The organism is Pseudoalteromonas sp. OF7H-1 (assembly GCF_022347825.1).
GTDB classification, from domain to species: domain Bacteria; phylum Pseudomonadota; class Gammaproteobacteria; order Enterobacterales; family Alteromonadaceae; genus Pseudoalteromonas; species Pseudoalteromonas maricaloris.
The window spans coordinates 57672-115342 of sequence record NZ_JAKRFX010000006.1 but is presented as its reverse complement, the minus strand read 5'-3'; the positions used below and the strand labels follow the sequence as shown (position 1 = coordinate 115342).

49 protein-coding genes, 1 tRNA gene and 1 pseudogene (1 of these 51 only partly in view) are annotated in these 57671 nt (G+C 42.1%); 16 read left to right on the top strand and 35 right to left on the bottom strand.

What is annotated here, in order from left to right:
- Positions 1 to 37: 37 nt before the first annotated feature.
- The 15 genes from MHN30_RS09485 to ggt all read right to left on the bottom strand — a co-directional run bounded on the left by MHN30_RS09485 (position 38) and on the right by ggt (position 19239).
- Positions 38 to 2329, bottom strand: a complete 2292-nt coding sequence (locus tag MHN30_RS09485) for a diguanylate cyclase (protein ID WP_239359357.1) — start codon at positions 2327 to 2329, stop codon at positions 38 to 40.
- 2 nt (positions 2330 to 2331) lie between these two features.
- Positions 2332 to 3309, bottom strand: coding sequence for a response regulator (locus tag MHN30_RS09480; RefSeq protein WP_239359355.1), 978 nt, complete (start codon positions 3307 to 3309; stop codon positions 2332 to 2334).
- Positions 3281 to 4420, bottom strand: coding sequence for a response regulator (locus MHN30_RS09475; RefSeq protein WP_239359353.1), 1140 nt, complete (start codon positions 4418 to 4420; stop codon positions 3281 to 3283). Before MHN30_RS09475 ends, MHN30_RS09480 begins: the two co-directional genes overlap by 29 nt.
- Positions 4410 to 6308, bottom strand: a complete 1899-nt coding sequence (locus MHN30_RS09470; RefSeq protein ID WP_239359351.1) for an EAL domain-containing protein — start codon at positions 6306 to 6308, stop codon at positions 4410 to 4412. Before MHN30_RS09470 ends, MHN30_RS09475 begins: the two co-directional genes overlap by 11 nt.
- A 2-nt stretch (positions 6309 to 6310) precedes the next feature.
- Complete coding sequence (locus tag MHN30_RS09465) at positions 6311 to 6910, bottom strand: response regulator (RefSeq protein WP_010372839.1); 600 nt, start codon at positions 6908 to 6910, stop codon at positions 6311 to 6313.
- A gap of 149 nt (positions 6911 to 7059) precedes the next feature.
- Positions 7060 to 8388 (bottom strand): Na+/H+ antiporter family protein, encoded by a 1329-nt coding sequence (locus MHN30_RS09460; RefSeq protein WP_239359350.1) that lies wholly within the window; start codon positions 8386 to 8388, stop codon positions 7060 to 7062.
- Between the two features lies 1 nt (position 8389).
- Positions 8390 to 10333, bottom strand: a complete 1944-nt coding sequence (locus MHN30_RS09455) for a DUF3488 and transglutaminase-like domain-containing protein (protein ID WP_239359349.1) — start codon at positions 10331 to 10333, stop codon at positions 8390 to 8392.
- Positions 10323 to 11252, bottom strand: coding sequence for a DUF58 domain-containing protein (locus MHN30_RS09450; RefSeq protein WP_239359347.1), 930 nt, complete (start codon positions 11250 to 11252; stop codon positions 10323 to 10325). Before MHN30_RS09450 ends, MHN30_RS09455 begins: the two co-directional genes overlap by 11 nt.
- A gap of 14 nt (positions 11253 to 11266) precedes the next feature.
- Complete coding sequence (locus MHN30_RS09445; RefSeq protein WP_239359345.1) at positions 11267 to 12172, bottom strand: AAA family ATPase; 906 nt, start codon at positions 12170 to 12172, stop codon at positions 11267 to 11269.
- Entirely contained in the window at positions 12169 to 12552 is a 384-nt protein-coding gene (locus MHN30_RS09440; protein WP_010372856.1) for a response regulator, read from the bottom strand. Before MHN30_RS09440 ends, MHN30_RS09445 begins: the two co-directional genes overlap by 4 nt.
- 468 nt (positions 12553 to 13020) lie before the next feature.
- Positions 13021 to 13593, bottom strand: a complete 573-nt coding sequence (locus MHN30_RS09435) for a tRNA-(ms[2]io[6]A)-hydroxylase (protein ID WP_130164081.1) — start codon at positions 13591 to 13593, stop codon at positions 13021 to 13023.
- Between the two features lie 42 nt (positions 13594 to 13635).
- The gene (locus tag MHN30_RS09430) at positions 13636 to 14289 is read right to left on the bottom strand and encodes a sulfotransferase family protein (RefSeq protein WP_239359343.1); all 654 of its coding nucleotides are present in this window, start codon (positions 14287 to 14289) and stop codon (positions 13636 to 13638) included.
- A gap of 406 nt (positions 14290 to 14695) precedes the next feature.
- Positions 14696 to 15400: an SIMPL domain-containing protein gene (locus tag MHN30_RS09425; RefSeq protein ID WP_017217386.1), complete on the bottom strand. Its 705-nt coding sequence runs from the start codon at positions 15398 to 15400 to the stop codon at positions 14696 to 14698.
- 211 nt (positions 15401 to 15611) lie between these two features.
- Positions 15612 to 17306 carry an NAD-dependent malic enzyme gene (locus MHN30_RS09420; RefSeq protein ID WP_222243418.1) on the bottom strand — a complete coding sequence of 565 codons (1695 nt, stop codon included), beginning with the start codon at positions 17304 to 17306 and terminating at the stop codon, positions 15612 to 15614.
- Between the two features lie 172 nt (positions 17307 to 17478).
- The gene (ggt, locus tag MHN30_RS09415) at positions 17479 to 19239 is read right to left on the bottom strand and encodes a gamma-glutamyltransferase (RefSeq protein WP_239359341.1); all 1761 of its coding nucleotides are present in this window, start codon (positions 19237 to 19239) and stop codon (positions 17479 to 17481) included.
- Between the two features lie 82 nt (positions 19240 to 19321).
- Between ggt and rrtA the strand changes: the two genes are divergently transcribed.
- A complete protein-coding gene (rrtA, locus tag MHN30_RS09410) occupies positions 19322 to 19906 on the top strand; it encodes a rhombosortase (RefSeq protein ID WP_239359339.1) in 585 nt (194 codons plus the stop codon).
- A gap of 25 nt (positions 19907 to 19931) precedes the next feature.
- On the opposite strand, the gene MHN30_RS09405 is transcribed toward rrtA, so the two are convergent.
- From MHN30_RS09405 to MHN30_RS09390, 4 genes are all read right to left on the bottom strand, one after another.
- Positions 19932 to 22415, bottom strand: a complete 2484-nt coding sequence (locus tag MHN30_RS09405) for a prolyl oligopeptidase family serine peptidase (RefSeq protein ID WP_239359337.1) — start codon at positions 22413 to 22415, stop codon at positions 19932 to 19934.
- A gap of 356 nt (positions 22416 to 22771) precedes the next feature.
- The gene (locus MHN30_RS09400) at positions 22772 to 23920 is read right to left on the bottom strand and encodes a 5-(carboxyamino)imidazole ribonucleotide synthase (protein WP_239359335.1); all 1149 of its coding nucleotides are present in this window, start codon (positions 23918 to 23920) and stop codon (positions 22772 to 22774) included.
- A gap of 1 nt (position 23921) precedes the next feature.
- Complete coding sequence (gene purE / locus MHN30_RS09395; protein WP_010372883.1) at positions 23922 to 24404, bottom strand: 5-(carboxyamino)imidazole ribonucleotide mutase; 483 nt, start codon at positions 24402 to 24404, stop codon at positions 23922 to 23924.
- A gap of 132 nt (positions 24405 to 24536) precedes the next feature.
- A complete protein-coding gene (locus MHN30_RS09390; protein WP_017217380.1) occupies positions 24537 to 24743 on the bottom strand; it encodes a hypothetical protein in 207 nt (68 codons plus the stop codon).
- A gap of 129 nt (positions 24744 to 24872) precedes the next feature.
- On the opposite strand from MHN30_RS09390, the gene MHN30_RS09385 reads away from it, so the two are divergent.
- Together MHN30_RS09385 and htpX are read left to right on the top strand one after the other, a co-directional pair.
- Complete coding sequence (locus MHN30_RS09385) at positions 24873 to 25397, top strand: TetR/AcrR family transcriptional regulator (RefSeq protein WP_045989660.1); 525 nt, start codon at positions 24873 to 24875, stop codon at positions 25395 to 25397.
- 147 nt (positions 25398 to 25544) lie between these two features.
- Entirely contained in the window at positions 25545 to 26405 is an 861-nt protein-coding gene (htpX, locus tag MHN30_RS09380; protein WP_039495857.1) for a protease HtpX, read from the top strand.
- A gap of 33 nt (positions 26406 to 26438) precedes the next feature.
- Here htpX and MHN30_RS09375 read toward each other — a convergent pair whose 3' ends face one another.
- On the bottom strand, positions 26439 to 26918 hold the full coding sequence (locus tag MHN30_RS09375) for a GNAT family N-acetyltransferase (RefSeq protein ID WP_222243406.1): 480 nt from the start codon (positions 26916 to 26918) through the stop codon (positions 26439 to 26441).
- 115 nt (positions 26919 to 27033) lie between these two features.
- Between MHN30_RS09375 and MHN30_RS09370 the strand changes: the two genes are divergently transcribed.
- Together MHN30_RS09370 and MHN30_RS09365 are read left to right on the top strand one after the other, a co-directional pair.
- Positions 27034 to 27237, top strand: coding sequence for a hypothetical protein (locus MHN30_RS09370; RefSeq protein WP_130164073.1), 204 nt, complete (start codon positions 27034 to 27036; stop codon positions 27235 to 27237).
- 187 nt (positions 27238 to 27424) lie between these two features.
- Positions 27425 to 28930 carry a hemolysin gene (locus tag MHN30_RS09365; protein WP_130164072.1) on the top strand — a complete coding sequence of 502 codons (1506 nt, stop codon included), beginning with the start codon at positions 27425 to 27427 and terminating at the stop codon, positions 28928 to 28930.
- Positions 28931 to 29177: 247 nt separating this feature from the next.
- Here MHN30_RS09365 and bioD read toward each other — a convergent pair whose 3' ends face one another.
- Genes bioD through bioB form a run of 4 tightly spaced genes read right to left on the bottom strand, consistent with a single transcriptional unit; the run spans position 29178 to position 32835 of the window.
- A complete protein-coding gene (bioD, locus tag MHN30_RS09360; protein ID WP_222243402.1) occupies positions 29178 to 29873 on the bottom strand; it encodes a dethiobiotin synthase in 696 nt (231 codons plus the stop codon).
- Complete coding sequence (locus MHN30_RS09355) at positions 29870 to 30649, bottom strand: methyltransferase domain-containing protein (RefSeq protein WP_239359333.1); 780 nt, start codon at positions 30647 to 30649, stop codon at positions 29870 to 29872. The genes bioD and MHN30_RS09355 overlap by 4 nt, the downstream gene beginning before the upstream one ends.
- On the bottom strand, positions 30646 to 31788 hold the full coding sequence (locus MHN30_RS09350; protein WP_239359331.1) for an 8-amino-7-oxononanoate synthase: 1143 nt from the start codon (positions 31786 to 31788) through the stop codon (positions 30646 to 30648). Before MHN30_RS09350 ends, MHN30_RS09355 begins: the two co-directional genes overlap by 4 nt.
- A gap of 3 nt (positions 31789 to 31791) precedes the next feature.
- Positions 31792 to 32835: a biotin synthase BioB gene (gene bioB, locus MHN30_RS09345; RefSeq protein WP_010379433.1), complete on the bottom strand. Its 1044-nt coding sequence runs from the start codon at positions 32833 to 32835 to the stop codon at positions 31792 to 31794.
- Between the two features lie 148 nt (positions 32836 to 32983).
- On the opposite strand from bioB, the gene bioA reads away from it, so the two are divergent.
- Together bioA and MHN30_RS09335 are read left to right on the top strand one after the other, a co-directional pair.
- Positions 32984 to 34273: an adenosylmethionine--8-amino-7-oxononanoate transaminase gene (bioA, locus tag MHN30_RS09340; RefSeq protein WP_239359329.1), complete on the top strand. Its 1290-nt coding sequence runs from the start codon at positions 32984 to 32986 to the stop codon at positions 34271 to 34273.
- 188 nt (positions 34274 to 34461) lie between these two features.
- Positions 34462 to 35799, top strand: a complete 1338-nt coding sequence (locus MHN30_RS09335; RefSeq protein ID WP_239359328.1) for a lysine 2,3-aminomutase — start codon at positions 34462 to 34464, stop codon at positions 35797 to 35799.
- Positions 35800 to 36232: 433 nt separating this feature from the next.
- On the opposite strand, the gene MHN30_RS09330 is transcribed toward MHN30_RS09335, so the two are convergent.
- The 3 genes from MHN30_RS09330 to MHN30_RS09320 all read right to left on the bottom strand — a co-directional run bounded on the left by MHN30_RS09330 (position 36233) and on the right by MHN30_RS09320 (position 38219).
- Positions 36233 to 36787, bottom strand: a complete 555-nt coding sequence (locus tag MHN30_RS09330; protein WP_239359327.1) for a hypothetical protein — start codon at positions 36785 to 36787, stop codon at positions 36233 to 36235.
- 38 nt (positions 36788 to 36825) lie between these two features.
- On the bottom strand, positions 36826 to 37134 hold the full coding sequence (locus MHN30_RS09325; protein ID WP_239359326.1) for a hypothetical protein: 309 nt from the start codon (positions 37132 to 37134) through the stop codon (positions 36826 to 36828).
- 98 nt (positions 37135 to 37232) lie between these two features.
- Positions 37233 to 38219, bottom strand: a complete 987-nt coding sequence (locus MHN30_RS09320) for a hypothetical protein (protein WP_239359325.1) — start codon at positions 38217 to 38219, stop codon at positions 37233 to 37235.
- Between the two features lie 265 nt (positions 38220 to 38484).
- On the opposite strand from MHN30_RS09320, the gene MHN30_RS09315 reads away from it, so the two are divergent.
- Positions 38485 to 39456: a transposase gene (locus MHN30_RS09315; RefSeq protein WP_211857520.1), complete on the top strand. Its 972-nt coding sequence runs from the start codon at positions 38485 to 38487 to the stop codon at positions 39454 to 39456.
- Between the two features lie 179 nt (positions 39457 to 39635).
- On the top strand, positions 39636 to 40820 hold the full coding sequence (gene ltrA / locus MHN30_RS09310; protein ID WP_239359457.1) for a group II intron reverse transcriptase/maturase: 1185 nt from the start codon (positions 39636 to 39638) through the stop codon (positions 40818 to 40820).
- A gap of 80 nt (positions 40821 to 40900) precedes the next feature.
- Here ltrA (MHN30_RS09310) and MHN30_RS09305 read toward each other — a convergent pair whose 3' ends face one another.
- A complete protein-coding gene (locus tag MHN30_RS09305; RefSeq protein WP_239359324.1) occupies positions 40901 to 41671 on the bottom strand; it encodes a response regulator in 771 nt (256 codons plus the stop codon).
- Positions 41672 to 42303: 632 nt separating this feature from the next.
- On the opposite strand from MHN30_RS09305, the gene ltrA (MHN30_RS09300) reads away from it, so the two are divergent.
- Positions 42304 to 43641 carry a group II intron reverse transcriptase/maturase gene (ltrA, locus tag MHN30_RS09300; RefSeq protein ID WP_239359323.1) on the top strand — a complete coding sequence of 446 codons (1338 nt, stop codon included), beginning with the start codon at positions 42304 to 42306 and terminating at the stop codon, positions 43639 to 43641.
- 89 nt (positions 43642 to 43730) lie between these two features.
- On the opposite strand, the gene MHN30_RS09295 is transcribed toward ltrA (MHN30_RS09300), so the two are convergent.
- Positions 43731 to 46007, bottom strand: a complete 2277-nt coding sequence (locus MHN30_RS09295) for a P-loop NTPase fold protein (protein WP_239359322.1) — start codon at positions 46005 to 46007, stop codon at positions 43731 to 43733.
- A 321-nt stretch (positions 46008 to 46328) separates the two neighbouring features.
- Here MHN30_RS09295 and MHN30_RS09290 point away from each other — a divergent pair.
- Positions 46329 to 47281, top strand: a pseudogene (locus MHN30_RS09290) (integron integrase).
- Between the two features lie 274 nt (positions 47282 to 47555).
- Here the strand turns inward: MHN30_RS09290 and MHN30_RS09285 are convergent.
- Positions 47556 to 47990: an ATP-binding protein gene (locus MHN30_RS09285; RefSeq protein ID WP_239359456.1), complete on the bottom strand. Its 435-nt coding sequence runs from the start codon at positions 47988 to 47990 to the stop codon at positions 47556 to 47558.
- A gap of 228 nt (positions 47991 to 48218) precedes the next feature.
- On the opposite strand from MHN30_RS09285, the gene asnS reads away from it, so the two are divergent.
- The 5 genes from asnS (at position 48219) to MHN30_RS09260 (ending at position 55294) form a co-directional block, all read left to right on the top strand.
- Entirely contained in the window at positions 48219 to 49616 is a 1398-nt protein-coding gene (gene asnS / locus MHN30_RS09280) for an asparagine--tRNA ligase (RefSeq protein ID WP_010379069.1), read from the top strand.
- A gap of 265 nt (positions 49617 to 49881) precedes the next feature.
- Positions 49882 to 50892, top strand: a complete 1011-nt coding sequence (locus tag MHN30_RS09275; protein ID WP_239359321.1) for a heme-binding protein — start codon at positions 49882 to 49884, stop codon at positions 50890 to 50892.
- A gap of 533 nt (positions 50893 to 51425) precedes the next feature.
- Positions 51426 to 51857 (top strand): hypothetical protein, encoded by a 432-nt coding sequence (locus tag MHN30_RS09270; RefSeq protein WP_239359320.1) that lies wholly within the window; start codon positions 51426 to 51428, stop codon positions 51855 to 51857.
- A gap of 70 nt (positions 51858 to 51927) precedes the next feature.
- A complete protein-coding gene (locus MHN30_RS09265; RefSeq protein WP_239359318.1) occupies positions 51928 to 54321 on the top strand; it encodes a TOMM precursor leader peptide-binding protein in 2394 nt (797 codons plus the stop codon).
- Positions 54322 to 54331: 10 nt separating this feature from the next.
- Positions 54332 to 55294, top strand: a complete 963-nt coding sequence (locus MHN30_RS09260) for a Gfo/Idh/MocA family oxidoreductase (protein WP_039495834.1) — start codon at positions 54332 to 54334, stop codon at positions 55292 to 55294.
- A gap of 212 nt (positions 55295 to 55506) precedes the next feature.
- On the opposite strand, the gene MHN30_RS09255 is transcribed toward MHN30_RS09260, so the two are convergent.
- From MHN30_RS09255 to MHN30_RS09235, 5 genes are all read right to left on the bottom strand, one after another.
- Positions 55507 to 56121: an FKBP-type peptidyl-prolyl cis-trans isomerase gene (locus MHN30_RS09255; RefSeq protein ID WP_010604796.1), complete on the bottom strand. Its 615-nt coding sequence runs from the start codon at positions 56119 to 56121 to the stop codon at positions 55507 to 55509.
- Positions 56122 to 56240: 119 nt separating this feature from the next.
- Entirely contained in the window at positions 56241 to 56624 is a 384-nt protein-coding gene (locus MHN30_RS09250; RefSeq protein WP_010604797.1) for a hypothetical protein, read from the bottom strand.
- 53 nt (positions 56625 to 56677) lie between these two features.
- Positions 56678 to 56768: transfer RNA gene (locus MHN30_RS09245), tRNA-Ser, on the bottom strand.
- Positions 56769 to 56858: 90 nt separating this feature from the next.
- Complete coding sequence (locus tag MHN30_RS09240) at positions 56859 to 57230, bottom strand: hypothetical protein (protein ID WP_010379077.1); 372 nt, start codon at positions 57228 to 57230, stop codon at positions 56859 to 56861.
- Positions 57231 to 57464: 234 nt separating this feature from the next.
- A protein-coding gene (locus tag MHN30_RS09235) for an efflux RND transporter permease subunit (protein WP_171039521.1) crosses the window boundary here: on the bottom strand, positions 57465 to 57671 show its 3' portion. 2844 nt of this gene lie beyond the right edge of the window; only the last 207 of its 3051 coding nucleotides appear in the window; its start codon lies beyond the right edge, outside the window — the gene reads right to left on this strand; the stop codon is at positions 57465 to 57467.

Genomic DNA, 57671 nt, shown 5'->3' with positions numbered 1-57671 from the left:
CGAAATTAAAGTATATCAAGCAATATGAAATATTTTGTTATTCGAACCAAACTACTTTATTTTTGCCAGTATGTTTAGCCTCATACAAAGCTTTATCAGCATCATTTAAATGTGCTGTAATAGACATTTTTTCCATCTCGGGAAGTACCGCTTTTACACCAATGCTGACCGTGAGGTGTATTTTCTCTTTTTCTGACAGTGTAATTTCCAAGTTAGATATGGATTCTCTGATGGTCTCAATCAATGCGCTAGATGATCCATGTGTGGCATCGAGTAACACAAATGCAAACTCCTCACCTCCCATTCGCGCGGTAAAATCATCACTGCGTAGCGCATCCTTTATGGTGTAAGCAATCCGCTTGATGGCTTTGTCACCAGCATCGTGACCGTAGGTATCATTAATAGACTTAAAGTTATCGATATCTACCATACCAATTAAATAGGGGAAGGATATCTCACCAACTTCGGCGGCTTTTTCCATAAAGGCACGTCGGTTGGGCAGGCCTGATAAGGTGTCGGTCATTGCAAGTTCAAGCAGTTTGTTTTCTGCTTCTTGGCGCTCTTTATCGAGTTTAACCGCATAGTATAAACCCGCTAGAGAATCGACCAGTGGTTGTAAGAATTTTGCATCTTCTTCGGTATAGTCAAAAAACTTATTCGCAAGTCCTATCATACCGACCAATTCGCCATTGAGCTTTATCGGCAGCCCCAAAAACTTAGAGATCCTTGGATGTCCTTTTGGCGTGCCTTTCGATGCAGGGTGCTTGCCTCGTTCATTACTAATGACGGTTTTTCCCGTCAGGATCACTGATCCGAACAGATTATTAAAATCAGTAAAATAGAGATCGTTATCATAATATCTCTGTACCAATTGAGAGCTTAAATCATTCCACTGCATTTCTGAAATGGCATGAATAAAGAGCCTTGGTACACCGGCGGTATGCTCAAGCTCGCCGATCAGCGCAAATTGGCTATCCGCAATGTCGATGAGCTCTTCTAGAATTTCACGGCATGATTTAGACAGATCACCAGTCTTTAAATAGGCTGACTGTGCTTTACTGATAAAAGACAGTAATTGTTTTTGCTTTCGCTCTTGCAACTGTGCTTCCATCCGGTAAGTAATATCCCGGTGAGTACCAGCAAGGCGCAGTGCTCTGCCGCTATTATCGCGTTCAACCACTTTGCCATAGGTTTCTATCCACACCCAGTGTCCGTCGGCATGCTTCATTCTATAGGACGTGGTGTAGGCATCGGTTAACCCTTGTAGGTGCTTGGCTAGGTCTCTTTCTACGTGACTACGATCGGCTGGATGAATAAGTTGGCGGAAGTAATTAACGCTGGTCTCAACGTATTCAAATTCAATTCCAAGCATATCACACCACTTTTTATTAACTTTATTGATATCTGCTGGAATATTCCAATCCCATGTACCTAGCTCCGAGGCTTCTAACAACAGGCGCATCTGTCGGTTCGTCTCATTGAGTTTGTCTTCGGTGTACTTTTGCGCAGTATTTTCGGTAATAAAAGCCTGAATGCTTGTCATTCTGCCGTCGTGGTTAAAATGCGCCACGGTGATCATACGGATCCAGATCTGTTTTGAGTCTAATGCCATCTCTAGCAAAATTTCAGACGCTTCTAAACCATCCAAGTGGTTTTGTAAATTAAAATGAAATTTCTCAACACTTGGCTCGGTGAGTAAGTCTTCAAAATGCAATTCCCCGGAGCATAAGTGAAAAGCGTCAATACCAATCACGCGCTCAATATTCGGAGAAACCGTACGAATGCGCAGCCCATTATTATACTTCCACTTAATTAACACGATTGGTGAAAAACGGATTAACTCTTGATCTTCAAGGTATAATGAATAGTTTTTTTGTAGCTCTAAAATATTGGTGATAAGACCGCTGATCGTCTCGAGTAAATGAACATCTCGCTCGGCATAGGTTTTCGGTTTGGTATCGATTAAACATACGCCACCGATTGGCTTGCCGTCGAGTCGAAAAGGTACGCCCAAGTATGAGCGAATGTAGGGCTCGCCAGTCACGAGCGGGTTATTGGCATAATTTTCATCCAAGGCGGTATCTGGAACAAGTAAAGACTTGTTATGTTTGATTAAGCTCTTGCAAAAAGCATCTTGCTCCGGTGTCCTGTCGGCTAGGATCCCATGTCTGGCGATAAGATGTTGCCATTGCCCTTCGATTACAGTGACTAAAGTTATTGGTACCTCAAAATAATCAGATAGGGAGGTAAGTAGCGTATTGAGGTCGGCGAGCGGAAAGCTTGATTCGACTAAATCTTGTGTTAATTCAACTTTTGCAAAAGTATCCACGCCTACTCTCCATTATTTAAAAATGCAGCAAGTTGAGTGGTATTACTTTGTATCTCGTGAGGTAGCGCGGTATCGAGTAACTTTTCCAACTGAATTTCTAGCTCTATCTGTTTTCTTGGCTGTAAGGATTGCTCAATGTTATCCAGTACGAACAGATAGTTATGGGTCGGTGATGGTAATATTTTATAGTTTCTGAAAACTTCTTGAGCTGCAGCTGCCAATTTCGCTGTGGTGAGTTCGCAAGTTGGCAACGCATAGTAAGTGAGAACGGGGTTTATCGAGTAACATAATAGCAGTTCAGTGATAACTTCATAGACGTTAATTTCGTCTGTTACTTCGACTTTTTCTATGGTGATCAGATAGAACTCTTCGTCTTTTGGATTGCTGCGGATCTCACATCTTAAAACACCAAGAGGAGTGTGGTAGATGCCATTACCACTAAAGCATGCCGAGAACTCTGCAAGTATCTGAGATTCTATGTCTTTGCTGAGATTATGTTCGACAACTTGGCCTTCATTATTGATTAATACCCGTGGGCAATCACGCTTTTTTAGTTGTTCCTGTAAAACCGTTTTAAAATAATTATTATTGTATACGTCTATTGCTGCATTAACTTCTTCGAGTAATTTGTCGTTCTCCCATGGTTTACACAAAAACTTATGCGCAACCTTGCTGTTAATCATATCAATAAGCATATCGGAGTCGGTATAACCGCTAAGAATTAGGCCAATTGCACCAGGGTTTATTTTTTTGGCTCGTTTTAGAAAATCTCCACCATTCATTAGCGGCATTCTAAAATCAGAGATAATAACCTGAACGGGGTGCGTGTCTATGTACTCAAGAGCTTCAAAAGGATTATCAAAACTGACAACCTCTACCGAAGGCAGCCGTATGACTCGTTTTAACGCCTTAAGTATTGACGTTTCATCGTCTAATATCAGTACTTTGTAACTAACTAAAGTATTTGCTTCTGAGTTCATAGAAAAGCTCCAACCAATCTTGGCTCTTTTGATCAAAAAAGGTGTTGATCACCGTCTGATTGACTTCTTTATTGGTGATAGTGTCTACAAGCAACAATAGCTTAGTCGCATTGCAATCTGAGCTACCCACTTCTAGGGCATTAATGAGCGCATACAATTGATCTGTGATAGCTGACTCGTAGCCAATTAATGTGGCTGTATAAAGGGCGATGTGTAATTTCTCGATATAGCAACTCTGTGGGGAATGACATTGACTTTCGGTAATAAGCTGAGCTATTTCTGAGCCGAGCTCGCCAAGAAATAATAAGGATTGAACAAAAACAACGCGCTCAGAGTCAATTGATCCGTCATGTAGCTTATGTACCAATTCCTTAAGTAATTTGACCTTTCTAAAATTAATATCGCTTAACTGCTCACAGTTCGCGATATCATATCTGGCTGCAACCATATTGTGATAACACACAGAGACAATAATTGCAGACACTAAATCAACACCGAGGGTCTTAATTGCGGTAGAGAGGGAGTATTGCTTTGTCGATAATCCCACATAAGCACTGTTACACAGGTGGAATAATTTAGCTTGAATGAGCACCTCTTGTTCCAGCATTGCTTCAAGCTTGTGAAAATCTAAATCAATGTCTTCAATTTTACTTAGCAAGATAGGCAATTCGTTTTCAATGAAAGTTTCATTTAGGGCACGCTTTATTGCTTCACTTAATGGCAGCTCATTGAGCCGATAAAAAGCGGTGATAACCTCATCGAATTCTTCTCTTCTAAATGGCTTAGCGACGATAAAGGTAGCAGAAATTGAAGACTTACACAGTACCTTGCCTGTGGTATCGCCGGTTAATAACACGGTGAGGACTTGTGGATAACGGCGCCTCACGATATTGATTAATTCAACACCGTTAATCGATGGCATAAGGTAGTCACTCACTAAGATATCGATGCTTGCTAACGTATCTAGGGATTCTATGAATTGTTTAGGTGATGAAAAGGTCAATATTTCCGCGCCTTCTATGCTGATTTTGAAGTGGCGGTGGAGCGACTTCAACATTAACTCATCGTCATCAACGAGCACAATCCGTGGCACTTGGCTTTTAATAGACATAGTGAGTAAACTCCTCAAGTAAAACAGGTTTTCCGATGAGATATCCTTGTACTTCATCGCATTTTAACTGTTCTAGAATTTCAAGCTGTTCCACGGTTTCTATACCTTCAGCGACAACTTTTAATTCAAGGTCGTGAACTAATCGAATAACATTTTGGACAAGATCTCTAGCTGATTTTGAACTGTCGATGTTTTCAATCAGGCTTTTGTCAATTTTGATAACATCCACTGGCAATTTTGAAATATAGCCCAATGAGGAATAGCCCGTACCGAAGTCATCGATGGCAATGGAGAATCCGATTTCTTTTAATTGTAGTAATTTAGTTTTAGCTTGCTCGAGATTTTCTAAAACAAAGTTCTCGGTGATTTCTAACTCGAATTGCTCGGGTTTGAGCGAATACCTTTCAATAATCGAATACATGGTTTGTACAAAGCAGGGATCGGAAAGTTGATAAGGTGAAACATTCACTGCGACTTTTTGGATCTCTAGTTCTTCCTTTTGCCATTCGCACAGTGCGATACACGCCTGCTCAAGCACCCAAGTTCCTATTTTGACTATTTGTCCGTCTTTTTCTGCCAACGGAATAAAATAATCTGGTGAGTTAGCGCCAAACTGGGTGTTCTTCCAGCGAATTAACACTTCACAACTATTGATTGAATGTTCATTTAAATTAAGTTTAGGTTGGAACCTTAGATAAAACTCATCATTATCAACGGCGTTAAATAATGCTTCAGAGACTTTATGCTCGTTTAGTTTTTCTGAAAGCAGTGATTGCGAATAACGCATATAGAAATCAGTGCGTGACTCGCAAACAAATTGGGTATAGATAACTAAGCTGTCTATTGCTTCCGAGAGTGGCTGCTCAGGCTCAATCATGGTGTACGAGACAGAGAACTTGATTTGGATATTTTTGCGAATGAAAAATTGTTTAATTGAGTTGATTAACTCATCTAAAAATTTGTGTACCTCAATCTCACTTTGCACTGAATCTAGCCAGAAAATGGCTTGATCAAAGCTGATTTCAAGCATCGAAAAATGAGTCGCTTCGCTCAGTAGAGCATGATCTATGATTTTTTTAAACGTATCAGAATATATTGGGGTATTGGAAATAATATTCTTAACCAACAAATCTCGAATTTTCAGGCAGATCATGACAGAGTTATCGGTGCGATTGATATGTTCAAGAAAGCCCAGTTTGCTCTGATAGAAGTTAGGATATTTATCCTGCTCGCTGGAGAGGGGTTTAATGATAAGTAAGTAGCTGGATTCTGTTTTTAGCTTGAGCTCAACTTGGCATAACACCCCTGAGCTTTTTAGTGTTGCAATTCTGCGCTCAGTAAAATCATCAAGGCATTTATCACTTTCAAAATTAAACAGTTGAAAGAAATTGCCTTTATTGACCTCGTTCAACACTAATTCCGTGTAAGCGTAATTGCAATCGATGACATTACCTATGGTATTTACTTCGACTAAAGGTGCATTATTATTACGCAGAATTTGGGTTTTTAATTCGTTTTTGTGATGGTTTGTGAGTGCCGCTTCTATCGTTGTGTACAGCTCTTCGTTATTCCAAGGCTTGGATAAAAACTTAAAGGTATTATTCGCGTTGATCAGCGACTTCATATCGTCATAATCAGCTTGCCCACTGAGCACGATGCATTCAATACTAGGATCATGCTTTTTCACTTCTTGGATAAGCTCTTGGCCATTCATGTTGGGCATTCTGAAATCAGTAATAAGCACATGAGGTTTGTGCTCTTGTATCAAACTGAGCGCTTGTCTCGGGTCATCGGTATATACCACTTCATAGTGCTGCAAGCGCAGAGTGCGTTTAAGCGACTTTAGAATATCAATTTCATCATCAACCAACATGATAGGTGCATTCATAGCTACCCCTGTATTAGCGCATTAATTTTTTCTAACAGAATAGAGTTATCAAACGGTTTAGAAAGGGCATCGTTGGCGCCCATCGCTTTAGCCTTTTCAAGTTCTACATCATTTAACGCAGAGACCACTAAAATCTTAATCGCTTTAAATTCTTCTTTTTCGCGGATAAATGAGATCACTTCAAAGCCATCCATTCCCGGCATGGAAAGATCGAGCGTGATTAAACTTGGTTTAAACTCAGAGATGGCAATGCCAGCCATAAAGCCATCCCCAGCTTCTTGTATCAAATAATCGTTGCCTATCACTCGTCGTATCGCTTTTCTATACTGGGGCTCGTCATCAATGATAAGCACCTTAGCTAAATCCCGTTCTTTATCAGAGTGTAGTCCACTTTCTGCGATTTGATAGTCGCTAATAAAGTCTTGCGAAAGGGGGATTTTGTGCTTGTTTAAAAAGGATAAAAAGTCTTCAAGTAAGACACGGTAGTTACCGCGTCCAGGAAGCTTATGACCTTTTAATTCGCCATTGGCAATCCAACGACTCACACTGCGTTGGTGTACGTTACAGTAACTGGCGATTTCGCTTGGTTTAAGTGTTTGCATAGTCTTATTGCTTTAATTCTCTTACCTAATGGTATAGCACAAGAAAACTAATAAGACAAAAGCGACATTAGAGACAAAGAAAATAGAGTATGTTTGTGAGCAAAAGGTATCAAGGCGGGGAGCCTTGATACCATCATGTATGTATAAACCTATAACACCATCGCGGCTATCCAGCCAAAGCAGAGTAGTGGGATGTTGAAGTGAATAAATGTAGGCACCACGGAATCCCATATGTGATCGTGCTGGCCGTCGGCATTTAAGCCAGAAGTTGGTCCAAGTGTGGAATCTGATGCAGGAGAGCCCGCATCGCCTAGAGCGCCCGCGGTTCCCACCAAGGCGGCGGTAGCCATAGCAGAAAAGCCAACTTCTAGAGACAAAGGTACAAATAGCGTGGCAATGATTGGCACGGTTGAAAATGAGCTGCCAATTCCCATGGTAATAAGTAAGCCAACAAGCAAAATCATCGCAGCGGCAAGTGGTTTATTGTTGCCGACAAAATCAGCACAACTTGCTACTAAACTTGCCACATCACCCGTTGCTTTCATGACGGAGGCAAAGCCTTGAGCAGAGATCATGATAAAACCTATCATTGCCATCATCGCCACGCCTTTACTGAAAACATCGGAGTTTTGTTCCCATTTCACAATACCAAAGAGGCTAAAAATCATCACGCCAACGAGCCCTCCTAATATCATTGAGCCACTGTTATTTTGTGCAATGAGAGAAGCCAGCACCGCAGCGCCGCCGACGATCATCACTTTGGTTGCTTCTTGGCCTTCAGGTACTGTATTTGACTGAGTACTTTGCTGTTGACTCACTTCATAAACTCGCTTTTTACGATAAGTAATGAAAACGGCAATCAACAGGCCAATCAGCATACCAAGCGCAGGGATCACCATAGCGTATGGCACGTCGAACTTAACCAATTCTAAACCATTGTCTACAAGATTTTTATGCAAAATAGAGTAAAGATAAATGCCACCGAATCCATATGGCAACACCATATAGCTGGTCGCTAAGCCAAACGTTAAAATACACGCAATCGCACGACGGTCTATCGTCAGCTTGTTCAGTACGACTAATAGCGGTGGAATGAGGATAGGAATAAACGCAATATGGACTGGCACAAGGTTTTGCGACGCAATTGAGCAAGCCAAGATGATAACCATTATAAACATGCTTAAAAACGTTGAGCCTTCGCTATCATTAGCATTAACCAATTTGAGCAGCTTTTGCGCGAGGATTTGAGTTAAGCCAGACTTTGAAATAGCAACTGCAAACCCACCTAACATGGCATAGCTTAAGGCTATTTCTGCGCCGCCAGATAGCCCATCATTAAAGGCGTTTAAGGTTGTCTTCAAATCTAACCCGGCCACTAAGCCCGCAGCTATTGCACTGACGGTCATGGCGACAATTACATTTATTCTAAAGAGGGTTAACCCCAGCATGAGCAAGACGCCCAAAATAACAGCATTCATACTATTTTCTTGCCTTTCTTTTTATTGATTTATACAACCTCTTCAACTCACCAAGCTCAAGTTTATTAAGTGGTTTTTGTTGATACTGTGACTTTTCAATTAATTGATAAAACTGCCAAAGCGACGCATCTAACTCTGGAAATAACTTACATAACTCAACAATATGTTGTTTCGCCGTAGTGCCGCTTAGCTGCCCTTTGAAATCGGACACTATAGCATTGTAATAGACAAGTTCGATAGGGCGTTTATGCCGAGTAAGCTGCTTGCTGAGGTAAAATAGCGCAATTGAGAGCAAAAGCAGCATAAACAGGGAAAATATGCCGGCCCAAAGCTGACCTTTACTCCCAAACCACTCTTTAAACAGTGCGCCTTGCTTTTCTTTGTCAAAATTAATGACGACGCGAGTCCACTGATAGTCAAGCTCCTCGAGCTGTAATCGCAACCAATTAATAGATTGCCAATTAGACAACCCAATTAAGCTGTAGCCCAAACCGCTTTTGAACTCGCTCGATAATTGTTCTAACTGAGAAAGACTCCCTGTCATGCGCTCTGGGGCAATCCAGGCGGTTGGGTCTAAGCGTTGCCAGCCAATTCCCGGCGTAAAATATTCAACCCAAGCATGTGCGTCATATTGATAAACGCTGTAATAGCCTTGGTTGTCATTTTTTTCACCGCCCAGATAACCAGATACCAAGCGAGCGGGGATACCCGCGCTGCGTAGTAGAAATGCCGCGGCAGAGGCGTAGTGACCGCAAAATCCATTAAACGAGCTAAATAAAAAGTCATCAATCCTATCATCAGATTGCGCTGTAGTTGGTGTTAGGGTATAGACGAAACCATTTTGCAAAAAATAGCGCTTCATTAATTCAATGAATTGGCTCGTTGTTGTCGATTGACTGTCCCAATCGCGCGCCAGTTGCCTTGCTTGTTGATTAATGCCGTCAGGTAATGCGGTATTACGTCTATAATACCAAGGCCTTAACGAATCTAGGGGTTCAAAGTCAGTGAAATCGATTTGATACTCGACAGGTTTTGCTGATAGGTTTTTCAAATAGACCGTGCCAAACACGTTACTATTCAACTTCGCGTTTTTCGAATAAGAGTATGACAGGCCGTACAACCAGAGAAGTTGGCTTGGCTGCGCAATAATGGTTGCTGCGCCAATCGGCTCTTTGGGCAACGCTCTGATATTGGTACCTTGATACTCAGAGACTTTCCATTGCCGTCCGTCAAACTCATCATGAATAATTGCACGCCAATAGAAAGGTCCTGTTTGTTGAGTATCCTCTAATGACGCCCGAAACACCAAGTCGCTGGACTGGGATAAATTTGCGATATTGAAAGGATCTACATTCTCAGATAACCCTGTTTTTGCTTGATTCTGTGGTGCAGGTAACTGCCAAAATGCAGGGAGTTTTGGTAAAAAAACGACTAATAAAGTAGCCACGGGCAGCACCAATATCAATCCCTTTGCGCTTACCTTAAGCGCAGATTTGAACCTTAGGTTTTGCTCGAGATTAAGCATGATAGCTAAATTAACAGCCAGCAAAATCAATACTAGAAATGCTGCAAATATACTTTGTGTAAAAAGAAATAAGCACGGATAAGTGAAGAAATTCAAAATACATATTTGTGTAAATTGGCGGGCTTGCGTGGCATGCACTTGTTTCAGTAGCGATGCAACCAACATCAAAGCCACAAAAACATTCACGCTGTTTTTTAAACCTATTAATGAGGCCGTCGCAATGGCGCCTAGTAAAGTGACCAAGTTAATAAAACGAATGCTTAACACGCTTGGTTTAGTCACCAATCTTGATGCTTGCCACAGCGTTAAAACGGTACATAACCCGACAAAGCCGATACCAAAATCATCGACAAGAATAATGCTCAGCAGACATAAAAATAGTGACGTGCTGTAGTACCATTTTGGGAAGCTAGAATTCACTTAATGCCTCCAAGCAACATAGTTTATGGGTTTCACCCTGACCGAACGGGATCCTGTTCTGCTGAAGTAACAGGGCATAACTTGTTTGTTGCTTATCAGCGTCAAGCACCATAGTACAGAGCTTACTCAGACGTTCTTCTTTGCTGCCTGAAAGCTTAGAATAATCGAAAATAATGCGGTGTAAATCGGCCGACTCCGGTGCATTCTGCTTAATTAGCATCTGTTCCGTCTTGGCGTAATGCTTCCAAGAAACGCGGCTTAAACTCATCCCTTTTTGATATTGCGAGAGGTGGTCGAACTCAACTGAACGCTCTTTCTGTTGTATGCTTTGGCTAGTATTCGAAGCACTGCCGAAGCTAAACTCTGTGTCTACAACGGGCAATGGAGTAGGGTACACGTAGAAAGCATCGTTTGGTTTTATATACGACCAAGTACGAATAAGACCAAATGGGAAGTAGCTGAGGATTTTAATTACCCCCGTATCATATACACCACGAGGTAAATCAGGGGCGGCTAACTCAATAACTTTTTCATCACTCACTTTGGAAATATGGGTAGCCGTTTGGTTGTATTCACTTAATAGTCTGAGTGATTGGATCTCTGCGCTAGATGAAATACTGAGTCTAATAGATGAACTGTATGGGCTAAAATTAGCATTACTTCCCAAATATCGGACATTTGTATTGTTCAAGTTAAAAAAACCTAAAAATAGGGCGGCTATCATCATCACAGCCATAATGTAGGACACTGCAAGGATTAGGTTATTCTGATAGTTGATCCCCAATACAAAATTAAGCAAAGCCACAGCGATAAAAAAACCGCCATCCTTGGATGGCAGTATGTAGATATTATTATGAGATAACCGTATTTCTGAGCGTTGATGTCGTTTATAAATATGCTGCTTAACTTTCCGTTTCAAGCGGTTAATCATGCTTAATGTACCGGTACGTTTTGAAAGACCTGTGTCTTAACTTCTGCTTCATTCGTCGTGGTGATGCCAAGTCGATGGGCACAGACTGAAGTGAAAACCGCTTGAACGTCATCAGGTATGACGAAATCTCGACCACTAATAAACGCATATGCACGACTTGCGGCTGCAAGTGCAATGCTAGCTCTTGGCGACAAAGGATCGCTAAATTGACCTGAGCTTCGTGTGTAATTAACTAAGCGAAGGATGTAATCAATAATAGCGTCACTTAGCACAATGTTAGGCACAACTTGTTGATACGCCAACAGTGTTTTACCATCGAACACTTGTGGTGCTTGAGTCAATTTTCTCGCTTTTCCAGCTAATTTAATTAACTGCGCTTCTGCCATTTCCGAGGGGTATCCCAAGCTTATACGCATAAAAAAGCGGTCGAGTTGTGACTCAGGCAGTGGATGCGTGCCTGATTGATGCTGAGGATTTTGCGTTGCAATCACAAAAAATGGGCTAGGGAGCTCATGGCTTACGCCATCGATGGTTACTTGATGTTCTTCCATGGACTCCAACAAGGCGCTTTGAGTTTTTGGACTTGCGCGGTTGATTTCATCGGCCAGTAAAACTTGGCTGAAAATTGGACCAGGATGGAATTCAAAAGACTGATGTTCACGGTTAAAAATAGAAGTGCCGGTAATATCGGCTGGGAGTAGATCGCTAGTAAATTGCACTCGACGATATGTCAGACCTAACACATCAGCAAGAGAATGAGATAGCGTCGTCTTACCCATACCTGGTAAATCTTCGATTAGAAGATGGCCGCGACACAAAAGACTGCAGATCGCGAGTTTTATTTGTTCAGGCTTTTCTAAAATAACTGTAGAGAGCGCATCGGTAAGTTTCTTTATTTCTTCATTCATGTAACCAGCTCTAAACGCTTCATTACCGAATCCACTTTATGTGCATTGAAAGGTTTAGCGATAAAGCCCTTAGCACCAAGTTCCCAAGTATTTTGAACATTCTCCATACTATTATGGCCAGAGCACATGATGACATGTGCCACAGGAAAGTTTTCGTTGATGTAGGAAAGAATTTCGGTGCCATCTGTATCGGGAAGCTCAATATCTAAAAAGACAACACTGGGTTGTTTATGCTTTAGTAGCGGCTTTGCGGAATCAAAGTCTTCACAACCATAAACTTCTTCAAACCCTAAGTTCTCCAAAATCTGTGTCAGAAAATCTCTGATCTCAACAGCGTCATCAATTATCAAGATTGGTTCTAGCGGTCTTACAAATTCCATATGTCGATACTTCAAATTACAAATTCAACCACATACTATAAAAAGCGAAACCATAGCTCAATAGAAAATACAGTAAACTTTTTATTAATGTCCGATACCGTCTAGTATTGGACATTAGTAAGGTGCTTTATATGGTTTCTCACATAATTCATTGCATCCCATAATTTACGTTATGTTAAATTAAATAAATTTTAGATGAGGAAAGTCTACTCCCTTATAAAATCAAAGGTTCAGTATCGCTCGTCTGGTTGGTGTATAACTATTGCGATATTAGTTGCTTCTAATATGAGTCGTTTTGAAACCAAAAGTATTCAATGGAACACAATGCACTGGGCGAAACTAGAAATCTTAATTGGTATATCTAGTGAAACCGTTCTCTTCACTGAATAAGTATCTAGAAAGATGGGAGACAATAAAGCTACACTGTAACTTGTTGAGGCTTTATTGGCTCGAGTTATGTGGCTGCTTTTAATGAAGCGCTGCGCTAAATGGAATACCTTTGCAAATACGCGCTTCTGCAATGAGAATTTCTTCTAAACGGTTATCTATCGTTAATTTGTCGAAGTACTCGTAGCCGAGCTCCACAAAAAGATTTTTGTGTTTTTCTTCTGACTTGGCGATTGCAACATAAAAGTCTTTCTCTTTGCCTTCAGGAAGTGCTTCTGCAACTAAAGAAAAACGCTCATGGCCCCTAGCCTCAATTACTGCGCCGATCAGTAATCTATCAATTAAATATTCGTCAGTGCCTTGGCGGAACAATGCGCGCATTTGCTTTATATAGGGGTCTTTTTGGTCGTTTCCTAGTAGCGTACCACGCTCGGTTAAGATTTTAAGTACCTGTTTAAAATGGATCATTTCTTCTATTGCGAGATCTGCCATCGCTTTTACTAGCTTGATCCTGTCTGGGTAATGACCAAGCATTGCCATCGCCATTCCGGCTGCTTTTTTTTCTGCAGCGGCGTGATCTTGAAGAAAGGTATCAAAGTCGGCTAGGACTTTTTCAGTCCAGCTAAAAGGTGTGTGGTATTTTAATTCAAACATAATTCTATCTTGTATATACAGCTTGTGGTGAGTATAACAAACTCAGGCGCTCGAGCGAACTTGCATGCTAAAGAGCGCTATGTCTTTATCTGCTTTGCCATTACGTGTCGATTCCACTTTATTGGGGTGTGAAAACCACTTCCATGCAGTTACTTTACCACCGATATTGACATGCGGGATGGTCACTTTTTCTTGAGTTACGCCTATAAATTCGCCAAGCGTTTGCTCGGCATCAGTAGCGGTTAGATTGACCGCAATAAAAGGAATATGATTCATTTTTGCAAATCTAAGCACCCTATCATGATGCTTGCTATAACAATCCCGCCAATAACCATCGTCTTCAAAATGTTTGTCAAAATCAGGAAAAGTTTCAAAATAACAACGCTTAATGGTGTCGTTAAAGCCTCCTGTTTGTGACAGTAAGTTTTCTTTCATTGCCGTCATCAAACGCTTAATTGAGGGAAGCCATTGCTCAAAATCTCGTGTTAACTGGATTATTTTGGCTTCAGGATATAAAGCATATAATTTTTCATAATCAGCGAAAACGGGCGTGTCAGCAATAAATTCAGCATTGTCTAATGCTTGCCTTGTGTATGCCGTGTGTGCTGTTTTGTATCCAGCACCTAATGCAGCAATACACAGACTTGTTGTGCCCGTTCGTGGTAAACCTGTTACCAGAAATTTGTGTTTTGTCATATTTAGATAAAGTAATACACGAGGTTGAATGACGCTAAAATAAGTATTATCCCATATGTTGTCGCCATCGCTACTTTTCTGATTGAAAAGTTAGCTTTATCGAGTGCAACTCGAGAAAACAAAAAAGCAATGCCAAAAGCATGAAGTAGATACGAATTGATTTGTTGAGTTTCGAGTAACAACATCATTAACAGTACGAACGGTGTTTACTCAAAAAAGTTGCCGTGGATCCGTATTGCACTTTGCAGTTCATCGATACCGCCATCTCCTAGTGATACTTTGTGTCTGTGTTATATTATGTTAAAACTGAGTTTAATATAGAGCAATGCCGCATATAAACCGGTGATCATAAAAAGCCCTCCAATGGAGGGCTTAGTGTATAAGTTTAACTAGTTCACAGCCAGTATTACTCAATTAAGTAAACGGCATAAACTTCCGCGTTCAATGTAATTGCACCTGTGTTATACGCATTCTTGTAAGCGCCTTGATCTGCTTCCATTGCCATTGCTGCAGAGCGCACGTAAGGCTGAACTGGCGTTTGCATTGGTTGGAATGAAACTGAGTACAGTTTTGCCAATTCAACATCAAACTCGCCTGCCAGCTCTTTAGCTGCTTTCTTTGCATCTTTGATGGCGGCTTTTTTGAGGCTTTGCAGATACTTGCCTTCATTTTCAACACCAAATTCCGTGTTATTGAACTGATTTATGCCGCTGTCTACAAACTCTTGAAGCAACTCAGGGTATTTTTTGATGTCTTTAAGTTTTACAGTCAGGCTACGACTTACGCGAAAACCATCAAACTCTTCTTCGTTTGATTCTCGATTGTAGCGTGTCTGTCTGTAGACATTCAGCTGATCTGCGTGAATATCGTCTTCTTTAATATCGAAGCGTTTAGCGATTTCGATGGCCTTAGCCATAATCTTATCGACGTTTTCTTTAGCTGTGGGCAGCGACTTTTGCTTTTCAGTAATGGCAACGCGGATGGTTGCAATATCGGGTTGTACTTGAATAAATGAAGTGCCTTTAACATATAAATGCGGCGAGTCAGGCAATGCGCCTGCAAAGCTAAATCCAGATAAACATAATGTCAGTAAGCCAGTTAAAATTCGCATCTTTTGCTCCTAAAATGTGATACCTGCATATTCAAGCATATTTCAATTAACAACTACTGAATTGGATTTCAGGGTAACAAACTTTAACAAAATGAGCCGTTGTCACTTTGAGAAGTCATATGTAACGCTCTTAAACTTACGAGTGATTAATAAACAAAATCGCCGCCAATGTGAGTTGGCGGCGATTTCTGTTTTAGCTAAGTAAAAGTAATTAAACGCTACAGCGTTTGTAATTTCTATACTTAGGGAGCCAATAGTTTTTCTCTATCGCTGCCCAAATTGCGTCGTCTTCCATTTCAAGTGCAACGCCCTCTTCCATTGCCTTTTTAGCAACTGCAAAAGCAATGCGCTTACTCAACGGTTCAATTTCAGTTAGTGCTGGTAGTAGGCTACCTTTGCCGGTATTAGCACGTGGTGATGATTCAGCAAGCATTTCGCTAGATACCATCAACATGCTATCTGTAATACGGTTCGCTTTAGCTGCAAGTACACCAAGGCCGATCCCTGGGAAGATATAACTGTTATTACATTGCGGTATGATGATTGTTTGCTCACCATGTACTACCGGTTCAAATGGGCTTCCCGTAGCAACAATTGCTTGACCATCAGTCCACTCAATTACATCTTTTGGATGTGCTTCAACCTGGCGTGATGGATTACTTAATGGGAAAATAATTGGCTGTTTGCACCCTGCATGCATCGCACGGATCACTTGCTCTGTGAATAGGCCCGCTTGACCTGATACACCAATTAAGATGTCTGGTTTTGCACAATGCATTACATCTAATAAAGATGCAAATTCACCACTGTATGTCCAATCCGCAAGGTTTGCTTGTTGTTGAACTAGCGCTTCTTGGAAATCTCTTAGCCCTTCCATGCCTTCTGTCAGAAGGCCAAAACGGTCCACCATAAACACTTGGCTTCTCGCTTGCTCGTCGGTTATTCCTTCTGAAATCATTTGGCTAATGATTTGCTCAGCAATGCCACAACCAGCGGAGCCTGCGCCAACAAACACTACTTTTTGTTCCGAGAGCTTTGCCCCTTTCACACGGCAAGCGGCTAACAGCGAACCCGCAGTAACCGCAGCGGTGCCTTGGATATCATCGTTAAAGCTACAAATTTCATCGCGGTAACGTTTCAATAGTGGCATTGCGTTAGGTTGTGCGAAATCTTCAAACTGTAACAGCACATTAGGCCAACGGCGTTTAACCGCTTTAATGAATAGATCTAGGAATTCGTCATATTCAGCTTGGCCGATACGTGGGTGTCTTGCCCCCATGTACATTGGGTCATTGAGTAGCTTCTCGTTGTTTGTCCCTACGTCAAGCATAACAGGCAGCGTGTAAGCAGGGCTGATCCCACCACATACGGTGTAAAGTGCCAGCTTACCGATAGGAATACCCATACCACCAATACCTTGGTCGCCAAGGCCTAAAATACGTTCACCATCTGTAACCACGATAACTTTTACTTTGCCTTTAGTGGCATTTCGTAAAATATCATCGATTTGATAGCGGTCTTCATAAGAAATAAACAAACCACGAGAGCTGCGATAGATATCAGAAAACTTCTCACATGCATCACCTACTGTTGGGGTGTAGATGATTGGCATCATTTCTTCCAAATGATCACGTACTAAGCGGTAATACAGCGTTTCATTGTTGTCCTGAATAGCGCGCAGGTAAATGTGCTTGTTTAGGTTGTCGCTAAAGCTTGAATATTGCTGATAACAACGCTCAACTTGCTCTTCAATTGTTTCGTAACGAGGAGGAAGTAGTCCCGCTAAGTTGAAATTTTCACGCTCGCGTTGAGAGAATGCACTCCCTTTGTTAAGCAGTGGCGTTTCTAATAGTGTAGGACCTGAATAGGGAATGTAGAGATAATTTGGATCGGTTTGTTTAGTCATATTTACAAGCTTGACACTAATTTTTTAGTCTAAGGGTTCATTATTGTCGAAAAGGATTAAATTACAATGAATTTAGTGCTCATCAGACCATTATTAACGCGCTCCAGAGCACGTTAAACGCATTTTTCTGGAACGCAAAATTATAGCCTAAAAGCACTTAAGAAACCACGGCTTATTCGCTGCTTTCACCGAGTGCAACACCTTCTCTTCTTGGATCTGCGCCACCGATTAAATGTGTTCCACGAACCTCAATGGCATGTAGTCCTGAGTTTAAGTCGCGGATCTGTACTTCATGGCCTTTTTTCTCAAAGTAAGGTGCTTGTTTTGTCAGCTCAGTGCCTTTTTCCAGCGTTGTGTACTTATTGCGATTGGTGATTTTTGGTAAATCAATCGCAGCCTGAACAGATAACCCCCAGTCCAGTACACCAACTAAGGTTTGAGCAACATAGTTGATAATACGGCTGCCACCCGGTGAGCCGACTATCAATTTAAGCGACCCATCTTTGTTAAACACCATTACAGGTGCCATAGAACTTCTTGGGCGTTTGTTTGCTTCTACCCGGTTAGCGACCCATTTATCCCCTACTTTTGGAGAAAGCGCAAAGTCGGTTAATTGGTTATTGAGTAAATATCCGTTGACCATCACCGTCGAGCCAAATGCCATTTCTATCGAGCTTGTCATAGAAATAGCATTACCCTCTGCATCTACAATCGACACATGGCTGGTCGAAGGTAATTCATAACTATCATCCATAGCATAAGCGAGTGTGCCCGAAGTTGGGTCGCCTACTGGAAAGTCGTGATTATCCATTTCACCGATAAGTTTGCTACGGCCTAATAGATATTGTTCGTTAAGCAATTCTTTTGCTGGCACTTCAACAAAATCAGGATCAGCAACGTAAAAATCTCTATCGGCAAACGCTAGGCGAGATGCTTGAGTAAAGAGGTGCAAGGCTTCTGGGTCGTTTGCCTTATACTTACCTAGGTCGTACGGTTCCAGCAGTTTCATCATTTGCAAAACGGCAATACCACCACTGCTAGGCGGTGCCATAGAGCAAACTTTATATACACGATATTCCGTACAGATAGCGTCTCGGGTTTTGCTTTTATAATGTTCTAAGTCGCTCAGCGCCAATTTGCCAGGTGCGATTTCAGACTTTTGCACAGCTTCTACTAATTGGGTGGCATTTTGCCCTTCATAAAAGGCTTGGATCCCTTGTGTTGCTACTCTGTAGTATAGGTTTGCCAAAGGCAGATTCTTTTTAAGGGTCCCTGGTTGTAGTGCTTTACCATTCGGATAGAAATATTCTTTTGCAGGACTGAGCTTTGTCAAACCTGGGTTGAGTTTTTTCTCAAGCAGCATATTTAAACGTGGAGAGACGATAAATCCGTCTCGAGCTAATTCAATCGCCGGCTTGAATAATTCCTGCCATGGCAGTTTACCGTATTTGTCATGTGCTGATTTAAACGCGTGCAGAATACCAGGCACACCAACAGAGCGACCGCCCACCACAGCCTCAATCCATCTAACCGCATTACCCGTATCATCTAAAAACAGATCAGGGCCGGCAAGTTTTGGTGCAGTTTCTCTACCATCAAAACTAATTAATTCATTGCTTTTCTTGTCGTAGTGCAGGATAAAAGCCCCGCCACCTACGCCTGAAGATTGCGGCTCAACTAATGTAAGCACAAGTTGAGTCGCTATCATAGCATCAACCGCACTTCCCCCTTTTGAGAGCATCAATTGACCTGCTTTACTCGCATAGGGGTTGGCAGCAACGACCATGTACTTTTCTGCGGTGCGTGCTTCTTTAGATTGGAAACCTGTTGCGGCTTCCGGCTCTCTAATTTCGATTTTTTGTTGCTCAGCTAAGGTGTTGGTTGAAAAGCTGAATGCGGCAATCACGGTTAGTGATGCAAGTGTATGTTTCATAATACCCACTTTGCTTACGTCTTATATTTGGCATCATAAAAGCAATTAGGCACAATATGCAAAAATAATAACGTGAAATCGTATGTTTGAACTTCCAACGAACAAAGAATATCTCATTGGCCCTGCGTCTTTGGCGATATTGTCAACAATACTGATGTTGTTCGGGCTTGGCCCGCACTTAGATTTCGACAGAAACGCAATTGCTGATGGTGAAATATGGCGTATTTTGAGCGGTCAGTTTACCCATAGCAATTGGTATCACTTGATGCTAAACCTGCTTGGTATCTTATTTATTTGGCTATTACATGCCGAATATACAACTCTAAGAAAGTATTGGCTGAATGTGCTTTTTCTTGGCCTCTTTACCGGGCTCATGATTTTGCTATTTTCGCCAAACATTGTTGTATATACAGGCTTGAGTGGCTTATTACATGGGCTTATCGTATGGGGAGCACTTGAAGATATTAAGCGCAAGCTAACAACTGGATATCTGTTGTTTATTGGTGTGTGGGCAAAGATATGTTGGGAGCAATATGCGGGTGCAAGCACAGATGTAGCCAAACTGATAGACTCGAGAGTCGCCATTGAAGCACATCTATTTGGTGCAGTTGGTGGTGTGGTTTTAGCTGTTATCTATTTATTTTATAAAACAAAAAAGCCAGCTTAAGCTGGCTTTTTATCCACCCATTTGATTACAAGTTTTCTTTGAACAACTTGTATATACGACGGTATTCATCCAACCAACTTGATGGCTGTCTAAAGCCATGGGGCTCAACTGGATAAATCGCCGTTTCAAAGTCTTCCTTTTCTAGCTCAATCAGACGTTGCACTAAGCGCACAACATCTTGGAAAAACACGTTGTCATCAACCATAGGTGCATTGATCAGAAGCTTGTTTTTCAAACCTTCAGCATGATAGATAGGCGAACTGCGTTTGTATGCAATTGGGTCAACATCGGGGCGATTAAGGATATTTGAGGTGTACGGGTCGTTGTAATAGGCCCAATCGGTGACTGGACGTAAAGCAGCGCCTGCTTGGAATAGATCGGGCTGAGTAAATAGCGCCATAAATGTCATAAAGCCGCCGTATGAACCACCATAAGTACCTACAGCGCCACGATCAACATTAGCGTTGTTCACCATCCACTCGACACCGTCTGCTAAATCTTCGATTTCTGGTTTACCCATATGACGATAGATTGCCGTTCTCCAATCTCGGCCATAGCCCTTAGAGCCGCGATAGTCCATATCCATAACGACATAGCCTTCGCTCGCGAGGAGTGAATGGAACATAAACTCTCTAAAGTAGTTAGACCAACCCATATGAGAGTTCTGCAAATAACCCGCACCATGGTTAAAGATCACAGCCTTACGATTCTTACCCGTTTCGCCTTCTTGATAATCTGCTGGGTAATATACTTTTGCGTAGACAGGCTCACCTTGATGGCTTGAAGGAACCGCGACAATCTTAGGTGCAATTAGCTTCTTATTTAAAAACGCATCAGAGACTGTATTAGTGAGTCGTGACACCGCTGCTTTTGGCGCTGCATCCGCCACATAAAGTTCTGGAGGCATCATGATTTTTGAGTGAGTTAACAACAGCTTTTGCTCATCTGGGCTTAGCTGGTAATCAGTCAGGCCATCTAAATCAGTTAACTGCTCATCTTCACCGCTTGCTAAATTGACGCGATAAATTTCGTATAAACCTGGGTGATCTTTATTGGCTTTGTAATAAACAAATTGACTATCTTGGGTTAAGGTTGGTTCAGAAACCACAAACTTCCCTGAAGTCATTGCTTTTGCTTTGCCGTTAAGCGGCTTAACATAAAGCTGACTATATCCAGTTTGCTCTGAAAGATAGTACAACGCGTCTTGGTTGCTTAACCAACCAAAATCATTGTAGGTGTAATTGATCCATGCTTCATCGTGTAGGCGGTGCTGAGAAACGAATTGTTGTTTATCAAAATCAACAGTTGCTAACCATCTGTCTTTATTATCCCAAGCACCAAGCATCACTGCGACTTGAGAACCGTCACTATTCCATTGGATAGCGGATTGACTCCAGCCCCATGTGTCGATCAAGTTGATATCACGTGGTGCTTTTTCACTCTTATATGATTCACCTTTTGCCTTAGCATTTTCGCGTTTCACCTCGGCTAGTACATCTTCATCAAAGCCAGGCAAAGTATCATAGCTCAGCGTGACTTGCTCTGATTTTGCTAAATCAATGAAAATAACATCAGAACTCATTGGTTTTGTGTCTGCAACGCGGCGGCGAGCTTTTACCGGATCAATGTCACCGTTTTGACTCACGTAGTTAGGCATGATGTCAGAGTCTGAACGGCTTGGTTTATCATCGGTGATCACAGCGATTAACTTGTCACCTGTCGGTGCTAAGCTAACTGAGATAAGTGTTTTTCCTTTACCTAGATAAAACTGATTATCTTGGATGCTTGCGTTATTCGCTTCTATCTCTTGATTTCTCGCTTCTCGATCTTTGCTGTTTTTGTGCGTTAGCGCGACGAATTGAATCAGTTTGTGTTGCTGCTCAGCGATATATCCATTTGGCTCTTTCACTCCTTCAGGCTTATCCGCTAAATGTAACTTTACCAGTTCTTTCGTTAAGCCAGTGGCTATATCAAACGCAAATAGCGCATTGCCTGAACGGTAAGCTAATCGGTTATCACTTAAGAATTTCGGTGCATACTCATAGTTCGAAGAATGAGTAACTTGTGTCAAAGCGCCAGACTTCAGGTTTTTAACGAATATGTTGCCTTTAAATTCATAAGATTGTAGCGTCCGACCTTTATTATAAATCGCGTTTGCAGCACCAACGGCATGCAAATCTGACAGCGAAACTGCTTCGCTTGTTTGTGCGCTACTGACTTTAAATAGATCTCTTAACTCTGAGCCAGCTTGCTTACGCTTATAGAAAACGGTTTTGCTATCAGCTCCCCAGTATGCGCCTTCTGGTTGTCTTCCCAACCAATCAGGATGCGCCATTGCTTGTTTTAAGGTGATCTGCTCACCACCGAAATCAACAGGAGTCGCAACAACTTGTGGGACTGGTGAATTGGCTTCAACTTGTTGTGGTTTTGGGCTTACTTCAGTGGTTTGACAGCCTGAAAGGAATAAACCTGAAGCGACAGCCATCGAGATAAGAGAGAGTTTCAACATGTGACTTTCTTATAATAGTTAAATTTGCCTAATTTAAGCAGAAAGCCAGCGGAATATCGACAGATTTAAGATTAAAAGCACGATGGGTGGGACAAAAAAAGGCCAGCATAGGGATGCTGGCCAAATACTCTCTGCGCTCACATAGTCGTTGATGGACAACGAGTATGAAATGAGGCCTATCCGCGCCTCACAATAGTAGACCGCACTATCAGAAAAGAGTTCCAAAAATAACAGTAAAAAAATTAAATTTTTTATATCTACCCTGAGCTCTGTTATAAAGAATGAGTTAACTCAATAGATATCATAAGCTTAGGTTTTTAGTTAACAATGGACCTTTTTTGCTAAAAACAGTAGTACTAATTCAAAATTAATTGCTGAGCGGTTTCCATAACCCCAGGGTAGTCTGCCTCAGGCAAGATGTCAGCAAGCTCTGCCAGTGCTTCACCTAACTTATGCAGTGAGTCAGCTGACACGTTGATATGCCCCATTTTTCTGCCCGGTTTCGCATCTTTGCCATACCAGTGACTGGTTGTCCCTGAGACAGCAAGAACTTGTGATGGAATGTGACTTTGCCCTAACACATTAATCATCGCGGTTGGGCGAAGCAGCCTTGTATCACCAATCGGTAAACCGGCAACGGCACGAATATGGTTTTCAAACTGGCTTACATGGGCGCCTTGTTGTGACCAATGTCCTGAGTTATGTACCCTAGGCGCTATTTCATTAACCAATAGTTGATCTTCAACATCGAAAAACTCAATAGCAAGTACACCAACATAATCGAGTGCATTCGCGAGTTTCGAAAATGCGTCTTCCGCTTGCGCTTGAATATTGGCTTTCTCTTTCCCGGCAATTGATAAGGTCAGTACACCATTGGTATGCTGGTTTTCAGTCAAAGGATAAATTTTACATTCGCCATTTTTAGCACGCACACCAATAATCGACACCTCACGGTCAAACGGTATCATTTTTTCAGCAACGATAGAGTGAGGCTGTGCTTCAGTGCCTGCTTGCAAAAACCCGGACATTTCGGCCCAAATATTGTCTATTTCAGACTCTGATTTTACTCGCCATTGCCCTTTCCCATCATAGCCTGCTTGACAGGTTTTAACGACTAAAGGCATACCTAACTCATCAATCGCTGTGAGAAAATGCGCTTTATCCGTAATAATTTTAAAAGGAGCACAAGGCACAGATGTTTTATCTAGTAGTGCTTTTTCTTTCGCGCGATCACCACCGGTGGCTATTGCTTCTGCGCCAGGGTAAAACTTACCGCTTTGTTCGCAAAGCGCCAAAACATCATGTGGAATATGTTCAAATTCGGCAGTGATGGCATCAGCATTGTCAATGGCTTGCTGTAATGACCCTGGTGTGGTTGCAAAGGTAACGGGGTTTATTACCGTTTGGCTACCAACATCATAAGCCAGCACTTTTATATCAAGATGAGTTGACGATAGGCTCATCATACGGGCTAACTGTCCCGCCCCTAAAACAAGAATATTCATGTTATTTCGCAGGATCTGGATTAGCTAATACCGTTTCTGTTTGTTCTTTTCTGAACGCTTCTACTTTTGCAAAAATTTCTGGCTGCTGACAACCTAAAATTTGAGCAGCTAGCAAACCTGCGTTTGCAGCACCAGCGTCGCCAATCGCTAACGTACCTACCGCAACACCTTTAGGCATTTGGCAAATTGATAGCAATGAGTCCACGCCATTTAGCGTTTTTGATTTTACTGGAACGCCAAGTACAGGCAGACTTGTGAATGCTGCCGCCATACCCGGTAGGTGTGCAGCACCGCCAGCACCGGCAATGATAACTTTGATCCCACGTTCTGCTGCTGTCGAAGCATAATCCGCTAAAAGCTGTGGAGTACGGTGAGCTGAAACTACTTTAGTTTCATAATCAATACCAAATTTATCTAACATTTCAGCTGCATGTTGCATTGTAGGCCAGTCTGATTTTGAGCCCATAATGATGCCAACGGTCATAATAATTCCTCGACTAATTTTGAACGATACAGGGCTAAGGTCCTTCACACCTTAGCTGCGGGCATTATACCTGAGTTCGTCTTTAATGCGAAGAATCAACTTATTGCAATTATCACGCGATGGCACCCTGAGTTATTTAGACACCACCAATTCTTCAATACTTAATGCTTTCGCACGCTTAAAGTGAGAGAAAAACGTTTTAGGACCCATAATTAAGCATAGCACCACAAGGCCACCTGGGATCAGCACCATTTTTAAAGCTGGACCAAGAATATAGCTGTAAAAAAAGATAAAAGGGATGAACAGAATGTATCCGATGAATAAGCTCAAATATTGCATAACAACTCCTATTGAAATTTAATGAGCACGCTCAATTATAATAATGAGCGCGCTCATTATTTGCAAACTTTATCTCTTAAATAATCTGGAATTGTGCTACACTCTCTTCGCAAATAAAAAGGTAACCATATGAAAAAAAGAGAAATTACGTACAATAAAATTCTCAGTGCTAGTTGGCAACTTTTTCAAGACAATGGTTTTGAAAACACCACTACTCGGCAAATTGCCCAAGCAGCAAACGTGGCAACGGGAACGGTTTTCTCTCACTTCCCTACTAAGCTCGACATGCTCAAAGTCGCAATGCATAACCAAATAGATGAACTAATTAATGAAGCGAAAACATCAGATGAGCAGCATAGTGCCAGCTTAAAGTTACGCCACTATGCAAAGTATTTATTTGCTTTTTATCTTAGCAATAGAGATTTCAGTAAAGAGCTGCTTTGTGGGATTATTTGGCATAGCGAATTCTTTACGGGACAACTCAATTTGTTCAAACACTTGTTATTCAGTGAGCAGGAATACAATGAGTTGAAAGCAACCGTTATGATGGATTGCTACTTTATGACCTTATTAGAAGGATTAAGCAATGAGCATAGCTCTGTTGACCAGATGCTGCATTCCCTATCTCAGAAGCTGAAACTTGTTAGTCAATAAATTGTATGATGTGTTCTTTATTTAATATTAATACGAATTTACTTGTGCTTTTGAACTTCTGACCATATAAAGCATCTAGGACTAGTGTAATAAGCAAGTGCTTGGGAAAAGTTACTTAGTTCCTTATTTTTGTCTAACGAGGTCAAAATGAAACGCGTCATCTTATTCCTTATCACTAACTTAGCAGTGATGCTTGTGTTAGGAATTGTGTTATCTGTCTTAATGTCTGTGTTTGGTATTTCTAGCCGAAGCTATACAGGCATTATGGTTATTGCTGCCGTATTTGGATTCGGTGGTTCTTTTATCTCTCTTTACATGTCTAAGTGGATTGCAAAGAAATCTACAGGGGCCCATGTTATAGAGCAACCACGAAACGAAACTGAACATTGGTTAGTTTCTACTGTCGCAGAGCAAGCTAAAAAAGCAGGAATTGCAATGCCAGAAGTTGCGATTTACGACAGCCCTGAAATGAATGCGTTTGCAACCGGGCCGAGTAAAAATAACAGCTTAGTTGCTGTAAGTACTGGCCTACTCCACAACATGAATCAAGACCAAGCAGAGGCAGTGCTTGCGCACGAAGTGTCGCACGTTGCAAATGGCGACATGGTTACACTTACCTTGATCCAAGGTGTTGTAAATACCTTTGTTATATTCTTCGCTAAAGTATTGGCGGGTATTGTTGATAACTTCTTGAATGGCGATGAAGAAGAGTCAGGTGGAAGCTGGACATATTTTATTTTTGATATGATATTCCAGATCCTCTTTGGTATTTTGGCGTCTGTTGTTGTCGCTTACTTTAGTCGTAAACGAGAATTCGCAGCCGATAAAGGTGCAGCTGATTTAGTTGGTGCGCAAAAAATGCGTTCAGCATTAGAGCGTTTGAAGCACAACCATGAATCGCAATTAGAAGGCTCAATGATGGCTTTTGGTATTGCGTCAGGTAAGTCTATTGCAGATTTCTTTGCTTCTCACCCGCCACTTGACGAGAGAATTAGAGCACTTTCGTAATTCTTACTAGGGCAACGATTAAGTTGCCCTTTTTTATAGCTCAATTTTATATAGATTATTTCCAACAGCGCAAAACCCCAAACGCTTGAGTAGGTTTAATGAACGGTGATTATCAGCCGATACATGCGCCAGAATCACATTGAGTTTAAACTCAATCTGGCTTTTGTTTGCAAATAGACAACGTAAAGCTTCAAACATCACGCCTTTACCCCAATAATCAGGCATTAATTCATAGCCAATATGTAGGCCCTCAATATCACCGTCTTCGTGATAGAAACCAATACAACCAATCACCGCTTTAGTGCTTTTACACACGAGGCAAAAGCGTCCACCTATACCTTCATATTGACGCTCAATATCCATTTGGATCATGCATTTAAGGTCTACTTCAGTGAGGTTGTCGCCGTAATCGTTATACGCTTTTACCTGCGGTAAATTAAGTAGCGCTAATAACTGCGGATTATCTTTGTGCCTTATAGGCCTGATGACTAGCCTTGGTGTTTCAAATTCCATAAAATGCTCAGGTCTATGTGTCTGCCGCCATAGTAGCACTTATTGCAGCAAATACACCTTTCAATATTATGATCGCATGCATTGCTTTATAAATTAGTATTTTTGGAGAATAAATATGAGTCAAGAGTTCACCGTTATCCCCCCAACGACAAAGGTTTATTGCCCACAAAGAGGTGAAGGCTGGACTTTAACGGGCATTACAGGGATCGATGAAAATGCATCAGTGATGTTCTCTGGCGTGCGCTATACCATCTCAGCAAAAGAAATCGTTGAGTCATTATTACCAAACTTCAAAAATAGGCAAGAATCAAACAATTAGTACTTTTTGACTATTTAACTGTTGTAAAAGTGTAAATTATGATCAATTATAGCGTTAGATTGCAAAGTCAATAATGGAAGCGCCCGCCTTAAAGGATTAAGTCATCGCATTAGGTTGGACTTAATTGCGAAGACATTGCTTTGTGTTGTTTTAAGTTACAGGACGTAAACTTTTTAGGGTTCCTGCTATGTTAAAAGCATCACTCACAACACTTGGTTTAATCTCAACATTACTTTCCACATACACCTATGCAGATAGTTGCCCAGGTCAGGTTTTTGGTATTAACGCTGGCCGCGGCGATATTGGTATTTTGTTTGGCCTAGATGAAGGTGCAGGACAAGCCAGCGCCAATAGTTTAGCCGCTTTTAGTTCCGCAGCACTCGCCTATGATACTAGCAGTGCACGTTGGTACTATGCATCCGCGCCAAGGCCAATCGACTATAAAGTTGATACCAGTCATCTAAACTTACCAGCTGACGCAGATATTCCCATTGACGGTAAAAAACATCGCTATGTTCAACTGGCATATTTTGATGGAACCTCTCATACCATAGTCGGTAGAACGGCTTATTTGGTGGGATTGGCATATGACAGCACAAACGATAGGCTCATTGGAACGAGTTACGATTCTATTTACAGCATAGATAAAAACACAGGCGACGCGACTAAGCTCTCGGATCTCCCCTCACTGGCGGGAAAATACCGCGGCGATCTTGAGTTTTATAATGGCCGCTTAATCCTAGTTACCAGTGCAGCCGTTTACCAAGTTAATACCAACGACTTTTCTGTGACTAAATTATCTGATCACGACTTAACTTCCGTTACAGGGGCAAGCCTTAATAGCAATGGAGAGCTTATTATCAGTCGCGTTATCATTAATGATGCTGGACACACCAACAAAAGCGCGATTTATAAACTAAACCCTGATACAGGAAGCACCTGTTATATCAATACATTACCAATAAGAGTAAATGACCTTGCATATAACCCAAATGGCAGCAGTACATGCTATACCGTTTCTGGTTGCGGCGGTACACCTACACCTCCTTCGCCACCGTCTTTTACGTTAACGAGTATTGAAAACGCGGTTTATGAGGGAAGTACCCTTAGCTATCAAATTACCTTAAGTAAAGCCTTCGAGCAGGACGTCAGCTTTTCGGTGGCGGTCAATGATGTGACAACGCAATCAGATGACTACGTAGCACCACCTACCTCATTGGAAATACCGGCTGGCAGCACAACTGCTACCATTCAAATAGCAACAATAGACGATACTGAGTACACTGGCGATCGGGAACTCTCTTTGAGCGTAACAGGCGTGAGCAATACCTCAGGCAATGAAACCCTATCGGGAAACATACTCGACAATGAAACCGCATGTGTGCCTGACAACTATACGCGGATTAATTACGCGTTCGTCAGAGAAGACTCATTATTCAATAATGACTGGGGTATCAAAGTAAACGGCCAATATATTAAATTGCTTGATGAATACGGCAGTGCCGGCAGCTATGACATCCTTCAAGGACAATCATTTACCTATGTGCTCGCTATCGATGGTAACAGCAATACACTATCAACCAAGTACCAAGTCTCAGGTACCAACCAACGTTGGGAAGATCAAAACGATAACGATTACAATGACTTTGAGGTCAGTGTGACAACACAAACCATTCAAAAAGGTTGTAATTAACAGACTCAAAGCGGCTTACTACCTTTAGAAGCCGCTTTATTTAACCTGAACTCGGGATAAGAAGTAAGTTAATCCACTAAAATCACTAAGTTCAAAAGCGTAATATCACTTTAGCCAGAAGTTATTTCTTAATACAAGGCAAATTTGTGCGTCAATAGCTGGCCTATTGCAAGCAAATTTAACGCAGTAGTGAGGAATAACAGCTGCTAGAGAACAAAGTGTTATCCCGAGTTCAGGTTATTTAATATTAACTGGTGCCTGATTTAAGCTCAAACAACTCGAGTAACGCTGAGCGAAGCTGTAATTTTGGTGTGCCCTCACTGTAAGGCGCTGTTGCAAGCAGCGGACAGTCTAGGCGAAGCTTTAAACTTTCGAGGTTTTCGTCAAATACAGACATCTCAGGGTCAATCTGGTTTGCTATCCACCCCACCAAATTCAGTCCTTTTTGCTTGATAGACTCTGCCGTTAAAAACGCATGATTCAAGCAGCCTAGCTTCATGCCAACCACTAAAATAACAGGAAGTTGTGCTCTGGCGACCCAATCATACAGATATTCATTGTCGTTAATGGGCAATGCCCAGCCACCTGCACCTTCACATAATATATACTCAGCGCCCAGTTGCTGAATTTCACTAAAGCGCTCATGTAGCTTATCGACTGTAATGTCAACATTTACCTGTTTGGCTGCAATATGCGGGGCAATTGGTGGTGCAAAACAAAATGGGTTAACTTGCTCGTAAGTACCGTGCACCGTCGCAGCTTCCATCAAACTGATAGCATCAACGTTCACTAGTTCACCAAATGCCTCTTCAGCATCTGCTGCAATCGGCTTATAGCCAAAAGTCTTTTTACCGTGCTTGGCCAACAGTTTTAGTAATAAAGTAGAAATATAGGTTTTACCTACTTCAGTGTCGGTCCCAGTTACAAAATATGCTTGATTCATTTCCTTAACTCCAAAAATCCGACTTGATAACTGACATCAAAACCATTTTTACTCTCAGGGTAGCTGCTCAGCAACTGAGCGTAGGCTGATTTGCCTAACAAACCTTGTCGGCGAGAAGCGGTTTTTACATCGTTGGCACCGATATTTTTTACCGAGCGTAACGCCTTTAACGGCGTGTCATAAGTATCAATCAATAACGCTTCATCCGCCCAAGTCACAGCAAAACCGGCCTGTAGCGCAAAAGATTTAAGTACAGACAGCGAATAAAATGAATTGATATGACCACACTGATCGATGGCTCGCCATGCGCTATCGATTTCGTTTAAAGAGCCGTCTAGCACGGAGCTTAGCAACACTCGCCCTTCTTTTTTTAGTACTTCATACAATTGCGCAAACAACGCTTGCGGGGAATTAGACCACTGAATTGCAAAATTACTAAAGACTAAGTCGATACAATTTGACTGAATAGCGAGTTTATCCATATCACAGCAAACACTATTTGTCGTATTTTCAGCGCTTGCCAACATCGCCAAGCTAAGATCCGCTCCAACATAATGATTCGTGAAGGCGTTTAATCTATGAAAGTTTTCATGTGGCCCGCATCCTAAATCGAGCAACCGAGGAAACATACGCACCGCACCAAGCTCGCTATTTTGCTGTGTTAAACGTGAAAAGAGTACATCTGCGGCCTGTTTTTGTACGTTGGCGTGTTGAGAGTATGATTGCGCGGCTTTTGAAAAGCACTTTGCTGTTTGCGTCTTTTGTGCTTTGCTCATGCTCCCTCCACTAAGGCCGAAACCAATTTGTCTATATCTTCGTGACTGTGCTGTGCCGTTATTGTTATTCGCAATCGTGCGGTATTTTGCGGAACCGTGGGTGGCCTAATAGCGCTAACCCAAAGTCCCTTTTCCTTAAGCTTATGTTGCGCCGCTAATACATTTTCACTGCTACCATACACCAGAGGCTGTATAGCCGTATCACTTGGAATGGGAGATAAGTTGGTTTGAGCAACTAACGACTTAAAATAGTCGATGTTTACTTGTAATTTGTGTCTCGCTTCAGATGCAGCAAGCAACCTATTCAATTGGCATAATGCAAGGCTTGCCATAATAGGTGACAGCGCCGTTGTATAGATAAACTCACGATTAAATTGCGTCATGTAATTTATCACATCATGACTCGCTAATACCGCAGCTCCTTGACAGCCCATCGCTTTGCCAAAGGTGATCACCAAAATTTCAGGTTTAATGCCGCTTTCAATCGTGCCAAGTCCTTGCGCTCCCACAACGCCAAACGCATGAGCGTCGTCGACCATGAGCCACGCAGAATGAGACTTAGCCAGCACACTGATTTCAGATACTGGCGCTTGGTCTCCATCCATAGAAAACACCCCTTCAGTCACGATGAGTTTACTGTCGGCTTTGGTTTTTTCTAATCGAGACCTTAAGTGCGTCAAATCATTGTGATTAAAGCGAACAAACTTAGCGCTGCCCGCTAAACCACCGTCTAACAGGCTGGCGTGGTTGAGCTTATCTTGGAACACCGCAGCGCTTAATTGCTTTTCTTGGGGCGTGAACAATGCCTTTAATACACTGGTATTAGCAGCAAAACCGCTTGGAAATAACAGTGCTGCATCATAACCCAAAACGCTGCAAAGCTTATCTTCTAGCTGACGGTGAATATCAAGATAACCCGTAACAAGCGCCGAACTTCGGCTTCCGGCTTCAGTGCATGCAAGCGTGTTAAACTCCAACGAGTCTGCAAGTCCCAGGTAGTCATTGCTGGCAAAGTTAATATATTGCTGATCGGCAATTTTTATTCTACTTGCAGAGGCCTTTTCAACCACAATGCGCTTTCTTAGCAACCCTTCAGCGTGACGGGCTGCTAAGGCAGATTGAATATACTCAAACGACATTGATTAGTTGGCTTCGTAAAATAGCTCTGATGTCGCTTTGTCTGCAATTGCAGAGCTTAACGATGCCTCATAGGCCTCATCCGAATAATCTTCACGTTTTTCAGGGTTCATCCCAAGTTTTCTAATGAGATTCATATCGGCGTCTGCTTCTGGGTTTTCCGTGGTCAATAGCTTATCACCATAGAAAATTGAGTTAGCGCCAGCGAAGAAACACATAGACTGCATCTGTTCATTCATCGCCGTTCTACCTGCAGATAAACGCACGTAACTGTGTGGCATCATGATACGCGCAACCGCGATAGTACGGATAAATTCAAAGTGATCGAGGTCATCAACATTTTCAAGTGGCGTACCTTTAACTTTAACAAGCATATTAATCGGTACACTTTCTGGTTGTTTTGGCAGGTTTGCTAATTGGATCAGCAAGCCATAACGATCAGATGCCTGCTCTCCCATTCCTACAATACCACCAGAGCACACTTTCATTCCTGCATCTCTGACGTGATCAAGGGTATCAAGTCTGTCTTGATAAGTTCTTGTCGTGATAATTTGCTCGTAGTATTCAGGTGAGGTGTCCAAATTATGGTTGTAATAATCAAGGCCAGCTTCTCTTAGCGTGTGCGCTTTTTGATTATCCAGTTTACCCAAAGTCATACAGGTTTCGAGGCCTAACTCTTTAACTTCTTTCACCATTTTGGCGATATAAGGCATATCTCTGTCTTTTGGATCAGACCAAGCGGCGCCCATACAAAAACGTGTCGCGCCCTTCTCTTTCGCCAACTTAGCTTGAGTTACAACCTTTTCCACTTCCATCAAACGCTCACGTTCAAGATCCGTTTTGTAATGACCTGACTGTGGGCAGTATTTGCAATCTTCAGGACAGGCACCCGTTTTGATAGACAGCAAAGTGGAGATTTGAACTTCATTGGGATTGAAGTTTTTGCGGTGAATACTTGCTGCATAAAAAAGTAAGTCGTTAAAAGGCATGGTGAACAGTGTTTTTACTTCTTCATGTGTCCAGTCGTGTCTTAGCGCGCCTAATTCCATATTTTCATTCTCTTTTTATTCTTGCCTAAATTTACAACACGAGTATTTTCTAGTGATTAAATTTAGCGCAGTCAAACTGACGGTGATTGGCTTAGTCTACTTCTTAGCTTAGTATTGTCAACGTTACATGCGCCCACAAGGTTTACAAATGAGCAATAAACACACAATCGATATTGAATTTGATCGCAAGCATATATGGCACCCCTATACATCAATGATTGACCCTCTGCCCGTCTATCCAGCCGCAAGAACATTCGAGAACAAAATTGAGCTTGAAACTGGCGAAACTCTCATTGACGGTATGGCATCCTGGTGGAGTGCTGTGCATGGTTATGGTCATCCAGAAATAATCACGGCGATAAAAAATCAAGCAGACACGATGAGCCATGTCATGTTTGGGGGGCTAACTCATCAGCCTGCCGTGGAGTTATGCAAACTACTCGTGGAGCTAACCCCAGCCCCACTTAATCGAGTATTTCTAGCCGACGGCGGCTCAGTCAGTGTTGAAGTTGCAATCAAAATGGCGATCCAATATTGGTTGAGTAAAGGCAAAAAGAATAAAACCCAAATAATGACAGCCAAAAAAGGCTATCACGGTGATACATTCGCGGCGATGAGCGTTTGCGATCCTGTGAATTCGATGCATGCCATGTACCAAGGTTTTTTACCCGAGCAGGTGTTTGTCGATGCCCCTAGAAGTGAGTTTTACGGCAGCCAAAGTCAAGATGAACTTAACGCGTTAGAAACCGCATTTGCTGCTCATCATGAAAAGGTCGCGGCATTTATCATCGAACCGATAGTGCAAAATGCGGGCGGCATGAACTTCTACCACCCAGAATATCTAAAGGCGCTTCGAGCGTTATGTGATAAGTATGAGGTGTTACTAATTTTAGATGAAATTGCGACTGGGTTTGGCCGCACAGGTAAAATGTTCGCCTGTGAACATGCAGATATCGCACCGGACATTATGTGTGTTGGCAAAGCGCTTACTGGCGGAAACATGACGCTCGCGGCCACTTTAACAACAGAAGAGGTGGCTTTGGGTATTAGCCTAGGCGAAGCGAAAGTGCTAATGCACGGACCAACTTTTATGGGAAATCCGCTGGCGTGCGCCGCCGCTGTAGCTAGTCTCACAATCTTAAAACGCCAAGAAACAATGGCCAATATTGAACGAGTCGCGAGCGCGCTTAACGCACTCAAGCGCTGTCTTAATCTAAGTGCAGTCACAGATGTTAGAGTCCTTGGTGCGATTGGCGTGGTGGAAGTAGAAACGGTTGTTGATGTTGCAAAAATCCAAAAATTCTTCATTCAACAAGGTGTATGGATAAGACCTTTTGGCAAGCTAATTTATATTATGCCGCCATATATCACCTCAAATGAAGACATTGAAACACTCATTGACGCGATTTACGCAGCCATTAAAGGCGAACACTTCTAAAACAAGTTAAATTTGGAATTAGGTCTATTTTATGACCTAATTTCGACAATGTAACCTAAAACGATGGCGCATAATCAACAAAATTGCGTTATTTCGAACTTTCCTCGCTTTGTACCTGAAATGATATCAATGGCATGTTACCATGGTCGTTTTTATTATTAGCAAGTGAGAAAAGAGACATATTATCTATGCAGCAAACCGTCAAATTGCAGCCAGCTGAAGCTTATCAGCCCCCTCGTTTTACTGTTTACCAACACCGCCAAATCGATAAGATAGAGCAACTGGATAAACTGCCTGAACATCTTCGCTTTCAAATGAAAGTCGTCGCCAATGTATTCCCTTTTCGCGTTAATAACTTTGTGATTGAAGAGCTCATCGATTGGGATAAAGTGCCTAACGACCCCGTTTTTCAGTTAACTTTCCCACAGCGTGGCATGCTAGACGATGAGTCATACGAGCAAATGGCCGACTTGTTAAGTCGCGAACATACACCAGAAGAAGTGTTTAACCTTGCAACCAAAATTCGTCAAAAGTTAAACCCGCACCCAGCTGGTCAAATGGAAAAAAATGTTCCTGAGTATGAAGGTGAACGCGTAGACGGGATCCAACACAAATATAAAGAAACCGTGTTGTTTTTCCCGTCTCAAGGACAATACTGCCACTCATATTGCACTTTCTGCTTCCGCTGGGCGCAGTTTGTTGGCAAAGCTACCCGATTTAACAATAACGACGCCGAGCTGCTCCACAATTACCTAGCCGAACACACTGAAGTGACCGATCTATTGATGACTGGTGGCGATCCTATGGTAATGCGCACCGTTAAATTGCGTAAATACCTGGAGGCGCTAAAAGAGCCAAGGTTTGACCATATTCGTACCATCAGGATCGGCACTAAATCTCTCACTTTTTGGCCGTTTAGATACGTCACCGATCCAGATGCGCAAGAGTTGTTAGCCTTACTAAAAGAGCTGGTTGATGCCGGAAAGCATGTGTCAATCATGGCGCACGTTAACCACAAACAAGAACTGCGTACTGAAGTCACACGTGAAGCGATTAAACTTATCCGCAAAACTGGCGCACAGATCAGAACACAAGCACCACTTTTAAATAATATAAACGTAGACTCTGATATGTGGGCTGACATGTGGAAAGAGCAAACGCAGCTTGGCATGATCCCCTACTACATGTTTATCGAGCGAGATACCGGCGCTAAGCGTTACTTTGAAATCCCGTTACACAAAACGTGGGAAACATTCCGTGAAGCTTATAAGCAAGTCTCTGGTGTGAGTCGTACAGTTAGAGGACCATCAATGAGTGCGGGTCCTGGAAAAGTTGAAGTGTCTGGCGTAACAGAAGTCGCAGGCGAAAAGGTGTTTGTGCTGCGCTTTATTCAAGCACGAAACCCAGACTGGGTGCAGCGTCCGTTCTTTGCCAAGTTCGACGAAAATGCCCACTGGCTGGATGACTTAAAACCTGCATTTGGGGAAGAAAAATTCTTCTGGCAGGACGAGTACGACGTCATGTAAATGTGAAAATATCAAAAAGCTAGCAAATTGCTGGCTTTCATTTTATTTGGCGCATTTAAATAACCTGAGATTTAGATAAGGGATGGGCTAACTCATCGCTTATAAAATCACAGTAAATTATTTCCTTATCTAGCCAGATAGTTTTGCAGATAACTGGCTGCTAAAAGCATTAATTTGAATAAGTCTTAATTATATCTATCAGGTTTAATTACTGGGGCTTAATCAAATCTGACTGTCGCATAAAGGCCAAATTCGGCCGTTCAACAGCAACATCATATCTTAAATCCAATTGCGATTAAGGGCACTCAATCAGCTCGTATTTGGACAAAAACGAGCTATGTTGTCGGCTGTATTAGGTAAATTTCGCATAAGAACTCTATGGACTAACGCCGCCAAAAAGCGACGGAAAAATTGCTCGCCATTACTGGTCTTGTTATGCCTTATCATGACCAATTTTCTGGTATAAAAGCTCTCTTTTTCCCCAGAAATCATTTAAGTTGATATCAATATCATTAGTAAAAGTGACCGTGTAGTTCTTGCTTAGTCTCTCATTGCAGTTGACCGGTTCGCAGATCACCGCAAGCATTAAAGCCATTAGAATCATTTTTGATATTGTGATCTTCCCATCTTTGTAAATTAATACGTTTTCATCTACGACAGATAGGTTGTCACTAATTTTTCCGTCATGCAGTAATCCGTTGCGCACAGCCTTGTAATAGACGTGTGCAATGTCATACCGATCACCATTAGGATTTGGGAATGAAACAAGAGGCTTTGTATCGCCTTTAATACCCAATGACATGAAATAGATTAAAGACTCATGTTCTCTAATGAAATTTTTATAGCGTTCACCAACCTTCTTTTGTTTCGGCCATTTTCTTTTTGAGCTTACGTCAATGGCAATCGAAACCTGAATTAAAGCACTTTCTAAGTCGCCAGCACTTATTTTTTGGATTGCCTCATCTAATCTACAGCCTACTGTACTCACTCGACCCCCCTATGCATAACGCCCTCTTAAGCAGTTTGTTATGCTTCTTGCACCTCAAGAACATTAACTTTTAGATAAGAAATCCAACGCCAATGACTTTTGTTTGACTCTTCATGTGTGTATTTTCCATAGTGTTCAATGAACTCTTCCACTCCTAAATGCTCGGCTACATGCAGCCAGACCGACAAATCATCGGCTCCATATTTAGGCAAGCCGCCATCGACTTCGATAGTTTTTGCTCTGTCTATTTGGCTTACAAAACGATACTCCTTGATATCACCTAAGTCATCAACGCTACGAGTTTCCTTGATAATATTTACAGGACAATAAGTAATTTTTAATGTCATTTTTTTAATTCTCCTTAATTTAAAATTTTGAAGCGTAACGCCGTACTTTACGGCAATTCTGGAGCGCAGCGGAAAAATTATCCGACAACAGCGCCTTGTTAGCTTTCACTACTTAAAAGCTCCCAAGCATTAGAGTTTTCTTCATCATTCCAGCAGTCACTCAACTGGGTTACCAGGCTTCCATATTTGTCAAAGTGCTCTGATTTTATAAGGCAAGAATATGAGCATTCCCCCGAAAGCTTCGAAACTCTAAATATTACACCTATCAGTTCTTCGTGCTCGACTAGAACCCCATTCCTTTGGAGCTTTCCACTAACATTAGACTTTCCCTCGAACTCTATAGCCTTCAGTATTCTATCTCCATGTTCGCCAAATGCGATATGCCACAGCTCTCCAGAAGAAAAACTGTCATACATGTTGTCGTTGTGAACGATAACGCTTGATTTCCTGTGGTCTGATGGATGGTTTAGGGATGTCAGATCACAAATCAGGAATGTGGGGCCTAACTTCAGCTGAGCTGGCTTTACGTTCTGGTTTAATTTTGCAGAAATAGCTTCAATAAAGTACTTTTCAGGATTTTCAATTGATTCTTTAGTGGTCCCGAGCGGGCTAATTTCAGATTCGCCAAAAGCGACAGTTTTACCATCTCTTATTTGCTCTTCAATTGATATTTGCGCGTCAATACCGTCATTAATAGCAGCATTGTGCTGAATACCGCCCGAAGCCCAGCCAAGCACCTTAGCTTCCAGATAGAGATCTTCGTCACCGATTGACACTTTAAAATCAGACCGCGCTTGTTTTTCCTCTGGAACTCTCTCTATAGGAATACCTTTCGCCATGATCTCATGAAATATTGCGTACTCAGAATAAACTTCAAATGCGGATTTCAACTTTTCTGAATACCCAACTTGATACCCCTTAAGTAGCTTCAATATCTCTTTGACTGTTTTTTCGGCAAAAGAGTCACTCGCCGATGCAGCATCAATTTTTTGACACATATCGAGCGAAAATGAAAACAAAATTCCATTGTGCCCATATCCGCTGTGTTCTTGTTTTAATTCTAGTATTCGATCATGTAGATTCATATGTATCAGCTTCGACTCCAATTAAAAGCTACCGCCCCAATAAGGGGCTGATAATGCTTGGCTAAACTTGTGTAGCGAAGCGAAACTGAGCCAAGCTTTAGCAGTCCCGCACTTAATTGGCTTGTTATATAGCCTTTCGCACCCAAACCAGATGCAAAACCAAATCGCTGACACCCACCACTAATTTGCCCACCACTAATTTGCACCTTCCAAATATACCGCCTACGCTTTAATTCTGCACTCAAAGGATTGAGGAAACTAAATTATGGCAACTGCCCGTAAAAGACAAATCAGTTTAACCGACACCAAATACTACCACTGTATCTCCCGCTGCGTAAGGCGTGCGTTTCTGTGCGGTGAAGATAAATTTACTGGTAAATCATACGAGCACCGCCGAGATTGGGTTGAAGAAAAGCTATTGATGTTGGGGTCTGTGTTTTGTATTGATGTTTGTGCTTATGCGGTGATGAGTAATCACACTCACATTGTTTTATATGTTGATGATACAAAGGCTAAGCGTCTGTCGGATAAAGCAGTTGTGATACGGTGGCACAAGCTGTTTAAAGGTAATTGGATAAGCCAAAAGTTTACTGAAGGTGAACCACTCAGCGAATCGGAACAATTGATATTCGACGAGCTGGTTGATGGATATAGAGAAAGACTCGCAGATATTAGCTGGTTTATGCGGGTACTTAACGAAGATATCGCCCGCCGAGCAAATAAAGAAGATAATTGTACAGGTCGGTTTTGGGAAGGACGATTTAAATCCCAAGCATTACTGGACGAGGCAGCACTGGCTGCGTGTTTAGCCTACGTAGATTTAAACCCAATTAGAGCAAACATCGCCGCAACGCCTGAAACCTCAGACTACACCAGCATCAAAAAGCGCATTGACCATGCAAAATTAGGAAAGCAATCAAAAAGCCTACTACGCTTTGCTGGCAGCCCACGAATACACATGCCAAAAGGCCTGCCCTTTGAACTCAAATCCTATATTGAGTTAGTTGAACTCACAGGACAGTGTATTCGAGCCGATAAACGCGGTTATATTAACGAAGCGCAACCCATTCTTACTCGACTCAATATAGAGCCTGAAAACTGGATAAAACTCACTACGCAATTTTCTCGGGTATTCCACGGCGCGGTTGGAAGAGAGCGAACAATAACCGCTTACTGTGAAACACTCCAAAAACGACGACGGACAAACCTAACAAACTGCGAGCGCTTGCTAGCTTAGTAAAACTCACATTCTCAATTCTCGAATTTCTTACAGCTGCATTTGCAGCGCTTTGTCGTGCGCGATAGCTCAGTTTTGATGTAGAGATATGCTTGAGTGCTAAAAAACAACCAATCGATAAACGTTTTTGGCCAAAGTGATTGAAGTATTCTTATACTTTTTTACTTCACTTCCTCGGCTTGGATGTTAATAGTGATGGGTGTCAGTTATTTTTTATTTACTGGGCAAAACAACACTGGCAACAGTGCAAAGCTCAACTCGAAAATGGGACTTATCGTCCTCAGCCGGTCAAACGCGTTGAAATTGATAAACCCGATGGTGGAAAACGGCAACTCGGAATACCCACCGTGGTCGACCGAGTTATCCAGCAAGCCATTACTCAGGTTTTATCGCCCATCATTGATAACACATTTTCAGATAACAGCTTTGGTTTTCGTCCTAACCGTAACGGCCAACAAGCTGTGAAGCAAGTTCAACAAATCATTAAATCTAAACGCAATATTGCGGTAGATGTCGATTTGTCAAAGTTCTTTGACCGAGTCAATCACGACTTATTGATGCGAAATTTATCACGTCATGTCAAAGATAAACGCTTGCTCAAACTCATTGGCCGTTATTTGAGAGCTGGAATTGATGACAATGGCACGCTAATTCCGAGTTTAGAAGGAGTACCGCAAGGCGGCCCTCTTTCTCCTTTTTTATCCAACATTATGTTGGATGATTTAGACAAAGAATTGGAGCAACGAGGTCACCAATTTGCCCGTTACGCTGATGATTTTATAATCTTAGTAAGATCAAAACGTGCGGGCGAACGTGTACTTGCCAGTGTTACTCGGTTCCTTGAAACTAAACTCAAATTGCTTGTTAATACGGATAAAAGTCAGGTGGTTAAAACCACACAAAGTAAATTCTTAGGGTTTACCTTTAAACGTGGAGCAATCAAATGGCATGACAAAACCCTGCATAAATTTAAGCGACAGGTACGCATTCTAACTAACCGTAATTGGGGCGTGAGCATGCAATATCAGTTGTTTAAATTAAGCCAATATCTAAGCGGATGGATCAATTATTTTGGTATTGCAAACGCATACCAGCAATGTGTTGACCTAGACCACTGGATAAGGCGCAGGATCAGGATGTGTTACTGGCGACAATGGCGAAAACCGAGAACTAAAGTGAGAAACCTGATGAAGCGTGGAGTTCATGTGCAAGCAGCCGTTGCCTGTGGCATCACAAGTAAAGGGCCTTGGCGCAGCTCCAAAACACCCGGTATTCAACAGGCTTTAAGCTTAAATTATCTGAAAAACGAGGGACTATATTCACTCAGAGACGGATGGATAAAAGTACATTACCCAAACGGGTAATCTGTTAGATGAAACGCCCTGTCCGGACCCGCATTCAGGGTGTTGTGGGGGCTGAGGGCTAGATACCCTCGGCTACCCGATTAAGAGCCATTATTTACCGCCCCCATAACAAGTGAAAATAGTTCTTGAGCACGGTTGGTACTACCCAATGCACCTCTTTCTCTAGCCATTTTCTTATGCTCTGGAAGATTGGATGCTGCATAGATTACAAACGGAGTAGAATTTCCATTTTTACGTAACGCGTCCAAAAGCACATAACCTTCCTGAGGTCCTTCTTTACGCCCCATGTCAGATATTATGACTGCAAATTTTTCTCTATTTAGGATACTTAATGCTTCATCAGTAGATAAAGCTAATGTGAACTCTAACCCCTGAGCCTCAAATGCTTGCCGCTCATGGATATTGTTATCCGGCCTATCATCGACCCACAGAACTCGATTCTTCCATTTTTCCGTGGAATGCTTTTGTTTGGTATTAGAAACAAGCTCAACAATTTCATCTAGTTGAACTCTGCTAAGATCTCCACCACTTTCAGGTTGTTTTGAAATTGCCGCGGCAAGTGAGGCGGCTGAGGATATTTGTGTTTTTAGAAAGTTTTCTTCGTCTTTAAAATCAGAAGGGCCATATAGCTTTCGATGATGCTTAGCTACAAGCCAAAGAAAACCAAAAAACACCAATACGGGAAAGAACACCATGAAGTAAACCAGCGGAGCTATGTGCTGACTTATATTTTGGCCAAAAGCTACAACCAGAGAGGCAAACCCGTAAACCAGAACGATAAAGAGGGCAATTATGCCCAAAGGACTCTTGGTAAAGCCCTTTGCTGATTCTGAAAATTCCTTTATGTCCATCGAGCTCTCCTAATGGCTCTTAACGCCGCGCTCTGCGGCAATTTTGGAGCGCAGCGTAAAAATTGTCCGACAGAAGCGCCTTGTGTACGCCCGACATGGGCATTAACTAATGAGGTGAAAGTCCTCTGTAGGAAGATCACCGTTTAAATAACTGATTGTTATTAAACGATAACTACTAGCGAATGGCAAGTGCAAATCCGCGAGGGTTTGTATGGAGGAAGCCGCTAGCAAAATTGCGAGCTGATGAACAAAAACATCATACCAGGCGTAGGCTGAAGACGAGTTAGCACAAGATAACGAAGTCACGTGATCTAACGGCCACCGTAAATGATGCAGTTGTGCAATGAAAGTTAATGTTCTTATTCGGGGAGAGCTGGATGACATGCGGCCTGCGCTATCGCTGCGGAAAATACCAGTAAGTGGCTGGTCAATCAACCCCTTGGCGTTGCTATTTGGTTGCGAAATAGTCTACGAGCGAAACCACTGCAACACCCACCGATACGCGAGCAGCGCAATTTAGAGCAATTTATTTTGTGATTATCCAGCAGTCAGCAGAAGGCATAGTAGCCAAACACCCATCGTAATGGATGGGACACGGTGAAGGCCTGAACATTTAACCGAAGGAATACTTCATGTCTTACTTACATAACTATACGCCACAGCCCTGTGGTTCTGATATGCAGCGTAATGCAGTGCAATCAACCTTCAACTTTGATTTATTCGGACACGTTTTATCAAACGATAACCTTCAACGCGCATGGAAGCAGGTTAAAGCCAACAAAGGCGCAGCGGGTGTGGATGGTATGAAAATAGCCCAATTTATCGACTGGGCAAAACAACACTGGCAACAGTGCAAAGCTCAACTCGAAAATGGGACTTATCGTCCTCAGCCGGTCAAACGCGTTGAAATTGATAAACCCAATGGTGGAAAACGGCAACTCGGAATACCCACCGTGGTCGACCGAGTTATCCAGCAAGCCATTACTCAGGTTTTATCGCCCATCATTGATAACACATTTTCAGATAACAGCTTTGGTTTTCGTCCTAACCGTAACGGCCAACAAGCTGTGAAGCAAGTTCAACAAATCATTAAATCTAAACGCAATATTGCGGTAGATGTCGATTTGTCAAAGTTCTTTGACCGAGTCAATCACGACTTATTGATGCGAAATTTATCACGTCATGTCAAAGATAAACGCTTGCTCAAACTCATTGGCCGTTATTTGAGAGCTGGAATTGATGACAATGGCACGCTAATTCCGAGTTTAGAAGGAGTACCGCAAGGCGGCCCTCTTTCTCCTTTTTTATCCAACATTATGTTGGATGATTTAGACAAAGAATTGGAGCAACGAGGTCACCAATTTGCCCGTTACGCTGATGATTTTATAATCTTAGTAAGATCAAAACGTGCGGGCGAACGTGTACTTGCCAGTGTTACTCGGTTCCTTGAAACTAAACTCAAATTGCTTGTTAATACGGATAAAAGTCAGGTGGTTAAAACCACACAAAGTAAATTCTTAGGGTTTACCTTTAAACGTGGAGCAATCAAATGGCATGACAAAACCCTGCATAAATTTAAGCGACAGGTACGCATTCTAACTAACCGTAATTGGGGCGTGAGCATGCAATATCAGTTGTTTAAATTAAGCCAATATCTAAGCGGATGGATCAATTATTTTGGTATTGCAAACGCATACCAGCAATGTGTTGACCTAGACCACTGGATAAGGCGCAGGATCAGGATGTGTTACTGGCGACAATGGCGAAAACCGAGAACTAAAGTGAGAAACCTGATGAAGCGTGGAGTTCATGTGCAAGCAGCCGTTGCCTGTGGCATCACAAGTAAAGGGCCTTGGCGCAGCTCCAAAACACCCGGTATTCAACAGGCTTTAAGCTTAAATTATCTGAAAAACGAGGGACTATATTCACTCAGAGACGGATGGATAAAAGTACATTACCCAAACGGGTAATCTGTTAGATGAAACGCCCTGTCCGGACCCGCATTCAGGGTGTTGTGGGGGCTGAGGGCTAGATACCCTCGGCTACCCGATTAGATTCATTACCAATCATCTACGATCCCTTTTTCTCTTTTTTCTAGAGCATCATAGAAAGCCTTCAATGCTTCTTGCGATTGAGCATCGAGTTTGTCTTCATCAAGAGTGCTTACTTTTTCTTGGATTGGTGCAATCTCTATAAAGTTTTCGATGTTCTCAAGCTTTATGTACGTAGTAATTTTAACTACGTAATCACCCATGGTCTGAGAAGATGATTTACTTACAAACCTTTTTAATAAAGTTAAACAACCTTCAGCAGATGTAGTCTGTAATTTTAACCAGTCTATAACTTTATCCTCATCTCCCCAGCGCTTCCATCGATACAAAAAAGAAACCAAGTGCTCATGAGACAGTAGTTCACTAGGAGAGTGCGCTGACATTTCGTCCAACTTATTTACAAACTCAGCTTTAAGTAGCTCAAACTCTCCATCTTGTAATATTTGATCAGCGTCCGATTTTTCTCTGCGATTTTCGTCGCCTTGTAATATTTGTTCGACTATAGAAATCCCAGTTGATGCTTTGAAGCATTTTAACAGCAGTTTTCCTCGCTCCTCCAAGTCATCAATGCGTCGTAAGAACCAGACAACAAGCCTTAGAGCATGTGTATTCGAGCTAAACATCGTAAACCCTGTTGATTCATGATCAACTTGGTCACCTATATCTAAAATGCCCTTAATGTAAGTACTACCATTTTCTAAAGGAACTTCATCAGTAAATGATTCAAACTGTGAAAGAGCATTTTTTAGAATCCCTCGCTCTTTTAGGGATAAGATAAATGAAGAAAACCTGTCTGAATCTTCAGTAAGACTAAGCATTTCCTGCAGGTCTGAGTTTGAAAGTTCACCACTTGGAATCGAGAACTGGAAGTATTTATCAAAGTTAGAGGGGTGACAAACACGCATCTCTTTTAACCATGTATTAGCAAAATCTCCTGAATAGCGCGTACCTCCTAGAGCCCATTCAATTGTTGGAAATAGTTGCTCTACCATTTCCTTTACGGGATCTCGTTTACCATCGGAAGCCTTATCTAATATGCTATTGATTATTGCTGCAGTAGATTCCTGACTTCTTCCATATCTATCTGAGCCATTTTTAGTGAATATTTCTTTCGCGCGCGCGATTTCCTTATATACATCTGGCTCAAAGACCCTTAGACACTCAATTGCTATTAGATCTACAGGGTTGACCTCAAAAGCATTTTTACCTTTAAGCAATGTAAAGTGGAATGATAGAGTGGAGGTATATCTGTAAACGCTTCGCAAATTGTCAAAATATGCGTTAAGGGAGCCATGAAATATATTCCCCCATCGGCCGGAATCAAACATCTTTGCAGCTGATTTATCTTGCTCAATAATTTTATCTAGCTTATTGAATAATAAGTTATGAAGTCGTGTAGATTCTATTCTAGGTATATCAAAAGGCACCTGAATTATTTTCTCCAAATAATCACGACCCTGTTGTGCACCATCATTCATTTTGTCTTCTACCAGATCTCGCTGAAATAGAAGAAGGAAGACCACATTCGGAAACTCTAAGTTAGCTTTTATAAGCTGAAAAACCATCCTTAATTGAGATGAGGTTAGCCTATCCAAATCATCCATTACTACGATCAACGGGGACTCTCGTTTTAGTAATAACTCTGTCAGCTCCTGCCTTACATCACTTAAACTTTGTTCTTTTTCCTTGGCAGTTGCCTCGACATTACCACTTAACTTGTCAAGAAAACTTTTGCCCCACTTCAATGCTGCAGCCCACCCACCTAAAACTACTAGAATGACGGTACTGATGTTACTGACCCAAGCTTCGTTTGAAAAATTACCGCCAACCCCTATAAGGGTCGCTAGTACAAACAGTGTAGGGAGAGCCGATGAAAAACCTGAGACTACAGTTTCACCGGTATTAAGATAGCGGCCATATTTTTTTAGAGTTGCCGCTAATTTTTTCCCGGATTTGCTTTTATCTGTTCGACCTATCGATTTAGATACCTCTTGAAAAAAGGAGGCGGTTATTTTTTCTTGTGCTGCCCATTCCCACGGGGAAAACTCAATGACATCAGGTTTTTTCTCGGTTATTTCCTCTAGTCGAGATAGGGCCATATTCTTAATTGAAGATTTCCCCGAGCCCCAGTCACCATGTAAGGCTACCACCAAACTATCGTTTCCATGCCAACTTGCCATCGCATTAGCCAAGTCGGTGGAAAACCCTGACCGTCCCAACAAGTCATCTTCTACTTTTGTGATCGGCCTATCAGAAGCAAATCCGTGTAAGTCTTTTGGTTCCATATGAAATCTCTGAAGGGAATCTAACATTTTATTCGTGCGCATGCGCGTTTACCTCGTTGGACCAGTGAAAACGCGCGCAGTTAACTATCAGTATGTAAAGAACTTATCAGCATTCTTCTAAATACACCATCTAGAAAAATGCGCATGCGCGTTTCCCAAACCTATTATCTCAAATCGAAAATAAATAACCTCTTGATAAAAATCATATTTTTAATTTATTCATGCGTAAACGCGCAAAAATTTTTTCATTATTTCCCTTGATATCCGAGAACTTTAGACAATACTGTATATATATACAGCAATGTGAAATGAGGAGTTATCATGAGTCTAAAAAGCCCATTTCTGAAAGGTCTTCAGGAAGAAATGCGTATGCGTGGTTACAGCATTAGAACAGAAAAAACCTACCTATATTGGATTAAGGCATTCATTAACTTTCACCACAAGCGTCACCCTGAGACAATGGGAACGGAAGAGGTTACACAATTTTTAACTTTCCTTGCCAACCAACGAAATGTGGCTATCAATACACAAAAAATTGCACTTAACGCGTTAGCCTATTTGTATCAGAAGCATTTGCACCATGAGCTTGGGGGTTTAGGCTTTTGCTATGCCACTAAACAAAGACATTTACCTACAGTGTTATCCCCATCAGAAATCTCACTAATACTAAGTGAACTTGATGGCCGTGATAGACTAATAATAGAACTACTCTATGGTAGCAGACTAAGAGTTTCAGAATGCCTCAGGTTACGTATCCAAGATATTGATAGAGCTTCGCTGACCGTTAAGACGGTAAAGGGCATAAAGATAGGCAAACCATCCTCAGCAATAGATGCTCAATAAAGCTCACTACATATATTGAAATGGCTATTAAGATTCAACAGGATGACAACCTTCACGGGATAGGTCCATCTTTGCCAAATGCAGTAGAACGCAAGTATCCCAACGCATTTAGGCAGCATGGGTGGATGTTTATTTTCCCTTCCAGCACTACTTGTATCAATCCTTATACAGGAACACTTTGCAGGCACCATTTACATCAAAGTGTTATTCGTAAAGCGCTCGGGAATGCCGTGCGTAATATTCAAATAAATAAACGCGTCACCTGCCATACGTTTAGGCATAGCTTCGCAACCCATTTGCTTCAAGCTGGTCGTGATATAAGAAGTGTTCAAGAATTACTGGGCCACAATGACGTTAGTACCACACAAATCTATACACATGTACTTGGCCAACATTTTGCAGGTACAACTAGCCCGTTAGACACTATATAAATGTCAGAGCCCTTTCGAAACTCAGTAGCATTACGAAAATTGGGTCAACTGAAGCTAAAAAAGTTGGTTGCACATTCCACTGCTGAATCGAAATGGGGCAAGAATGAGCTGACTAAACGGCCGCTATGTAGAATGAAACTAACATTGACGACCGTCTCTTGTTTGCTCGAAGGCGAATTCTAAACCCGCTCTTTTTAACTGTAAGATCGGATATGAGATACTACCCTGTTTAACATGCACGAGCGTTGTTAGGGTTACTCTACCCTAAGCCTTATCACCATTCGAAAAGGTGGGCCATTTTTGAAATTGTTTTCAAACCAATGCCATGGCTATTACGTTTGGCATATAAGTGCTGTAGGGACTTATCTTTAATTTCGCCAACAATGACTTCTTTCACTTGATAACCCATTGCCACAGCAGCTGATGCATAAGCAATAAACTCCCATTTCTTGATATTAGTGTTATCAACTACGACCAAAGGGATACCTTCAGCTAAGGCATTAATAAACCGGGCTAAGTTTAAGTTGTGATATTCTGAAAGGCGTTGTTTTTCAAAATGATACTCGCCGTTTTCATTAAGAAAATAATCATCGGTTGAACAGATAAAATACTGTGTTTCATCGCCGGAGACGAGATCGTCGGCTAGCGTTTGCGCGTAATGCGATTTTCCAGAGCCAGGTAGACCCCTCAAAATAAAAACTTGTTTCATCGAGTTTTGAACGTCACTGTTAGTATTAATAAAGCTATTTTTATCATCGAACATTCATAATGCCACAGTCCGACTGTTTTTTCATGGCTTTTACTCATTCTTTTCAGCCCAGTTTTTTGCATTTCAGTGTTTTTTTATTTGTCCATCGCAGGTAAGATACGGCTTACATGACGATAAGACACTCTGTCTTTTAATTTACAAATAAAAAATAAATCATTTGGAGTAAAGATGAGCCACACAGCGATAACGGAGCTACTAGCAGGCACCGTTGCGGTTGACAGCCAAGTAACAGTAAAGGGCTGGATCCGTACACGACGTGATTCAAAAGCAGGTATTTCATTTCTAGCCGTTCATGACGGTTCTTGTTTTGACCCTATTCAAGCCGTAGTCCCTAATTCGCTGAATAATTATGACGAAGTGACTCGTCTTACTGCTGGGTGTTCAGTAGCGGTGACTGGTGTGCTTGTACAATCACAAGGTCAAGGTCAATCTTTTGAGATCCAAGCGAACAGCGTTGAGGTATTAGGCTGGGTTGAGAATCCAGATTCATACCCAATGGCTGCAAAACGCCACAGTATCGAATACTTACGCGAACACGCGCACCTTCGCCCTCGCACTAATGTTATGGGCGCGGTTACGCGTGTACGTAACTGTCTTGCGCAAGCTATTCACCGTTTCTATCATGAACGTGGCTACCAGTGGATCAGCACGCCTATCATTACTGCGAGTGACTGTGAAGGCGCAGGTGAGATGTTCCGTGTATCTACACTTGATATGAACAACCTACCACGCACAGACAAAGGCGATGTAGACTATTCAGAAGACTTTTTTGGTAAAGAAGCATTCTTGACCGTATCGGGTCAGCTTAACGGCGAAACATACGCAAGTGCCCTTTCAAAAATCTATACTTTTGGTCCAACATTCCGTGCTGAAAACTCAAACACTTCTCGTCACTTAGCAGAGTTTTGGATGGTTGAGCCTGAAGTGGCATTTGCCGACCTTAACGACATCGCAGCGCTTGCAGAAGACATGTTGAAGTATGTGTTTAAAGCAGTACTTGACGAACGTCGTGATGATATGGAATTTTTCGCACAGCGCATCGAAAAAGATGCCATTACTCGCCTAGAATCATTCATCGATAAAGACTTTGCTCAGGTAGATTACACAGACGCTATCGAAATTCTAAAAGCATGTGATAAAGAGTTTGAATTCCCAGTTGAGTGGGGCGTCGACTTACAATCAGAGCACGAACGTTACCTTGCTGAAGTACACTTTAACGCACCAGTAGTTATCAAAAACTACCCTCGTGATATCAAAGCATTCTACATGCGCCAAAACGAAGACGGTAAAACCGTTGCCGCTATGGACGTCGTTGCGCCTGGTATTGGTGAAATCATTGGTGGCTCACAACGTGAAGAGCGTTTAGATGTGCTAGATGCGCGTCTTGAAGAAATGGGCTTAAACAAAGAAGATTACAGCTGGTACCGCGACCTACGTAAGTATGGAACAGTGCCTCACTCAGGCTTTGGTCTTGGCTTTGAGCGCTTGGTTGCTTATGTTACTGGTATGGGCAACGTACGTGACGTTATTGCCTTCCCTCGTACAAAAGGCAGCGCGACTTACTAAAACGTCACAAACTCAGCTTTGCTAAAAACGCTCCCTTTTATGGGAGCGTTTTGAGATCTCTCATGATAACATCAGCGCTTTACTATAGTTGTACCAACATAGCGCTCACCCGAGGTCATAGAACCCAGCCAATTCAAACACCTAAGTATTCATATGCACAACACAGCCCTCAATGTAATGTGATGTAATCGATCAATTTGCATAACCATACTTAAATTAAACACTGAAAACACTTTATTAACAAACCTTTTAAAGGGAGTTTTTTATGTTTAATACTGTCACCAATCAGCAAGCAAAAGCCACAGCAGATCACCTACAAGCTGCGCTGCAACCTAACAAGCAAGGTTTTGTCCCAGATTACAATATACCTTTACTCGCAACAGGAGGAGGAAATAGCCAGCCAGAAACCCTCAGCGCACTTGGGCCATTGGCAGATCTCATCGGCACTTGGGCAAGCGCTCGTTTTGCGGGATTTAACGTCATGCCGCTGCCGCAAGAAACTGCTCCAGAAGGGGTTATATTATTTAATTTCCCTTACTACGAGGTGATCACCTTTAGCGCTACACAAGGAAAAGTAGTAAATCGAGGTGGCGATTATCAACAAAATAGTTATACGATCTTTTATGAGCAACGTGTATTTTTTGCCGACGGTTACAAGAAAGACCAACTTGTGCATGCTGAAAATGGCACTTGGCTCAATTTAGCCACCACCAATCAAGGTTCAGGTAAATACAACCGCCCTCCTTATATCCCCGCTCCTTCAGGTGGAGCAAACGTGCCAATACAAAATCCAGAGCATGCGATAGTCAAACAGGTTTCAATTCCACACGGTAACTCAATTTTAGCACTTGGAAATCATCACTTTGTCGATGGTCGTCCAGAAATTCCCATTGCCAACACGCTGCCGCAACCAGAAACTAAGGCAGGTACTGCCATTGCGGGTTTGTATGGCGAAAACTCACCGAGTAATCCAAATATCAATCCGAATATCGTGTTAGAACAACAATTGCTAGTTAACCAAGCATATAACCCTATCACTAAAACGGATATTTTGACCGTTAACAGTGACAATGATGGATTAGTTTCAAGTATCCCATTTTGTAAAAACCATGTAGACGTTCCAAACTTTTCTACCACTTACTGGATAGAAAGGTTATCCAGTGGCGCGTTGCAACTGCAATACACACAGAATATTTCGCTACAGTTTAACAACACCAAAAACAGCAAACTACTGTTTCCCCACATTACTGCAAACACCCTGTTTAAGGTGGGATAGCGATACTAGGATTTCGCTTAGGTTCAAAATATAAGTTGATATCTACATGTAGTTAGTCAGGTCTCAACCTTGTTGTTATTTGCCATGGCGAATTTAGCGGTGTCTATCGCCCGGCACCAAACATCAATCTAAAGCCATGACTTTGGTCATAAAGGATTTGAAAATGAGTAATGACGTTAAAGATCTTCAGGTTCAGCTCACTGAGCTAAGTTCAAAAGTTAAAGAATTAGAAAAGCAATATTCTGAGCAGCAAGCAGAGGGAGTACGTAAATGCGACGCTTGCGCCCTTACGTGCAGTCCTTGCTATTTATGTACTCCTTGCACACCATGTTCGCCTTGTACAAACTGTCTCCCTTGTGTTGTCAATTTCTGTAACTGCTGCCTTCACTGTCAGCCTACTGCTACGCCAGAATCTGCATCATTGCAATGTCTACAGTGTCAACCTTCAGGGGGCGCTAGTGTTCAATGCGCACAAAGCATACAGTGTGTTCCTTGTATCATTTCGTTCTGTGTAACCTGCCAGCCTACACAGTGTGTATTATGTCAACCACAGTGCGTTACTTGCCAACCAACACAATGTGTTTTATGCCAGCCGCAGTGTGTTACTTGTCAGCCAACACAGTGTGTATTATGTCAACCGCAGTGTGTTCCTTGCCAGCCAACACAATGTGTTTTATGCCAGCCGCAGTGTGTTACTTGTCAGCCAACACAGTGTGTATTATGTCAACCGCAGTGTGTTCCTTGCCAGCCAACACAATGTGTTTTATGTCAACCGCAGTGTGTTACTTGTCAGCCAACACAGTGTGTATTATGTCAACCGCAGTGTGTTCCTTGCCAGCCAACACAATGTGTATTATGCCAACCCTCTGTTAATCACTTTCAAGGTGCACAATTGTGTGCCGGAAGTAACCCAACATACCAATGTTATACCTGTACACCAGGTCCAATTTATTGCTGTATGTTGAGTGCAGTTCAAGGATAAAGACATTAGTGAAGCCTCTTTATCGGGGCTTCCATAACTTACAGAGGATGCATATGAATAAAGATAAAATAAGGCTATCACCTGCCGCAAGTATCTTACCTAACGATGAGGGAGTATTGCTACGCTCTGATCTTGGAGATTTTCAACTCCATGGAAAAGACATAAGTGCTTTTGTTGACGACATTATTCCTTTATTAAATGGTGACTTTGGCCTCGATGAGATCGCATCACAGATAACGCAATACTCTAGCGCTAGTGTTGAGCAATTGTTGCGATTATTGGAACAAAAAGATCTCATTGAACGCGTTGTTATCAACTCAACCTCAGCTCCTTGGCCTGAACAATACCGCTTTATTAACGCGTGGCAAAATGAGGCAAAGCGTGATCCACGAACACTCCAGAATAACCGTATTCTGTGTATAGGGTTAACGCCTTGGGCGATGCCTATGCTAGAAGAGCTGTTAAATGCTGGCGTGGGGTATATTCATATTCTTGATGATGCTAATTGTACTAACCAAAGTGGCTATTATCATCATGCAGTTAATCACCTGCCAAGTAATACTACAACGGTCGATGCCTTCACAGACTACCTAAAGCAACGCTTTGTTCACTCAGAAGTTAGTGCACAAACTGCCGAACTGAACTCCCCATTAGATGAAGTTATTCTTCAAAACTGGGATCTGGTTGTTATTTCTCTGCCATCGGACTCGCTCAGTGCGCATACCAACATCGCCACGCATTTAGCTAAGCTTGCACTACCCACTTTTTACGTCTCAATTGATGGACTAACCGGGCATGTAGGTCCATATGTTACCAATCAAGGCGGTGGATGCTGGAACTGTTTACGACTGCGAAAACTTGGCACTGCAATAAATCCGCAAACTGCACACAAGATTGATGAGATCACGAATAAAGCACATTCCGGCGCTCGAGCCCATTCAATTTTAAGTAGTATGTCAGCATCAATCGCAATGCAGGCTGCAACGGATATACAAACCATTTTGTTACAGTACACGCAATCTGTGCTGCAAAATACTACCAGAACAACCAATTTGGTTAGTGGAGAAAGCTCGCTTCACCCTATTATTCCAGTCCCCGAATGCGCAGTATGCTCTGGCCCTAGTGAACAAGATATCGCTGCCAACAATAAGGCGTTACCAGCCATTTCTGAATTAAAGACAGTTGAGCAATTTAAAACAATGATGCGAGGTTGGGTTGACCCAGAATTTGGCGTGATAAAACAACTAACGGGCCATGCCCCCCACTTACCTGAACTCCCAGTCACCGCATCCGCTAGCCTAAGTAGTTTTACAAGTGGTCAATTTGATCCGAGAACACAAGGCCAAGTTGGTTCAGGCAAAGGATTAGACTCGCTTTCAGCTCATATTAGTGCCGTGGGTGAAGCACTTGAACGTTATTCAGCAGCGAGATACGATATTCGTAACTGTCGTTATGCCACGGTAAATCAACTTCAAGGAGACTACGTAAACCCAGCAGATCTAGTCCTCTATTCTCCCGAGCAGTATGCAACACCAGGGTTTCCTTTTAGTAAATGGCGAAGCAAACAAAAAATTCATTGGGTTGAAGGCAATTGGATTGGCACAAGTCGCGCTACTTGGGTGCCCGCTTTAGTGAGCTACTTTAATTTTACTTGCCCTTATGAAGAACAATTCAGTCAAGTTTCTTCTAATGGCTTAGCGGCAGGTAAAGATAACGAAGATGCCGCTGTCAGAGCCTGCTTCGAACTCATTGAAAGAGATGCGATGATGCTTACCTGGTACGCCCAACTCCCTTGTACTAGATTAGATGCCGACTCTTTGCTAACTGGCAAGTTGAAGCTCATGGTCGAATCGATAACACAGCAAGGCATAGCGCTAGAGTTATACCTTCTTGACGTCGGCATCCATATCCCAACGGTAGTTTGCCTTGGTCTAGGCGATGGCATCACCACGCCTGCGGTATCAGTTTCACTAGCAACCCATGACAACATCAATGTGGCTGTCACCAAAGCATTATTGGAGCAAGGTCATGTTATGCCCTATCTTTGCAGCCTAATGCAGAGTGGGCATAAAGCTCCACAAACCGTAGAGCAGGTCAGAACGTTAGAGGATCATGCTGCATTTTATTTCTCTAGTGCACACTTATCCGCCTTTAACTTCATGAGACAGCCTAAATCTGAATCTAAACCGCTATCATGCTGGTCTTATCCTACACTTGAGGGAGCCGCAGATCTAAGACAGCGCATTACCAAAGCGGGGGTTGATATTGCCATTGTTGACGTCACTGCTTCAGACGTTGCATTAAGTCCATTTAGAGTTGCTCGAGCTGTTGGTGTTAATATGCAGCCCATTCACTTTGGCGAACAATTCAAGCGCATTGACAACCCAAGATTGCATAAACTCTTGGCAGGCCGCGCGGTTAACTTGTATCCACACCCCATTGCATAAGGACTCAGCTATGAAAGTTTTAGTATGCGGAACAAATTACGGTGCTACTTATATTCGGGCATTACAGTTTCAAAATACGGGATTGATGCTCAGTGGCATATTGTCAACTGGTGGTCTTCGCTCAACACAGTACGCTCAGTCCTTTGCCGTACCACATTACACCAATGTAGAGCAGATAACTGACAAACAAGTAGATATTGCTTGTGTGGCTATCGCTGGCGATGCCGGCATTGAGATTACTATCGCACTATTAGAAAAACATATTCATGTAATTTGTGAACATCCAATTGGGCCGACCTCGATGGCACAGGCATTAGCAGTCGCAAAAGCGAATGGCGTTAGGTTCTGGGTGAACGCCCATTTCGCCGATTTGTATCCTATTCGCTCTTTCTATGACAGCTACTTCAGTGCCGCAGCACAAGGCCAATGTATGCATCTAGACCTCGCCGTTAACCTCAGGACACTGTATTCGGGACTAGATTTAATTTGTCGTCTGTTTACCGACGAAGTTGATGTGACAGTAGCCATTCAACCGAAGGCTACTCCGAGTGCGTTTGCTAGTATTTTGCTACAACGCGGGGAGATGTCCATTTCGCTGCTTTGTCAAAACTTTGCGTCTGAGTTTGATGATGGTTCAGCAACATTTATCAATCATAGAGTCTCAGCCATATTTAACCATGGCACATTACTGCTAAGCGATACTTATGGTCCGTTAACTTGGTTACCATCACCTATCACTATGTCTAGTAAAGAGTGGCGAAGCCACTACCTGCTGGAGCAACATGCGTTTACGGTGAATGAAATAATGACATTGCGCGATAAAGCCAACTTAGCCGTACTTGAACAACTTAAAGCCGTTATCTATGGCGACAGCGACTGTCCCCATTTTCAAACGCCTGACTACCTAATTGCATTATCAAAGCTTTGGGAGAATGTGTATTTAGTATTGAATGGAAGTAATGAGGCGGGTTAAAGAAAATATGCCGCAAAAGTAATACCAACTAGCCTAACTCAATGATCCATTTTTAGGCGAGAAAATCTTGTCTATAACATAGCTATGGGCAAGGTAGCAAGGTCTGTTTCGGCGAGGTAAAAGTTTTTGTTATTTAGTCGCTCAATTTGAGGGAGTATTAACGCTAAATGGAATAATAGAGTGGATCGAACAGATCCACTCAAAGCATAGACTTAAAGTACGTCTAGTAGTTCAACGTCAAAGATCAACGTTGAGAAAGGTGCGATTGCAGCACCTGCACCGCGCTCGCCGTATGCAAGCTCATGCGGCACGTATAGACGCCACTTTGAACCCGCAGGCATCATTTGAAGTGCTTCAGTCCAACCTTTGATCACGCCATTTACTGGGAATTCAGCTGGTTGACCACGCTCGTACGAGCTGTCAAATGTAGTACCGTTGATTAGTGTACCGTGGTAATGAACACGTACTTTTGAATCTTCAACAGGCTTATCACCTTCGCCAGTTTCAACTACTTCATACTGAAGACCTGACTCAGTTACTGTTACTTCAGCACGTTTTGCATTTTCTTCTAGAAACGCAACACCTTCAGCTGCTAATACTTTCGCTTCTTCTTCACGACGCTGTTGGATTTCAGCATTGATCTTCTCAAATGCCGCTTGAATTTCAGGGATCTCAACGCGGAAGCTGTCACCAGCATAAGCGTCTTTCATACCTTCGAATACAGAGTTAAGGTTTAGACCTTCAAAAGGGTTTGCTTTAAGTTGCTCACCCATTTGTAAACCAATACCGTAACTCGCTTTATCTGCGTCTGTGTTGAATTGAGACATAGTCTTTCCATATTTTTTATTAACAAGAATCTTAGATTGTATCACAGCCAAAATAGGCAAGATACCGGAGCTGCTTGATTATCAAGCAGTCGAGCTATTCGTCAGACACAAAAAAACCGCTAACTAGCGGCTTTCTCTTCGGCATATTGTTTGAGTTTTTTCATCACAAAGGTTGCAAATGGCAGCAATAATACAAGACCAATATTAAGCTCATCACTGTACTCACCCAAGCTACCAACAAAGTAGTGTCCAAATCCAACCACACCAAATAATGCAATAACCACACTAGCGATTTCTGGCCAAGATTTTTCATATTTAGTGATCAGATGACCAACAAGGCAATTGAATAAAAAAACATGCAGCAGCGTCATTGTGATATCAGGGTCTTGTTGCGAATCAATCGACAACGTTAGCGCCATATTTAGACCACTAAGATAAAAATAACTAAATACAATCCAAATAGAACTATGTTTTATTATTGCCATGTTACTAGCCGCAGACATACACGCCTCCAAACGAAAAAAACCGCCATTTGGAGGCGGTTTTGGGAATGAGGTGGCGGAGAGATAGGGATTTGAACCCTAGATACGCTATTAACGTATGCCGGTTTTCAAGACCGGTGCTTTCAACCACTCAGCCATCTCTCCGTTGTTGGCGCGCATTTTATGGAGTTATCCATCGGTTGTAAAGCACTATTTCAATTTTTGCATTCAAAAGCGCAAATATTAGCCGAATAATCAATAATATTGCTTTGGCCTTTTGGCAATGTAAGCAAAAATACAACTAGCGATAACCATTGCTATCACGATTATCCCCGAATCAATCATGCCAATGACTGCATTTTTTGCAGGCAGTACTTTTTCAATGATAACCGGAATAGATGAAAACAACACAACGGTACTGAGCACTTTGAATGCTCTGGAAAAATCAAATCGCTTGGTGTAACTCATCCATGTTGTTAGTAATCCTAATACCAAGATAGGCGCTAATAGCCCCATCCATATCTCACTGGTATAACTCGATAATGCAACGGTTGCCGTGCATCCTATCAAGCTCCAAATAATCCAAGCGGTCCAATTTTCCCGTTCTTTTAAAAATAAATTACCCATGACACATCTTCTTTCAATTAGCTTGTTATTTTTATTATTGTTATAGAAAACAGGATTTACTGTCTTAGAGTAGCAAACATACTGGCTATAAAACAACCACATCGGTTGTGACAGTTTAAATAATGAAAAGTTCAACAAAAAGTATCAAAGAATGTGTTACCACAACATTAATCGCTGTATAAAAAAAGCGCAGCTATTGCTGCGCTCACCTTACTTTATTTTTAACCGGGGAATTTAACTTTCAGCTTTATCAAGTTCATCCACTAATAATTTGGTTTCATCCGCCCTCGGTTTTGTAAATCTCGCTAAACCGAGATAAACGACAGGTGTGAGGTAAAGCGTAAAGAAAACCGCTAATCCTAAACCGCCAAATACGACCCAGCCAATTGCATTTCTCGACTCAGCGCCTGCGCCAACCGATAAAATCAACGGTAAAGCACC

Coding starts and splice junctions, on each gene's coding strand:
- MHN30_RS09480 (WP_239359355.1), bottom strand. CDS start 3,309: ATGAACTCAGAAGCAAATACTTTAGTTAGTTACAAAGTACTGATATTA.
- MHN30_RS09475 (WP_239359353.1), bottom strand. CDS start 4,420: ATGTCTATTAAAAGCCAAGTGCCACGGATTGTGCTCGTTGATGACGAT.
- MHN30_RS09470 (WP_239359351.1), bottom strand. CDS start 6,308: ATGAATGCACCTATCATGTTGGTTGATGATGAAATTGATATTCTAAAG.
- MHN30_RS09465 (WP_010372839.1), bottom strand. CDS start 6,910: ATGCAAACACTTAAACCAAGCGAAATCGCCAGTTACTGTAACGTACAC.
- MHN30_RS09460 (WP_239359350.1), bottom strand. CDS start 8,388: ATGAATGCTGTTATTTTGGGCGTCTTGCTCATGCTGGGGTTAACCCTC.
- MHN30_RS09445 (WP_239359345.1), bottom strand. CDS start 12,172: ATGAATGAAGAAATAAAGAAACTTACCGATGCGCTCTCTACAGTTATT.
- MHN30_RS09440 (WP_010372856.1), bottom strand. CDS start 12,552: ATGGAATTTGTAAGACCGCTAGAACCAATCTTGATAATTGATGACGCT.
- MHN30_RS09435 (WP_130164081.1), bottom strand. CDS start 13,593: ATGTTTGAATTAAAATACCACACACCTTTTAGCTGGACTGAAAAAGTC.
- MHN30_RS09430 (WP_239359343.1), bottom strand. CDS start 14,289: ATGACAAAACACAAATTTCTGGTAACAGGTTTACCACGAACGGGCACA.
- MHN30_RS09425 (WP_017217386.1), bottom strand. CDS start 15,400: ATGCGAATTTTAACTGGCTTACTGACATTATGTTTATCTGGATTTAGC.
- MHN30_RS09420 (WP_222243418.1), bottom strand. CDS start 17,306: ATGACTAAACAAACCGATCCAAATTATCTCTACATTCCCTATTCAGGT.
- ggt (WP_239359341.1), bottom strand. CDS start 19,239: ATGAAACATACACTTGCATCACTAACCGTGATTGCCGCATTCAGCTTT.
- rrtA (WP_239359339.1), top strand. CDS start 19,322: ATGTTTGAACTTCCAACGAACAAAGAATATCTCATTGGCCCTGCGTCT.
- MHN30_RS09405 (WP_239359337.1), bottom strand. CDS start 22,415: ATGTTGAAACTCTCTCTTATCTCGATGGCTGTCGCTTCAGGTTTATTC.
- MHN30_RS09400 (WP_239359335.1), bottom strand. CDS start 23,920: ATGAATATTCTTGTTTTAGGGGCGGGACAGTTAGCCCGTATGATGAGC.
- purE (WP_010372883.1), bottom strand. CDS start 24,404: ATGACCGTTGGCATCATTATGGGCTCAAAATCAGACTGGCCTACAATG.
- MHN30_RS09390 (WP_017217380.1), bottom strand. CDS start 24,743: ATGCAATATTTGAGCTTATTCATCGGATACATTCTGTTCATCCCTTTT.
- MHN30_RS09385 (WP_045989660.1), top strand. CDS start 24,873: ATGAAAAAAAGAGAAATTACGTACAATAAAATTCTCAGTGCTAGTTGG.
- htpX (WP_039495857.1), top strand. CDS start 25,545: ATGAAACGCGTCATCTTATTCCTTATCACTAACTTAGCAGTGATGCTT.
- MHN30_RS09375 (WP_222243406.1), bottom strand. CDS start 26,918: ATGGAATTTGAAACACCAAGGCTAGTCATCAGGCCTATAAGGCACAAA.
- MHN30_RS09370 (WP_130164073.1), top strand. CDS start 27,034: ATGAGTCAAGAGTTCACCGTTATCCCCCCAACGACAAAGGTTTATTGC.
- MHN30_RS09365 (WP_130164072.1), top strand. CDS start 27,425: ATGTTAAAAGCATCACTCACAACACTTGGTTTAATCTCAACATTACTT.
- bioD (WP_222243402.1), bottom strand. CDS start 29,873: ATGAATCAAGCATATTTTGTAACTGGGACCGACACTGAAGTAGGTAAA.
- MHN30_RS09355 (WP_239359333.1), bottom strand. CDS start 30,649: ATGAGCAAAGCACAAAAGACGCAAACAGCAAAGTGCTTTTCAAAAGCC.
- MHN30_RS09350 (WP_239359331.1), bottom strand. CDS start 31,788: ATGTCGTTTGAGTATATTCAATCTGCCTTAGCAGCCCGTCACGCTGAA.
- bioB (WP_010379433.1), bottom strand. CDS start 32,835: ATGGAATTAGGCGCGCTAAGACACGACTGGACACATGAAGAAGTAAAA.
- bioA (WP_239359329.1), top strand. CDS start 32,984: ATGAGCAATAAACACACAATCGATATTGAATTTGATCGCAAGCATATA.
- MHN30_RS09335 (WP_239359328.1), top strand. CDS start 34,462: ATGCAGCAAACCGTCAAATTGCAGCCAGCTGAAGCTTATCAGCCCCCT.
- MHN30_RS09325 (WP_239359326.1), bottom strand. CDS start 37,134: ATGACATTAAAAATTACTTATTGTCCTGTAAATATTATCAAGGAAACT.
- MHN30_RS09320 (WP_239359325.1), bottom strand. CDS start 38,219: ATGAATCTACATGATCGAATACTAGAATTAAAACAAGAACACAGCGGA.
- MHN30_RS09315 (WP_211857520.1), top strand. CDS start 38,485: ATGGCAACTGCCCGTAAAAGACAAATCAGTTTAACCGACACCAAATAC.
- MHN30_RS09305 (WP_239359324.1), bottom strand. CDS start 41,671: ATGGACATAAAGGAATTTTCAGAATCAGCAAAGGGCTTTACCAAGAGT.
- ltrA (WP_239359323.1), top strand. CDS start 42,304: ATGTCTTACTTACATAACTATACGCCACAGCCCTGTGGTTCTGATATG.
- MHN30_RS09295 (WP_239359322.1), bottom strand. CDS start 46,007: ATGGAACCAAAAGACTTACACGGATTTGCTTCTGATAGGCCGATCACA.
- MHN30_RS09285 (WP_239359456.1), bottom strand. CDS start 47,990: ATGAAACAAGTTTTTATTTTGAGGGGTCTACCTGGCTCTGGAAAATCG.
- asnS (WP_010379069.1), top strand. CDS start 48,219: ATGAGCCACACAGCGATAACGGAGCTACTAGCAGGCACCGTTGCGGTT.
- MHN30_RS09275 (WP_239359321.1), top strand. CDS start 49,882: ATGTTTAATACTGTCACCAATCAGCAAGCAAAAGCCACAGCAGATCAC.
- MHN30_RS09265 (WP_239359318.1), top strand. CDS start 51,928: ATGAATAAAGATAAAATAAGGCTATCACCTGCCGCAAGTATCTTACCT.
- MHN30_RS09260 (WP_039495834.1), top strand. CDS start 54,332: ATGAAAGTTTTAGTATGCGGAACAAATTACGGTGCTACTTATATTCGG.
- MHN30_RS09255 (WP_010604796.1), bottom strand. CDS start 56,121: ATGTCTCAATTCAACACAGACGCAGATAAAGCGAGTTACGGTATTGGT.
- MHN30_RS09250 (WP_010604797.1), bottom strand. CDS start 56,624: ATGTCTGCGGCTAGTAACATGGCAATAATAAAACATAGTTCTATTTGG.
- MHN30_RS09240 (WP_010379077.1), bottom strand. CDS start 57,230: ATGGGTAATTTATTTTTAAAAGAACGGGAAAATTGGACCGCTTGGATT.